The sequence below is a fragment of the Echinicola sediminis genome (assembly GCF_054777495.1).
Window position 1 is genome coordinate 1 of sequence record NZ_BAAHAP010000042.1, and the last position, 47,098, is coordinate 47,098.

A 47,098-nucleotide genomic window follows, 5' to 3' on the forward strand; every position below is an offset into this window, starting at 1 on the left:
GGCGCATGATCATCACGATGATCATCATGAGCATAGTGATAATTTTATCACTAAGTATATCTTTAGTACCGACCATAAAATGATCGGTAAGCAGTTTTTGGTTACCGGTATTGTATGGGCCCTAATAGGTGGATTTCTCTCTATCCTTTTTAGACTGCAATTAGGTTTCCCGGATATGGATATGACCTTCCTGAAACCTATTTTGGGAGGATGGATAGACGAATCCGGTGCCTTGGATACCAATTTCTACTTGGCTTTGGTAACCATGCACGGAACCATCATGGTGTTCTTTGTATTGACGGCCGGGCTTAGTGGTACGTTCTCGAACTACCTGATTCCGCTTCAAATCGGAGCCAGGGATATGGCATCAGGATTTATGAACATGCTTTCTTATTGGATGTTCTTTATCGCCGGTGTGATCATGTTCATTTCTCTGTTTATCGAGACCGGACCTGCCGGTGGTGGTTGGGTAATTTACCCTCCGTTGTCTGCATTGGAGCAAGCTATTCCAGGTTCTGGTTTAGGGATGACGCTTTGGTTGGTGGCCATGGTATTCTTTATCGCTTCTCAGTTGCTTGGTGGTATCAACTATATTACTACTGTCATCAACTTGAGAACAAAAGGAATGTCCTTCAGCAGACTTCCATTGACCATCTGGTCGTTCTTCTTGACTGCGGTTATTGGTTTGTTGTCTTTCCCTGTACTTTTCTCAGCAGCATTGCTGTTGGTGTTTGATAGAAGCTTTGGTACTTCTTTCTACTTGTCAGATATCTATATTGGTGGCGAAGCACTTCCTAACACAGGTGGTAGTGCCGTATTGTTCCAGCACTTGTTCTGGTTCCTAGGTCACCCTGAAGTATATATTGTATTGTTACCTGCTTTGGGTATCACCTCTGAGGTAATTGCTACCAATTCCAGAAAGCCGATCTTTGGTTACAAAGCGATGATCCTTTCTATGTTGGGTATTACCGTTTTGTCTTTCGTGGTATGGGCACACCATATGTTCGTGTCAGGTATGAACCCATTCTTGGGCTCGATCTTCATGTTCTTGACACTGATCATTGCGGTACCATCAGCGGTAAAAGTATTTAACTATTTGACCACGCTTTGGAGAGGTAACTTGGTGTTTACACCGGCTATGCTATTCTCCATTGGCTTGGTATCCTTCTTTATCTCCGGTGGTCTTACCGGTATTTTCTTGGGTAACTCTGCTGTGGATATTCAGCTTCACGATACCTACTTTGTGGTAGCTCACTTCCACTTGGTAATGGGATCTGCTTCCTTCTTCGGCTTGATGGCTGGTGTATATCATTGGTTCCCTAAGATGTTTGGACGAATGATGGATGCCAAGTTGGGCTATATTCACTTCTGGTTGACTTTTGTGGGAGTATATATGGTATTCTTCCCAATGCACTATATCGGTATCGCCGGATTCCCAAGAAGATATTACAGCTGGACCAACTTTAACTTTGCTGATATGTACACCGATCTGAACATGTTCGTGTCTACTGCGGCAATTGTTACCTTTGCAGCTCAGTTTATCTTCTTGTTCAACTTCTTCTACAGCATGTATAAAGGAAGAAAAGCTTCCCTGAATCCATGGAGAGCCAACACGTTGGAATGGACCACTCCGTTGTTCCCAGGGCATGGCAACTGGCCGGGAGAAATCCCTACCGTATACAGATGGCCTTATGATTATTCTAAGCCAGGTGCAAAAGAGGACTTCATTCCTCAAACAGTGCCATTGTCTTCTACTCCAGAGTCCAACTTGCCACATGAAGCTGAGCAAGTTAAATTGGAGCGTGAAATCATGGCAGAAGAGGGTAGCGATATCCTTGTAGCTGATGAAGCAAAATGATCTGAAAAATATTAGCAGCTTTCGCAGGATCAGTTTGGTTACTGTGATAGCTGTTTATTTCCTGATTTTGGTGGGGGGCATCGTGCGCAGCACAGGCTCAGGAATGGGGTGCCCCGATTGGCCAAAGTGTTTTGGTAGCTGGGTACCTCCTACAGAAGTAAGCCAACTGCCAGAAAACTATCAGGAAGTCTATCTCAACAAAAGGTTAGAGAAGAACGACAGGTTTGTAAAGATGCTGAAGGCTTTGGGTTTCGATAAGAAAGCCGAAGAAATCAAGCACGACAAAGCGATCCTCGTAGAGGGAGAGTTTAATGCAACAAAGACCTGGATTGAATATCTGAACAGACTTACCGGAGCTATCATCGGTTTGTTGGTGATCGCGACCTGTTTCTCTTCATGGAAGCTAAGGAAGGAAGACAAAATGCTTCCTATTCTATCTTTTCTGAATTTGGGACTGGTCATCTTCCAAGGCTGGATAGGATCCATCGTGGTATCCACCAATCTATTGCACTGGATGATCACCGTGCACATGATTTTGGCTTTGTTGATTGTATGTTTATTACTGTATGTTCATTACAGGGCTTATAAACTGAATCACCAGATAAAGAAAAAGACCGAGAAGCCATCCTACTTATTTGCGATGATGTTGGTGGCTTTTGTCTTGATGCTGCTTCAAGTGGTATGGGGCACTCAGGTAAGGGAACAGATTGACATGATTGCCATGCAGTTTGGCGACCTGTTCCGTTCGGAATGGATCGGGCACTTGGGAATTGATTTCCTGATTCACCGGTCATTCTCTATGGTGCTTTTGGGCATACACCTTTTGTTTGTATATAAAGTATACCGTAATACCAAAAGAGGTACGAGTATATTGAAATGGTCACAGGTCTTGGTGGCATTGATTATTATCGAAATAGTCACCGGCGCAGGAATGGCCTATTTTGGCATTCCGGCATTCTTACAGCCTATTCACCTGTTGGTGGGTTCGTTGATAATAGGAGTGCAGTTTGTGATCTTATTGCAGTTAAGTGATCAAAAAAGTATAGTGTTAAATATATCCAATTCATGAGGGCAGTTAATTTATCTGAGGCGTCCTTTATTGACAGCATCTTAATACGTTCTAAAGCTTATTATGAGCTGATCAAATTCAGACTTTCCGCCTTGGTGACCTTTTCTGCTGTTTTCGGATTTATTTTAGGAGACAGTGGGGTAATGTTTTCTTGGGGGAAGCTTATGGCACTTATGATTGGAGGATTTCTGATCAGTGGTGCTTCAGGAGCGGCCAACGAGATATTAGAAAGAGATTATGATAAGCTGATGAAGAGGACACAGAACAGGCCTCTTCCTTTGAATATCATATCAGTGAATGAAGCGTACTGGTTTACTGTAGTGGTGGCGCTCATCGGTGTAAGTACTTTATGGTTTTTTACCAATGCACTTACGACCGGTTTAGGTGTACTGAGCATGATATTGTATGCTTTCGTGTACACGCCTTTAAAAAGGGTAGGGCCAGTTGCAGTATTTGTGGGAGCGATTCCCGGGGCCATGCCTCCCCTGTTGGGTTGGACAGCGGCAACAGGAGCGATTTCTTATGAAGCCTTGATCATCTTTGGCATTCAGTTTATTTGGCAGTTTCCCCATTTTTGGGCCATTGCCTGGGTGAGTGACGAAGATTATAAAAAAGCAGGTTTTAAGCTGTTGCCTTCCGGCGGAAGGAAGGACTTGAACACCGCCATACAGATCATGATTTATACCCTGTTTCTTTTGCCATTGGGGCTGTTGCCCAGTTACTTTGGCCTGACAGGATTAAATTCAGGGATTGTGGCCACTGTATGCGGGGTGCTTTTCTTGGCACAGACCTTTTCTCTGATGAGGGATTGTTCCAGAAAATCAGCCTTAAAAATCATGTTCGGTTCTTTCCTGTATTTGCCGATTGTCCAAATTGCTTACTTGTTAGATAAAATACCATAATGGAAGAAAGACTAGTTTATACCGAAGGGGCTGAGCAACCAATCGCCATGCATCCTAAGAAGTTTGCCTTGTGGTTGTTTATCGTAAGTGTTGTGATGATATTTGCCGCTTTGACAAGTGCATTTATCGTCAGACAGGGTGAGGGAAACTGGTTAGAGTATGATTTGCCGGAAATATTGTGGTTTACCTCTGGTGTGATATTGCTGAGCAGTGCCTCGATGCACTGGGCATATGTTTCCGCCAAAAAGGACCAGATGTCCAGCCTGAAGCTTGCTTTATCGATTACCACAATCCTTGGGCTAGCGTTTCTGGTAGGTCAGTGGTTCAGTTGGGTGGCACTGGTAGAAAGGGATGTTTATTTTGTGGGCAATCCTGCCGGTTCGTTCATGTACGTGCTGACCGGACTGCACGGAGTACACTTGATTAGCGGTGTGATATTTCTAATTATTGTGTTATTTTCGTCCTTCAAATATTCCATTCACTCAAAGCGGATGAATACCATGGAAATGTGCGCTACTTATTGGCACTTCCTTGGAGGACTTTGGCTTTACTTATTTGCGTTTTTGTTATTGAATCATTGAAAATATTTAAGTTAAAATTTAGAATATATGTCATCGACTGCAATTGAAATCAACTCTAAGAGAGGAATCTGGGGTGGTGGAAATGAGCCCTTAAAGGCCAGCTACGGAAAGCTCATGATGTGGTTTTTCCTTCTTTCCGACATCTTTACTTTTGCCGCTTTCCTGATTACTTACGGTGCTATCAGGGTAAGTTATCCGGCTTTTGAAGGTCACGTAAGTGAATTTACAAGGTCAAATGAATACTGGCCTATCCCTGAAATGATTTTTGACGCGGTTCCTTTTATGCATGGAGTGCATGCACCCTTGGTCTTTGTGGGAATCATGACATTTATTTTGATCATGAGCTCCGTAACCATGGTATTGGCTGTGGAAGCAGGACACAGAAATGACAAAAACGATGTGGTGAAATGGTTGCTTTGGACCATATTAGGTGGAGCTACCTTTTTGGGCTGTCAGGCATGGGAGTGGAGCCACTTTATCCATGGCTCTGATCAAGGAACTATGATGACCTTTGTCAACTCTTTCGGCGAGACTGTAAAAGAGTTGGTATACGGAGCAAACCTTCATGTAAATGAATACGGACCTGCTCCATTTGCTCAACTGTTTTTCTTTATCACCGGATTCCACGGTTTCCACGTAACCATCGGGGTAGTACTGCTTTTCTTGGCTTTCTATCAGGCAGCAGTAGGTGTTTATGAGAGAAGAGGACACTATGAAATGGTTGAAAAAATCGGCCTTTACTGGCACTTTGTAGATTTGGTTTGGGTATTTGTATTTACCTTCTACTACCTTGTCTAACCACTTAAAAACATTTATTAGCTATGGCATCACACGAAAATAAAAGCACTTTAGAGGTATTGCCTCGAAATAAGGAGAAAATCAAGAAGATCTGGAAAACGGCAATGATCCTATTGATCGTTACGGCAGTGGAGTTCTTGCTGGCCTTTACCATGGAAAGAGGAATGCTATTGTTCGCCATCTTTGTTGGCCTTACCATAGTAAAAGCTTCTTACATCATGATGGAGTTTATGCACTTGAAAGACGAATCCAAAACCTTGTTTTGGTCCATCATGCTTCCTTTGATCTTTTTGGTTTGGTTGCTTATTGCCCTGTCCAAAGAAGGAACGGAAATCTTTATGTTGAGATGGTAAAACCATTAAAAAAATAATTGCTAGAAAAGTAGGTTGGAGGGAATGCTTCCAACCTACTTTTTTGTTTGTAGAGGAGATATGAAAGTGGTAAGAATTTTACAAGGAATGGTACTGGTATGCATCCTGATGATACCGGTACTGATCATACTGTTTCTGCGGAATTTCAGTGAAAATAAGTACGATATCCCCGTATTGTATGAAAATGGGGTGGAAGATCCTTTTGGTGACTGTAATTATACCACGGAGGGCCAACATTATATTCCGGAATTCACCTTTGTGGCCCAGGATAGTAGCCAAGTGGGAAAGGCGGAGATGGAAGGGAAAATCACCATAGTGGATTTTTTCTTTACCTCATGCCCGAGCATTTGTCCGGTCATGTCCCTGGAAATGGAACGGATACAAGATGCCTTTAGGGCCGAGCCAGAAGTCCAACTTTTTTCCATCAGTATAGACCCTGAGTACGATACCCCAGAGGTATTGTCGGCCTATGCGGAACGACATGGAGCCAAGGAGGACAAGTGGTTTTTCCTAAACGGCCAAAAAGAAGCGGTTTATGATCTGGCCAGGTGCGGTTTCGTGTTGCCTACCATCGATGGTAAAGGAGTGCCGGAGGATTTTATCCATAGCGATAAACTGGCACTGATAGACTCTGAGGGGAGGATTCGCGGCTATTACAGTGGCACCAATAGGGAGGATGTGGACCGGTTGATATTAGAAACTAAAATTCTGTTGCATGGAAAAGAGTAATGTAGCTTCAAGGCCTGATAAAGGCATTTATAGATTGATCACTATCATCTCGGTGGCTGTGCCCGTGGTAGTGGCCATACTTTTATTTATGCCGGCCAAGCTGGACTTGGCAAGTGATTGGGTGTATTTTCTGCCTCACTTAAATGCCGTCATTAACTTTGCGGCCAGTCTTGCCCTCATTGCGGGGCTGATCTTTATCAAAAATAAAAAGATCACCTATCACCGCATGAGCATGACGACGGCCTTTGGTTTAGGTGCCATATTTTTGGTGTCCTATGTGATTTACCATGCCTCTGCCGAGAGTACCAGTTTTGGCGGTGAGGGTACGATTAAGATAATCTATTATGTTTTTCTGCTGACGCATATTGTATTGGCGGCAGTGGCCCTGTTCCCTATATTATTGGCCTACTATTACGGGACCATGGGCATGGTGGAGAAGCACAGAAAAATCGTTAAATTTGCCTATCCGATCTGGTTGTATGTCACCATAAGCGGAGTAATTGTATATTGGATGATTAGTCCTTATTATGCACATTGATCTTTAAGTGGTTATGATACCGTGTAGTATGAAAAATGTAATTCTTCGATTGGTTTTATTTGTAACGTTGTTGGTGCTTCCTCAGGTCTATTCCTTTGCGCAATGTGCCATGTGCAGGGCTTCTGTGGAAAACAATGTCAGCAATGGAGAGACTACCGTGGGGGCAAGTCTTAATATGGGGATTCTTTACCTTTTTGTGGCCCCTTATTTGCTTGCTGCTATCATCGGTTTCCTATGGTATAGGAATTCAAGGAAAAGAAAAATGCAGACTACATAAATTCGATACGGATATGGAAATAAAAAGCAAAGTTTGAAATTAGACTTTGCTTTTTTACTTTTAGAAGTATTGTGCGGTGAAATATGCTTAAAAAACGACGTCTTATACTGATTTTGGCCATTATGCTGATGGCGGTGGTTTTGGCTATCAATTTTTATTCCTCCCCTACAGACAATTACCAAAAGGCACTGAAGCAGATTGAAATGAAGATCAGGGCTGTGGCTAAGGAGTTTGATGAAGACTTTATTCATCTGCTCATGCACAACCGGCCTGACAAGCAGTTGTCTTTCCAGACATTGAACATTGATTCTGAGCATGCATTCTATGTATACAGTGAGGAGGGGGAATTGGTCTATTGGTCGGACATTTCCATGATTCCTGATTTTAAGGACTTACGGACTGACTATACCTACCGTCCTTTTCAACTGTTGGATAATGCCAAAGGTACTTATTTTAGTAGGGTCCGGAGGGTAGTCCGAAACAACCAGGTGTACTGGATGGTACAGGTGTATCCGCTGTTTGATAAGGTGGAGATCAGCAATGAATATTTGCATTCCGGATATAATCCTCAGGTGTTTGGCAATGACCGGTTTATTTTGGCCAGTGATCCGATGAACGGCTATGAAGTACTCACGGCGGAGGACGATACCTATTATTTTTCCATATCATTCAGGACAGGTTATAGGATTGTAGGAGCCGGGTCCAATGCCGCCTTGCTACTGTTTTTCTTTTCTTTGGTAGGCCTCGTGTTTATTTTGGGTGGTGATTTTGTGATGAGGTTATGGAAGCGGGGGCGGAGGAAGGTAGCCCTGTTCTATGCGATGTGTATTTTGGGAAGTACCAGAGGGATCATGTTGGCCTTTAACTTTCCCCAGGATTATTTTGATATTCCTCTCTTTGACCCTGCCTATTATGCCTCCTCTTTACTGAACCCTAGCTTGGGGGATCTTTTGCTTAATGTAATCGCGGTGATGATTTTACTGGCCATGATCATCAGTATGCTCGGTAGAAGACAGGTGTTGGTGGGGTTTGCCAAGATGAGAAAGCAGCATTATGAGTGGTTCTATTACTTGCTTTCCTATATGCTGTCCACGGTATTTCTTTTTTTGTTCTTTTTGCTCTTTTCGAATATATCGGGTAACTCCCAGTGGAATTTAAGCATTTTGGATATCCCCACCTTGGATTACCTTAAAGCGATCAGTATCCTTATCCTGTTTCTAGGCGGGGCAGCCTATCTCTTTTTTACGATTATGTCCATTAACCTGGTGTTTTATGCCAGTAAGAATCACAAGGCTTATGCACTAAGGGTGCTGATGCTTTTTTCCATCCCCTTTATTGCCTTGGCAGCCTATTTTGATTTCATCTATTTGCTGGTATACATAGCGCATTTGATTTTGTTGGTGGCCATTATCACCTTTGAGTTATATGACAATGTGTTTAAACTGCAATTAAATACTTTTCTGACCTTGTTTTTCGGATGTCTAATAGGAGCGGTGATTACCGGTGCGGCGTCTTATCAGGATTTTAGAAAAAGGGAAATCTCTTCAAAGGTAAAGTTGGCGGATCAGGTTTTGCTAAAAAACGATGTGATGGCAGAGTTTCTTCTCAGTGATGTAATGGAACGCATCGGGGAGGACTTATTCATCAAAAACAGGTTGCAGAATCCGATGAGTACCAAAGTGCCCATTGAGCAAAAGATCAGCAAAATCTATTTACCCAGTTATTTTGATCAATACCAGCTTCAGGTACGTGTTTTCAATACGAAGGGAGAGGACGTTTTACACAGAGGAAGTGAAAGGAAACTGGATGATTTCAGGTACCAGATTATGAACAGTGACAATGCCACCAGCATTAAGGGGCTGTACTTTGTGAAGGGGAACGAAGGAATAGAGGACAATAAGTTTTATGCTTTTATCAAGATGTTTAAAGAGGATATGTTCTTGGGCACCATTGTCCTGGAATTGGTGCAGCAGCGGGTACAGTCCACCAGTGTCTTCCCCAAATTGCTTCTTGATAATAAGTATGCCGATGATATCTTTGACCGAAATTTTGACTATGCTGTATTTAGGGATAATATCCTACAGTACAGTGTAGGTGTCTTTAATTTTAGAGGGGCAGATGTGTCCAATATGCTGGAAGCTGATAAGCTGTACACTACAGGGGTTTTCAGAGACGATTACCACCACTTTGCGGTAAGAAACCAATCCAGGACAATCCTTATTTCCAGTCCGGTATATCCTTATAATTATGTGCTGGCTGACGTTTCATTTTTCTTTGTCAGCTATATCGCATTCACCTTGATCTTTATAATTGTTTATGTGCTGGTAAGTGGTTTCCGGAATATGCGTTTCAATTACGCCACCAAAATCCAGTTTTACCTCAATTTCGCCTTTTTTGTGCCCATGCTGATCATTAGCGGGGTTTCCATTGGGCTATTGAGCGACTCCTATTTGGATGACCTGCACCGGCAGTATTTTGAAAAGGCAGGAATTATCAGGGACAATTTGGCCAAATACATGGAAGAGGAGATTGAAGGGGCTATGGATAAGGATGATTTCTTGGCTGAAGTATATAAGCTGTCCAGTACGACGGCCACGGACATCAATGTGTATTTGCCCAATGGAAAGCTGATGGTTACGAGCCAGCCCAATATTTTTGAAAAGAAAGTATTGACCGAGTTTCTGAACCCCGTGGCCTACGCAGAAATGTTGGAAGCTCAGAATAACAGAATCATACTTGATGAGAAGGTAGGGAAGTTGAATTATAAGACGGTTTATTTGGCGCTCAGGGACACGGGAAGGCAGGAGGTGCTGGGCATTATCGCCATTCCGTTCTTCGAATCGGAGGATGATTTGAACGTGTTGATTGTCGATGTGTTCAGTACCATTATCAATATTTTTGTAGCCATTTTTATTCTCTTCTTGATCATTTCCTACTTTGCTTCCAGAAAGCTGACGGATCCTTTTAAGTTATTGACCCAAAAACTGAAAGCCACCAATTTGGAAGACAATGTTCCAATGTACTGGCCCATTAAGGATGAAATTGGGCTTCTGGTCAATGAATACAATAATATGTTGTTCAAACTGGAGGCAAGTAAAAAAGTGCTGGCCACCAATGAAAAGGAATCTGCCTGGAGGGAAATGGCCAAGCAGGTTGCCCATGAGATCAAAAATCCACTGACCCCTATGAAATTGACCCTGCAGCACTTGTTAAGGCTGCAAGCTGAAGGAAGAATTGACGATCCCAAAAAGCTCCGTAAGCCGATCAATAACCTGATACACCAAGTGGATACCCTCAGCGATATCGCTTCTTCTTTTTCAACCTTTGCAAAAATGCCTTTGCCAAAGAATGAAAAAATGGACTTCCAAGCGGTGGTGAGTAAGACCGTGGGGCTCTTTAAAAACCATGAAAAGGGCCATGTGCTGTTTACAAATCAGGCGAAGAAAAAGCTGCCTATTATGGGAGATGATAAGCTGTTTGGCAGAGTGATCTCTAACCTGATCATAAACGGCATCCAATCAGTAGAGGAGGGGGGCGAAGCCCATGTAGAGGTTATTTTGAGCACAGATGAGGAATGGGTGAGACTGGAGGTCAAGGACAATGGCCGCGGCATTCCGGATGAGCTTCGCGACAAAATCTTCATTCCCAATTTCAGTACCAAAAGCGAAGGTTCAGGGCTGGGCTTGGCCATCGCAAAAAGAGGAGTGGAAACCGCTGGTGGTAACATATGGTTTGAATCGGTTCTTGGGAAGGGGACTTCTTTTTTTCTTACCTTTCCGCTAATTCAGGAGCCAAAAGCAGCTACTTCTTAAGATGATCTGATAAAATTGGGAAGGCCGGGGAAAAATACGATAAGATTGGTCAGGAAAACATGCTTGTTTTTGATGGTTTTCCTCCCTTGCTTTTCCACTTATGCACAGGACAGCCTATGTAAATGGGTGAAGATAAACCCCACTGCTGACACTACTTCTATTCTACTGGACAGCCTTACGGTGGTAAAGCAGTCCATTGTCGTGTCCGGGGGGATGGATTGTGACATTGCTTATGATTCCAATACGGGAAGGCTCACGATCAAAGCCAAAGCCGAGGCATTGCCGGATTCTTTGGAGGTTTGTTACCGTCGTTTCCCCTATCAATTCAGTAAGGTGTATGCCAAAAGAACCTTGAAGGAGGATTACGACTCCATGGCCTATTTTAAAGATCCGCCTAAGATGGAAGAGCAGGTCTTTGATTTCAGGGAGGAGATTTTTTCTTCCTCCAAACTCAATAAATCAGGAAGTCTGACCAGGGGGATTTCTTTTGGGAATACCCAAAATGTTTTTGTGAATTCGGCCTTGAACCTGCAGATGGATGGACAACTGGCCGAGGACTTATACATCAGGGCCAGCATTACGGATCAAAATGTTCCTTTTCAGCCTGAGGGCAACACCCAAAAAGTGCAGGACTTTGATAATGTTTTGGTGGAGCTGTACAATGACAGACTGAGCCTGAAGGCTGGAGATGTGGTTTTCCAACAGCGACGATCCTCTTTTCTGCGTTATTACAAAAATGTTCAAGGCCTGCAGTTTACTTCCGATTATAAACTTGGCGAACAGTGGAAAGCCTCCACTCAAGTAGGGGCTTCAGTGGCCAAAGGGAAATTTAATTCCACCTTGCTTGAAGTCCGAGAGGGAGTTTTGGGCCCCTACCGTATACCAGGACCCGCAAACGAGCGCTATGTGATCGTTATGGCCAATTCAGAAAAGGTTTTTCTGGATGGTCAGCAACTCAAGCGGGGTTTTAATCAGGATTATATGATTGATTATAACCAGGGCCAGATTACGTTCACGACCAATGTGTTGATCACGCAGTATTCCCGCGTGCGAATAGACTATGAATATGCCGAAAGAAATTTTTCCCGTTCCGTAATTACGGCCAATCATATTCAGGAACATGCAAAAGGGGCTTTTTATGTCAATTATTATAAGGAGCAGGACAACCGGAACCAACCTTTGTTTTATGAATTTAGCGAATCGGATAAAAGGCTCTTGGCTTCCGTGGGGGATGAACTTACTGAAGCCGGAGTTCCAAGGGTGGACAGTGTTGCTTTTGATGCCAAGAGGATATTGTACAGAAAAGTGGTCACTGCCGATTTACAGGGAGCATTAAGGGTTTTCTATGAGTATTCTACGGATAGTGAGGAAGCGTATTATGCTGTGACATTTACCGAGGTGGGAGATGGAAATGGGAATTACCGCAGAAAAGAGCAATTGGCCAATGGGTTCGTTTACGAATACATTCCTCCTGTAAACGGAAGGATGCAGGGTGACTATAGTATTTACTCCCTTCTCCCTTCCCCAAACAAAAGACAGATGATGACTGCCGGCGGGGAACTGAAACTTAACCAATATGAAAAGGTTTATGGGGAAGGTGCCCTGTCTGCACATGATCAAAACCTGTTCTCCAACTTGGATGATGGAGACAACAAAGGCTTCGGACTTAAGGGAGGTCTGAGTTCAGAGGGCCGGAAGCTCGGTTGGCTTAAAGGCTATCAGTTTAAGGCCGCTACTGAGCTGGAGTATAATTCAATCGATTTTAGGTTTATCGACCGCTTGCGGCACATAGAATTCGACAGGGATTGGGGATTGTCTTTGGAAGATCAGGAGCGTGCGGCAAGTGAAAAGCTGTTAATGGCGGCCGTTGGCGTTTCCAAAGATTCGGATAATGAGTTTTCGTATCAGGTCAACTACAGGAAGAGAGGAGAACAGCTGCAAGGAATCCAGCAAAGGGCAAAATATCATCAGCAATTAGGGAAAAGAATATTCACCGCGCAGGAATTGTTTTTTTTGAAGAGTAATTTGCCCAGATCCAGCTCCGATTGGTTGAGGTACAGTGCAGACGTCCATTATCAATCCAAGGTTTTGGTTCCTGGGTATGAGTTTAGCATTGACAGGAATAAAGTGAGGGATGTTGAAAAGGATTCAGTAATAAGCAGTGCGATGAACTTTCTTTCCCATAAGGTCTATGTCCGGTCAAATGATACGCTTACTTATAGTTTTATGGCTGATGCAAGTTGGAGAGAGGACAGGTTTCCTATAAATGGCGTCATGATGCCTTTTACCAAAGCATTTACGACCAATTATGGACTTAAAAGAAGTTTCGGTAAGCATGATGTCAAGGGGACTTTTACGTATAGACGGCTACGCTATCTGCAATCATCCGGAGCTCAAGAAAGCACGGTGATGGGCAGGTTGGAATATAGCAGCGCCCTTTGGGAAGGAAATTTCCGTAATGAACTGAGTTATGCTATAGGAAACGGGCAAGAGCTAAAACGGGAGTTTGTTTATTTGCCTGTGCCAACTGGCGAGGGAACCCATACCTGGAGGGATGATAATGAGGATGGGATACAGCAGCTGGCGGAGTTTTATCCGGCCATTAACCCTGAGGAAAAGAACTATGTAAAGGTGTTTACCCCAACAGATGAATTTATACAAGCTTATACCACTTTGTTCAATTACCGGTTGAATGCCCGCTTTCCGGACAAGTGGGGCAAGGAAGAAGGCCTTAAAAAGTTCTTATATAAGTTTTCCAATACGACCAGCTGGAACGTGGAGAAGAAGATCACGGCAACAGATTTTTGGTCCAAGGTAAGTCCTTTTGCACAGGGTATTGATAGCAAGGACCTGGTGTCACTGAGGCAGGTTTTTCGCTCCACCTTGTTTTTTCAGCGCACATCGGCAGTTTACGGTCTTGATTTGGGAGTGTTTCAAAGCAGGAATAAGCAACTCTTGACGGGAGGCTTTGAAGATGCCCAACAGGAAGACTGGCGCTTAAACAGCCGGGTGAATTTCAATAAGCAGCTGAACCTTAAGATGACGATGTTGCAGGGAAGGAGAATTGCCGTTTCGGATTATTTGGATAATCGCAATTACCATGTCAAGCAGTGGGGGGGAGGCCCGGAGCTCAGTTGGCAGCCTTCCAGTATTTTCAGGACATCCTTGAATTATCGCTTTACCAACAAGTACAATGTTCAAAATAAGGAATCGGACGAACAGGCGGATTTGCATCAGTTGGGTATGGAAATGCGCTATGCCAAAGCGATCAAGACGACCTTGAACGGGATGCTGAAATATACCCATATTGATTTTAACGGGGTGTCGAATTCCCCTTTGGGCTATGAAATGCTGGAAGCCCTGACCATAGGAAGCAATGTGTCCTGGAGCATCAACTGGATACAGAAAATCGGAGAAGGACTGCAGCTAAACCTTACTTATGAAGGCCGGGATTCTGAAGGGCTCAATCGGCTGGTGCACACCGGAAGGATGCAGGTGTCGGCCTTGTTTTAATGGTACTGGTCCGTGAAAATGGTTTTTAGGGTTTTAGGTGTTTTTTGAAAAAGGAATAAAGCAGGCTTAAGTCATGATCTGATTGGGGAACAGAATGGCCGGTGCCGTAATTGACCAGTTCGCTGGTGGAAACCCCTAAGTTGTCCAGCTTGGCTTTGAAATGTTTTATCTGGTCGGAATAGTAGGCATCGTCATCGGTATTGTAAAAAAAGAAAACAGGTGCCGTAGCGGATGATTTTACCAGGTAGGCTGCTCCCATGGATTTCCAACGTTCAAGGTTGTCCGCTAAAGGACCCCATGCCCAAGGGCAGCGAGTTTCCAGGTTGGCATCACCGTCGTCCAGTCTGTTGTAGATTTGGGTATAGTCGAATACACCTGGGCCAAGGGCAGCCGCTTGCACATCATCTGAAATCCCCAGATGGAATCCTGCATTTTCAAATTCCGGAATGTCCCGGTCCCCAATGGCCAATGAGCCTGCTGTAGATCCCCGTGAAAATCCATAAATGCCGATTTGTCCTGAAAGACCTAAGGTGTTACCCATGGCCCGGAGCGTACGGATAGCCGATTTTACTTTTTGTGCAGCATCCGGATTGGTTTGATAGGATTTATAGGTGTCGTTTGGGCCGTCCAAAGGTTTGCCGCTGCCCCAAGGGCAGTATTTGGGATGGTCTGCTATGGCCCAGGCCATTCCGTTGGCGGGAGCACCTTCCAAAAAAGTGTCCTCAAAGCCGGCTAAGGTATAAGGGAGAAACAGCCTTTTATGTTGGTTGGCCGAAGTAAGCCTTCCCTTCTCTTTGTCAAAGGTGGCATAACTGTTACTATAGGAAAAGGAGAGGATTACCGGTACGTTGGTTTTGGGGTTGGCCGGGTAAACAATGTCCATGTACAAGGTGTCTCCATCAGTATATTGCGGAGGATGGTTATATACAGAAGGGGTGTCCTTAAAGTACGGGACATTTCGGGCAATGCGATATCCTTCGAAGAGCACAAAGGAGCGGGAGAGCGAACAATCGTTCAATCCGCAAAAGGAACCGCTGGCAATGGCCTTGTTGATGGCAATGATGTCTTTGTTGATTTTAGGGGAGACCGCATCGGGGCTTTTTTTATAATCCAGCGCTATTACCCGGTAGCCCTGGGAAAGGAGCCATCGGACATCTTTTTTGGTCTTGTTACCACCCGTCTTTTCGAAGCCCAGATTTTTCAAATAGATTATTGTGCTGAAATTTCCGCTGTAATCTTTGACCGGTGCTTTGGGAAGGCGGATAGTATAGTCAATCAACTGACCGGTGGATCGACTTTGCCATTGGCCGTTCTGAGCCATGCTGTTCAGGGAGGAGATCAGGAGCAGCAAGCAAAGTGTGGGAATAGAAAGCAATCGGGATCTGCAGCCTCGGTTATTCACGGTTTGTAAGGGTAGTTTTAGTAATTGGGGAGCAATTTAAAGGACTTGCAGGTCCGGTTCAAATAGACATGCTGCTTTTTCTCAAATGCAAGAATGATTTTTATCTATACTATAAAGTAACTGTTTGTTCATGTTTGTTCGCTGCCTTTCCCTTTTTAAGATGGGATAAGGATAGTGGCAAGCGGCTCCACTTTTCAGATACCCATTTTTGGTTGTTCATGCTCCACTTAATTATAATATTGTTTTCATCTACCATTTCGTATCGAAGTTGGCTTTCTGAACCATTCATTTGAGGGTTTACAGTATGCTCAATGATATGTTCTACTAATGTGCTGTCGGATGTTATATTATAGGTGCCATATTGGCCTATCGTGGTCTCTTGGGTTAAAATTTCTTTACCCCAAATAATAAACGTGTAAAAGGTGCTGTCCGAATTGATGACTTTGTAGTTTCCTGATTTCACTTCAATCATTTTACCTGTAAAATTATTCATTACAGCGGTTTGTCTCCAGATTCCAACAAGGGATTTAGAGGCCGGTATGTGGGTCTGGGCGGCAAGAGGTGACATAGCAATAAAAGAGATGAGGAAAGTGAATATACTTTTCATAGTTACTTTAGTTTATAAAATTTGTTGATCGTTTTATTAGAAGAAAATTTAGCGCTAGAAAAAAGGTAGATCACCTAAAGCAAATTCAAATAATTATTGACTAACAATGAGATTTTCTCAACTCAAATAAAAGGCCAGTTAATCAGGCTTTCGATAGAACACGTAAAAACAAATATTGAAATCCTTTCGGTTTTACTTTTTTTACAATTAACGACTCAATCTTTAGTTTCACAACTTTCTGATATTGAAAAAAAATAATTTTGAATAGGGGCGCACGATAAGATGGGCTCTATTCTTTGAAAGCCCAAATAGAATCTATCTATCATTAGAAAATGTAGACTTAAAAGTCATTTGTAAAAAAATAGGTAAAGATGGTTATTGATGATAAAATATTTTAATTTTATGTAATGCTTCGGTCACGGGTTTGCGGCCTGAAGAAATGATAATCTTAGTTGTATCTATAAAACCCTAAATCAAATTGACATTTATGAAAAGATTACTACTCTTACTGGTAGCACTGAGTTTCGGTTTTGGCTGTTCTAGCCCAAAGGAAGAAAGTGAAAATACGGAGACTGCCGTAGAGCCGACTAAAATCCCCGTCCATGCTTGGTTAGGGGGCTACAATGATAAGCCCGAAGAGGAAATCCGGGCGAAGTTTTCCGAATTTAAGGAGCACGGTATTGATGCCTTGATGTATAATGGTGGCCATGATCCGGCCAGTTATCAGAAAGTTGGTAAAATAGCCAAGGAGCTGGGTTTAGGCTTCCATGCCTGGATACCAACGATGGTGCAGCACAAGACGGATGAGATCGAGGCCGACTGGTATGCGGTAAACCGCAACGGGGAGTCTGCTTTGGAAAAGCCTGCTTATGTAGCCCATTATACTTTTCTATGTCCCAATAAGGAAGGGACTTATAATTTCCTGGAAAATATGTACAGCAAGGTGGCTGAAGTGGAGGAAGTAGATGCCATTCATCTGGACTACATCCGTTTTCCCGATGTGATATTGGCCAGGGGACTTTGGGACAAGTATGGCCTGACCATGGACAAGGAGCATCCACAGTTTGACTATTGCTACTGTGATGACTGTACCGGAGATTTCAAGGAAAAAACCGGCATTGATATCAAATCGGCGGAAGACCCTACCCAAGTGCAGGAGTGGAAGCAGTTCCGCTATGACCTGATCACAAGCATTGTAAACCGATTGTCCGATAAAGTCCATGAGCATGGAAAAGAAATCAATGCGGCGGTATTCCCAGGGCCACAATCCGTGGCGATGAAGCTGGTCCGTCAGGAATGGGACAAATGGAACCTGGATGCTGTTTTTCCAATGAACTACAATGATTTCTATTTGGAAGGAACAGATTGGATCGGGGAGATTACCAAAGAAGAAGTCAATGCGGTTGATGGCAAGATGCCGGTATATAGCGGCCTGTTCATCTGTCCAAATCCTGAGAAGAAGGCTGAAATAGCAGACCCTGAGGGGCATGGACTGATCCCCAGCGAATTGGGAGAGGCTATCCGTCAGTCAATGAAAAACGGGGCCAAAGGCATTTGTTTGTTTACCCCGGGAAGAATGACCGACGAACACTGGGCGGAATTGAAGAAAGCGATTTATCCATGATGAATAGGCTGCGCCAGCTCCCATTTAATGAGTTGACAAGCTAGGTGAATCATACAAATTTAGTTTGTTGTACCAGTCCGACCAGTCGGACTGGTACAACAAACTTTCTTCCTCGATGAGCTCCGCGCCCTACGAGGTAAAGTAAAAACCACATCATTTTTCTCTCCAGAAGGATTTCTTGTTCCTTTTTTAGCGCATGTAGAGCGCAAGATCAAAACAATATTGTTTAGGATTTCCAGCGGAAAATCTGTAATTATATGTCCAGCTGAAATATTATCGTGATAGAAAAGCGATAACAGTACATAACTAATAATTACACTCTCCAACCAGAAGGATAACATGGCAAAGATTCCAAAACCATTTATCGATTTTAGGGAAGATTTTCCTGAAGTGAGTCAGGCCTATTTTTCTTTAGGCAAAGCCGTTCATGAAGCCGGTCCTATTGACAGTAAAACCCGTGCACTTATCAAACTGGGGATTTCCTGTGGTGCCCAGAAAGAAGGGGCGGTCCATTCCCATACCCGAAAAGCATTGGATGCAGGCTGCTCCAAAGAGGAAATTCGCCATGCGGTGATATTATTGCTACCTACCTTGGGCATGCCTTCCATGATGGCAGCCATGACTTGGGTGAACGATATTCTGGAATCGGAAGAAGACCGATAAGGCTTCTTAATTCAATACAATTCCATTGTTGTAAATACTTTCATAGGCCGTTTCAAGGCCTTGTATGAGCGTTGTTGGGCTTAGTTTTTTGCCGACCATTTTGATGCGGCCAGACATTGTTCCTGTTCGTGTTATTCTCTGGGAAAGGAGGCGTAAAATGGTAGCCTTTCAGATTAAAACATGTAACTTTGTGACCGGTAAATAGTTGTTGTACTAACAATTGGAGAAACAAATAATTGGCAGTTCTTAGTGCGAGGAAATCGGTTGTCAAGTCGGTGGAAGCCAGAGATTTTAGTTTCGTTCCAATTAGTGCAATTAATGGATTAAAATTAAGATAAAGCATTATGCCCAAAAGCATTTTAGTGACAGGAGGAACCAAAGGTATTGGCAGGGCGATCATCCGTCGTTTTGCGCAGGAAGGGTTTGATATTTTTACCTGTTCAAGACATCAAGAGGACTTACAATCATTGGTCGAGGAAATCCATAGGGATTTTACCGGTGTGGCCATTCATACCAAAGTGGCAGATCTTTCCAAAAAGGAGGAGGTCAAGGCTTTGGCCGATGCCGTAAGGACCGCCTTTGTCCCAGACGTACTGATCAATAATTCCGGAGTGTTTCTTCCCGGAGCCATCCATAATGAACCGGAAGGGAACTTTGAATATATGATGGAAACCAACCTGTACAGTGCCTATTATCTGGTAAGGGAATTTGCCCAGGAGATGATTGACCGCAGATCGGGACATGTTTTCTCCATGGGGTCTATCGCCGGGATCACGGCCTACGCCAATGGGGGAAGTTACGCCATTTCAAAATGGGCCATGCTGGGCATGACCAAGTGTCTGAGGCAAGAGCTAATGCCGTATAATATTAAAGTAACCTCAGTACTCCCCGGAGCGACGCTTACCGCGAGTTGGGAAGGCGTGGATATTCCGGAAGAGCGCTTTATGAAAGCAGAGGATGTAGCGGAATCAGTTTGGTCGGCTTATAACCTTTCTGACCGGTCTGTTGTTGAAGAGATAGTCATCAGGCCCCAACTAGGGGACTTGTAAAAATAGCTAAACATGGAAATCAAAGATACCATAGCAAATACCAACTACTGTAATAGCCTCACGCACTATTCCAGAAGAAAGACCATTCCGGTCAAAATCGGAGATGTGATCGTGGGAGGAGACCATCCTATCGTGGTGCAGTCCATGACCACCAAGGATACAATGGATACGGAAGGATCCATTGAAGAGTGTATCCGGATGATAGAAAGTGGTTGTGAACTGATCCGTATTACTGCTCCCAGTATCAAGGAGGCCGAGAACCTTAAAAATATCAAAGAAGGCTTGGCGCAGCGAGGTTATTATGTGCCTCTGGTAGCAGATATCCATTTTACCCCAAATGCTGCTGAAGTAGCGGCCCGCATCGTGGAAAAGGTGCGGATCAATCCGGGCAACTATGCGGATAAAAAGAAATTTGAGGTAATCGAATACACCGAAGAAAGTTATCAGGCGGAGCTGGAGCGGATCCGTGAGCGGTTTTTGCCTTTGGTAAAGATCTGTAAGGAGCATGGGACAGCCATGCGTATCGGAACTAACCACGGTTCTCTCTCTGACAGAATCATGAGCCGCTATGGAGATACCCCATTGGGCATGGTAGAATCTGCGCTGGAGTTTTTGAGGATTTGCGAGGAGGAAAATTACCATGATATTGTGATTTCCATGAAGTCGTCCAATACGCAGGTCATGGTCCAAGCTTACCGTTTGCTGGTGCAAAAACTGGATGAAGGGGGCTTTAAGCCTTATCCCCTCCATTTGGGAGTGACAGAAGCAGGTGATGGTGAAGACGGTAGGGTAAAGTCGGCAGTGGGTATAGGAACACTGTTGGAAGATGGTTTGGGGGATACTGTTAGGGTTTCGCTAACGGAAGATCCGGAGCATGAGGCTCCCGTGGCCAGGGCATTGGTAGACCGATATACCGTGAGGGAAGGGCATGCGAAAATCAAGCCTATTGAAGAGTATCCGCTGAATCCTTTCGAATACAAAAGAAGGGAAAGTCTGGAGGTGTTCAATTTTGGAGGACACAACGTACCCAGGGTGATCACGGACATTTCCAAGGTGGAAAATATTACGGCCAAAGAAATGAAAAGCACAGGGCACTTTTATCTGCCCGAGCTGGACAAGTGGAAGATGAATGACCTGGGCTGTGACTTTGTCTACAGTGGAAACAATCCGATCTCCTTCATGTTGCCCAATGGTATGCGCGAAATCGTTGATGCAGCGGTTTGGGAAGGATTGGAAGATATCAATAATAAATACCCGGCTTTTACACTGGCAGAGCTGAGGGAAACGGAAAGCTTACATCGGGAACTTAATTTTCTGAAGCTTAAAGATGTGGAAGTGGAAGAGGCGGTTTCCGTTTTGGAGGGGAGAAAGGATGTGGTAATCATTCTCCACAGTGACAACAGGCATAATATGCCGGCCTTGAGAAGGGCGTATATCGCTTTGATCAATGCGGGGATCAAACTACCTGTGGTTACCGAAGCAGGGTATAAAAAACAGGACGCAGACCAGACCATGTTGTATGCCGCCACAGATTTTGGAGGCTTGCTGATCGATGGGTTGGGAGATGGCGTGATGCTTGGCTTGGAAGAAAAGGGTGAGCTGGACAGGAAAGCCTTGCTTAAGACGGTAAAGCTTCATAATTCAGTGAGTTTTGGGGTGCTGCAGGCTGCACGGACGAGGATGTCGAAAACGGAATACATCTCGTGCCCTTCATGTGGAAGGACCTTGTTTGATCTGCAGGAGACCACGGCCATGATCAGAAAACGTACAGACCACCTAAAAGGCGTCAAGATCGGCATAATGGGCTGCATAGTAAATGGTCCCGGGGAAATGGCAGATGCGGACTATGGTTATGTGGGGTCTGGAAAAGGGAAGATTACTTTGTACAAAGGCAAGGAAGTGGTAAAAAGGTCTGTGCCTTCAGAGGATGCTGTGGATGAACTGATCAATATTATCCGTGAGGATGGCCAGTGGATTGAACCAGAGTCGGTAGAGTAGTTGTTTGTATAGGTAAATAGTATCAAGACATTAGACGCTAGACTAAAGACGTTAGATGGAGGTCTCATAACCAACAGACTGATTGGAGTCAGTTTTGGAGAGTGTTTGGCGATAAAAGAAGGGACTCATGACGCCATGTCTGGCTGCCAACAGGAAGGCTCTCTACCCAATACCAATAAACTTATAAAATAGGAATATGGCCAATAAAAATAAATTCAGTGAGTTTTTCAAGGTGGGAGAAGTAGGTAATTACTTCGTTCGGGTATTTAAGAAAACGGATCCCAACCAAAAGTCAAATTTCAATCTTCGGATGATGCATGGGATCAACAGGATTTCCATTCTGATGTTCTTGGCGGCATTGCTCCTTTGGGTAGTAAGAAGGCTTATGTAAGCTGGAACATATAAAGGTGATGCGTTTCACTTAAGTCCCACTACTCACTACTCCCTACTATATAATATGGACATTGTTTTTTTTAGAGATTATTGCCTTAAAAAGTCCGGAGTGTCAGAGGATACCCCCTTTGACGCGGATACCCTTTGTTTTAAGGTGGGAGGCAAGATTTTTGCGATCATCGATATTGAGCGTTTTGAGAGTGTCAACCTGAAATGTGATCCCGAATGGGCCATGGAGCTGAGGGAGGAATATGAGGGGATTGTGCCGGGCTATCACATGAATAAAAAACATTGGAACACGGTGTTATTCAGCGGGGTGGTTCCTGATCCCTTGATTTTAAAGCTGGTAAATCATTCTTATGACTTGGTATTCAAAAGTTTGCCACGGAAACTGCAAAATGAAATTGCACCATGAGTTTTCTTAAAGTCAGTGAGGTAAGTAAGCAATACGACGAGAAGAATGTTGCTTTGGAAAAATTCAGTTTGCAGGTTCCAAGAGGCGGCATTGTGTCGATGGTGGGGGAGAGCGGCTCTGGCAAAAGCTCCCTGTTGAGAATCATTGCCGGTCTGGAGGTGCAGAGCTCAGGTGTGGTGCATTTGGGTGACCAAAAAATCCTGAATCCTCAGCAGAAGCTGGTTCCGGGATACGATGAAATCCAATTGATCCACCAAGAATATAAATTATATCCCAGCTCCACCGTGGAGGAAAATATTGCCCGACCTCTACTTTTGTACGATAAGGACTATCAGAAGCAAAGGGTGGAGGAACTTTTGGGATTATTGTCCTTGAAAGAGCATAGGAATAAAAAGCCCAAGCAGCTATCAGGAGGGCAACAGCAGAAAGTAGCCATCGGGCGTGCTTTGAGCATAGAGCCGGAGGTGCTGTTGTTGGATGAACCTTTCAGTAGCTTGGATGCCATACAGAAAAGGGAGCTGATCGAAGAACTGAAGGTGATTTTTGAAGGGCTGGAGGTTACGGTAATCTTTGTGACCCATGATGTGGATGATGCCTTGTTGATGAGTGAGCAATTGCTGATCATTCAAAAAGGGAAGATGATACAGCAGGGCAATGTACGGGAGATTTTTAGAAAGCCCGCCAACGAGTATGTGGCCAAGCTGTTTGGCTATCTGAACCCTGTTCCTGGAGAGAAAAAGACTTATATAAGGCCTTCAGATATTAGTTTTGGCGAGTCTAAAGGGCTTCAGGCTAAAGTGGTAAAGCAGCAATACCTGATCCATTATAATTTGCTGACCCTTGAGGTAGAAGGGGGGATGACCTGGAAAGTGGATGATGCTTCAAGAAATTATGAAGTGGGAGACGAGGTGTTTTTGAGCTTTAATGAGGAAAAGCTGATCAGTTTTGAAAAGTAGCGTATAAGTAATACTAAAAAAAAAACAGACAATAAATCCTATTATAAGGAGGTCCGGATTCCAAATCCGGACCAGTAAGTGAGCAGTAGGAACATTCATGGCATGACTTAAAGTCATGCCATGAATTATGGTTTTCCAGTAGTTTTTTATCCAGCGTCTATCTTTCCTTATCTGCTATTAATGCTGGTGTCCATGCTCTCCATGCACATGGCCATGGACGATTTCTTCAGCGGTGGCTTCCCTGACTTCCATCACTTCTCCCTCAAAATGCAACCTGAAATTCACCAGGGGATGGTTAAAGTCCAATAGCAATTGGTCGCCAAGGTCTTTCAGCACCTTTGCCTGCATGGGATAGCCTTCTTCGTCTACCAAGGGAAGGAAGTTGCCTTCCTGCAGCATTTCTGGCTTGAAACCTCTGTCTTCTGTTAATTGTGCTTTTTCAATATCCACGATCAGCTCATCATCTGCGGGACCATAAGCTTCATCCACTTCTAAAATAAAGTGGAAACTTTCCCCTTCCTTCTTGTGTGCCAGGTAATCCTCAAACTTCTCCGGTAGACCGCTGTTGCCAAATATAAAATAGAATGGGTCTTCCTGATCCCTGACCTCTACACTAAAGGGGGCAGATTCCTCATCTTCTTTGCTCACCTTTAGTTCATAGGTGAGCCCTACTACTTTGTTGTTGGATATTTCCATTGGTTAACTTTTGCTTTAGGACAAATATAGGGATTTGAATAAATCGAGCATATAAAATGAAAGATAAGTGAGGTGTGAAGAGATGATTTTCAAAAATGTGGGGCTATCTTCATGTTTGATCATCTGTTTATCGGTGATTTGGTTAATAGTTGAATGGATCAACTGCTCAGCCGGGATAATTCAGGTACAAAAAAGGTTTGCCCTTAACAAGAACAAACCTTTTATGAAGATATAGATCAGTTTTTAAACCACAATATTTACAATCTTGCCAGGGACCACGATGACTTTTTTCGGCGATTTACCGTCCAGCCATTTGGCTACTCCTGGATCTCCCAATGCTGCTTTTTCAATTTCATCCTTGCTCAGGCTAAGGGAAAGGGGCAGTTTTACCCTCATCTTTCCGTTGATGGAAATGGGGTATTCATGGGCGTTTTCTGTGAGGTATTCCTCATTGTATTTGGGGAATTCCGCATTCAGAACAGAGGTTTCATGACCCAACAAAGCCCATAATTCCTCGGCAATATGCGGGGCGAAAGGCGATACTATGATGGCCAAAGGTTCCAGAATCTCTCGTTTATTGCACTTCAATCCGGATAACTCGTTGACACAGATCATAAAACCGGAAACAGAGGTATTGAAAGAATAATTGGCCATGTCCTCTTCTACCTTTTTAATGGTTTTATGAAGGGCCTTCAGCTCCTCCTTGCTTGCTTTTTCATCCGAAACCGCAAAGTTGCCGTTTTTGTCCTGGAACAATCTCCAGAGCTTCTTCAGGAATTTGGAAACCCCGTCGATGCCATTGGTGTTCCAAGGTTTGAACTGCTCCAAAGGCCCTAGGAACATCTCATAAAGCCGCAAGGTGTCGGCGCCATACCGTTCGATGATATCATCCGGGTTGACCACATTGTATTTGGACTTGGACATTTTTTCCACTTCAGCCCCACAGATGTATTTGCCATCTTCCAGGATAAATTCAGCATCTGCCAGATCAGGCCTCCAAGCTTTGAATTTTTCCAGATCAAGTTGATCATTATAGACGATATTGACATCCACGTGCATAGGGACAGTGTCAAAATCCTTTACAAGGCCATGGCTGACAAATTGATTGCTGCCCTTTACCCTGTAGACAAAGTTTGACCGGCCTTGGATCATCCCCTGGTTGATCATCTTCTTGAACGGTTCCAGGATGTTAATGTGTCCACGGTCATAGAGGAATTTGGTCCAGAACCGGCTGTATAGCAAGTGTCCGGTGGCATGTTCCGCTCCCCCGATATAGAGATCCACCGCTTCCCAATATTCCTGGGCTTCTTTGCTGACAAATTCATCGGTGTTATTAGCGTCCATATAGCGAAGGAAATACCATGAGGAACCAGCCCATCCAGGCATGGTGCTCATTTCCAGCGGGTATTCTCCATCGGAGGTTTTATAGGTCCAGTCCTTGGCCCTGCCCAGTGGAGGCGCACCGTCCTCCGTAGGAAGGTATTTGTCCACCTCTGGCAATACCAAAGGAAGGTCTTTTTCATCAATCAGATAAGGAATGTCGTCCTTAAAGTATACCGGAAGAGGTTCACCCCAGTAACGCTGCCGGGTAAAGATGGCATCGCGCATTCTGTATTGGATTTTTCCTTTGCCTATCTTTTCTTTTTCCAGGAAGGAAATCGCTTTGTCCATGGCTTCTTTCATGGGAAGTCCATTGATCAGCTCGGAATTCATGGCAATGGCTCCCCAGCCGTCAAAAGGAATATCGTCTACACTTCCCTCCAATACCTGGCGGATTTCCAGGCCGAAGTGTTTGGCAAAACGGTAATCACGCTCGTCGTGTGCCGGTACGGCCATCACGGCTCCTGTGCCATAGCCTGCCAACACATAGTCTGCTATCCAAACCGGGATTTCCTCTCCATTAAAAGGGTTGATGGCATAGCTGCCGGTAAAAGCACCGGAGATGGTTTTGACATCACTCATTCGGTCCCTTTCGGATCGGTTTTTGGCTACTTGGATATAAGCTTCCGCTGCTTCCCGCTGATCATCGGTGATGAGTTCAGCCGCCAGGTCACTTTCAGGTGCCAGGGCCAAATAGGTCACTCCGTAGATAGTGTCGATACGGGTAGTGAAAACCTTTATTTTGTTATCTCTTCCTTTAACCTGAAAGACCATTTCTGCTCCCGTGGAACGACCGATCCAGTTACGCTGCATTTCCTTGATAGGTTCATGCCAGTCCACTTTTTCCAGATCGTTCAGCAAGCGCTCTGCGTAGGCAGTGATCCGCATGCTCCACTGCATCATTTTCTTTCTCTCCACAGGATGCCCTCCTCTTTCGGAGAAGCCGTCCTTCACTTCATCATTGGAAAGCACGGTGCCCAATGCCGGACACCAGTTGACCGTAGTTTCTGCCAAGTAGGTCAGCCGGTATTGCAAAAGTATTTGTTGCTGTTGTTTCTCGGAAAACCCGTTCCATTCATCCGCGGAAAAGACTGCCACCTCATCATCACAGACCACGTTCACCTTGGCGTTGCCTTCTTTTTCGAAAGTGCTGATCAGCTCTTGGATATCTTTGGCCTTGTCGGCGGTTTTATCATAATAGCTGTTGAACAGCTGCATGAAAATCCATTGGGTCCACTTATAGTAGGCTGGATCTGAAGTCCTGACCTCTTTGTCCCAGTCAAAGGCAAAGCCGATGTTTTTCAGCTGCTCGGTATACCTTTTGATATTTTCTTCCGTGGTAATGGCTGGGTGCTGTCCCGTTTGGATGGCATATTGCTCTGCAGGTAGGCCGAAAGAGTCGTATCCCATTGGGTGGAGGACATTATAGCCTTTTAGCCTTTTGAACCGTGCGACGATATCAGAAGCTATGTAGCCAAGAGGATGCCCAACATGTAGCCCCGCACCGGAAGGGTAAGGGAACATGTCCAAACTGTAGAATTTTGGTTTTTTGGGGTCAATTTTTGCATTGAAAAGCTGGGAAGTCTCCCATTTTTTCTGCCATTTTTTTTCTATTTCTTGAAAATTATAGTCAGCCATTTTTAGCAAAATTGTTACTTAGAATAGGATCGGTTGCAAAATTAAAAAAATAAATGGGATATGCCTTTGAAAATCCTCAGTATATCATGGTGCATGGGGGATAAGAGGGAAGGAGGAAGTTTGAAGGACGAGGTTTGAAGTTTGAAGAGGGAAGTTTGAAGTACGAAGTGTGCTCAATACTCAATACTAAATACAAATACGACTTTAAATCTAATGTCTAAAGTCTAGCGTCTAATCTCCCTTTACCAGAACCTTCTAGGGCGATGGAATGCAGGACTTTTACGTTTCCAAATGTCCCATAATTTGTCAGTAATATAAATTTCCACACCAAAATTCAGTGTGAAATAGCCATCAAAACGATGGTCGAGACCGCTTCCTCTTCGGATTTTGTGCTGCAAATCCCCGTTTCTATCAAAATATACTCCGTTTCTGATTTTTTCCACGTCCGGCTGGCCATTTTCATACAACCAGTCGGGGTTCCTTACGGCCAGGCGAAGCCTTTCTGGCATGGGACCTTCACCATAATCACCGTAACTTTCCAAAAGGCTGAGGTAGGAATCTTTGAGGTTAAAGCTACTGATGTCATCCAGATAGTCCGTCAGGGTGAACCGGTAATTTCCCTCAATAAATAAATCGGTGTTTACATTGAGTTTATATTTCATGCCCAATCCCATGGGGAAGACCATGACGATGCCAGGGTAAGACTTTTCTTCCAGAGCCAAAGGCCTAAGGCTGACCCATTCTCCGTCAAGTCGGGCTTTGGGCGTATTTGTACTTGCTCCCACTCCCGCAAAGGCATACCAGTTCAGGAAATGACGGGTGATATTATCTATTTTGACCGGCTTCCAATGATATTCAGCGAGTAGGGCTGCCTCTATATTCCGGGCTCTAAAATGGAGATTCCTTGGGCTTCTATGGGACCTGGGGTCTGCAGGAGGATCCTGGCCTGACATTTGGATAAAGGAAGATTCCAGGCGGAGGCGGGTTTTGGTGCCTATCGTCCTTCGCACATTAACAGAGAAATTGTATTCGGGCTGTACACCTTCCTCGTATTTCCATAAGGAATACAGCTCTCCAAAGTATTGGGTAAGTCCTCCACTGGCCCCGACCGACCAGGGTTTTTCATACCTGAACCTATATAAACTCTGGGAATGGGATTGCCCAAACACCAGTAAAGCGAAAAATAGGATCAAGAACCGTTTCATTAATATGGATTGGTTTATAACGATGTGGTATTCAAATACAATTTTGATGTATATATACACAATTATACCGATAAATCCATATTTTTAATTTTACTCTTTTGCTAGAGGCTCAATGGGTTAGGTTGGGGAATCCGTGAATGCGCTTAGTTTTGTGTAGTGTCAAATCCCGATTTGAGGTGCAAGTCTCTTTGAGGGAATGGGATCTCAATACCTTCTTCGTTAAATCTTCTGAATATTTCGTAATACAGCTGGCTTTTCAAGACTTGAGGTTTGTTGATGTAGTCAGAGGTCCATACCCTGAGTATAAAATTAATGCTGCTGTCTCCGTATTCTAAAAAAAGTACGTCGGGGGAAGGCGTTTTTGATACGCCATCATTATTTGTAGCCACTTCCATCAAGACGGCCTTTACTTTTTGGGGGTCTTCCTTATAGGAAACCCCCACAGGGAAATTGAAGCGGATATTGCGGTCATTATGAGACCAGTTGATCACAGGGCTGTCTATAAACTGACTGTTGGGGACGATAATAGAGATATTGTCGTTGGTCAGGATCATGGTGGACCGGGAGGAAATTTTAATTACGTCTCCGTTGACGTCCCCGACTTCGATACGGTCGCCGACCTTAATGGGGCGCTCAAACAAAATGATCAGTCCGCTGATAAAGTTGTTGGTGATGTTTTGCAGACCAAAACCAATTCCGACACCCAACGCACCGGCCAGAATGCCAAGGGCACTAAGGTCAATGCCGACATTTTGGATGATCATGATAAAGCCGCCGATCAGTAAAATGTAGCGGATGATCGTGCCGACAGATTGTCTGGTACCCATATCCATATGGTACCTGGTCAAAAGTTTGTTGACGATGAATTTCCTGATCCATTCGGTCACCACTACCAATATAAAGACGGAGAATATCAAGGCGATGATCACCCCTACGGTCAGCTTGGATTCGCCCAAGGTCACTATGGTGTATTCCAAGAAATTGTTAAGCCTTTCTAAAAATGCAGCAATACCGTCCTCTTTAACGTCCTGTAGAAGTTCTTCCATATACTCCGTAATAAATGTCTGTCAAACTTTAATTTGCGACACACAAATTAATAATATTTATATTGCGAAACCAGTTGTTGGTTGTATCATTAAAATAATAGGTATAATCAATAACCACGTTTTGTATAACCTATTTGTACTTCTGAAGATCTAGTTTTATTTAATAGTATGAGCAAACAGAAAGATGAGTTAGAACACCGCCTTAAACTCCGTAATATTCACCTTTCAGATTATAATGATATCAGGGACATAATGATGTCCATTTATCAGGAGAAAGCCATGACCTATACCCGTCAGGAATTCAAAAACCAGCTGAAAGCTTTTCCTGAGGGACAAATATGTATTGAAGATAATGGGAAGGTAGTTGCCGTAGCCCTGAGTTTGGTAGTGGAGTATTCCAAATTTGGGGACAATCATACCTACGATGAAATCACAGGATATGGGAGGTTTGATACCCACGATCCGGAAAATGGGGATACTTTATATGGGACGGATGTTTTTGTGGATAAAGAATACAGGGGGCTGAGATTGGGCAGAAGACTCTATGATGCGCGGAAGGAATTGTGTGAAAACCTGAACCTTAGGTCGATCATTGCCGGAGGAAGAATTCCTGGATACCGCAATTATGCGGATAAGATCACACCTAGAAAGTACATAGAGCTGGTCAAAAACAAGGAGATGTACGATCCGGTGCTGTCCTTCCAGCTGGCCAATGAATTTCATGTAAGAAAGGTCATTACCAAGTACCTTCCAGAGGATAAGGATTCCAGGGCCTATGCCACCTTGTTGGAATGGAACAATATCTACTTCGACAAGGAAGAAAAACTGATCGGCAATAAAAAGACCATTGTAAGGCTGGGTTTGGTCCAGTGGAAAATGAGGCGATTCAAGGATGTAGATGACCTGATGCAGCAGGTAGAGTTTTTTGTGGACACAGTATCAGGCTACAAATCGGATTTCTGTTTGTTGCCGGAATTCTTTAATGCCCCTCTCTTAGCGGACTTTAACGATATGGATGCTTCTGAGGCCATTCGGAACCTTGCCGACTATACCGAAGAGGTATTGGTTCGGATGAGGGACCTGGCCTTGTCTTATAATGTCAATATCATCGCGGGAAGTATGCCTGAGTACGATGGTAAAAAGCTGAGGAACGTGAGTTATCTCTGCAGAAGGGACGGGACCTTGGACAAGCAATACAAGCTGCACATTACCCCTGATGAACAATCCTATTGGGGACTTCAGGGCGGAAACGGTATACGTGTGTTTGATACGGACGCCGGAAGGATTGGGATATTGATATGCTATGATGTGGAATTTCCCGAGCTGGGCAGGATTTTGGCAGAGCAGGAGATGGACATTTTGTTTGTTCCATTCTGGACAGATACCAAAAATGCCTACCTTCGTGTCAGCACTTGCGCAAAGGCCAGGGCGGTAGAAAATGAATGTTACGTGGCCATCACGGGATCGGTAGGCAACCTTCCCAGGGTGGAAAATATGGATATACAGCATTCCCAGGCTGCGATTTATTCCCCGTGTGATTTCTCATTTCCTCATGATGCCGTCATTGCAGAAGCATCACTGAATACAGAGACCACGATTGTTGCCGATGTGGATTTGGATTTGTTGACTAAGCTGCGCAAAGCAGGAAGTGTGAGAAACCTGGAGCAAAGAAGGCTGGACCTTTATTCGATCCAGTGGAAGAAGAAATAGGCCGTAGGGGAGTATCAAGTACAAAGTATCAAGTACAAAGTACAAAGTATCAAGTACTGTGTACAGATAGGCCAATGCCTATTTCGGGTTTAACTCAATAACTATTCATCAAATGGAAAATTACCTGAAAGGGATTGATAAAAAAATATATGAAAAAGCGGCCAAGATAAAGCTGCTGATCACTGATGTGGACGGGGTGCTTACTGACGGCGGGGTGATCTATGACGATCATTATCTCGAATTGAAAAAATTCAACGTGAAAGATGGGCTGATCGTAAAAGTCCTGCAGAAACATGGCGTGAAGATCGGTGCCATCACCGGTCGTAACTCCCCTGTGGTACGCAGCCGCTGCAAGGAGCTGGGTTTTGACTTTCACTACCATGGCATTCAGGATAAAGGAGAAAAACTGGATGAGGTGCTGGAAGATTTTGACCTTAGTCTGTCAGAGTGCGCCTATATCGGTGATGATTTGATTGATTTACCGATTTTGACCAAAGTGGGGCTGTCTGTAGCGCCTTTGGATGCACTGCCCTATGTGAAAGAAGAAGTGGACATGGTGTCTTCTTTGCCAGGAGGCAAAGGGGTCTTCAGGGAAGTGGGGGATTTGATTTTAAGTGCCAAGGGATTTTTGGATGATATTATTAAGCAATTGAAAGAAAAATAAGCAATGCAAGTATTTAAGCAAGCGATGAAAATCACGGACAATATAGTCTTGGGGGAGGGGAAGCCCGTCCTTTTTGCCGGGCCCTGCGCCGTGGAGAGTTTTGATATCTGCATGGAAATAGGCAGTACTGTAAAGGCTGAAGCAGAAAAACTGGGCTTTTCTTATGTGTTCAAGGCCTCATTTGATAAGGCCAATAGGACTTCGTCGGGTTCCTTTAGAAGTATCGGTATGGACCAGTCCCTGGCAGTATTACAAAAGGTAGGAAAAGAGTTGGGGGTGCCTTTGGTGACCGATATCCACGAGAGTTACCAGGCAAAAGAGGTGGCTGAAGTAGTGGATGTACTGCAGATCCCTGCATTTTTGTGCCGACAGACAGACTTGCTTTTGGCGGCAGGGGAGACAGGAAAAGCCATTAAGATCAAGCGAGGACAGTTTATGGCTCCTGAAGACATGCAGTATGCGGTCAACAAGGTAAAGTCAACAGGGAATGAGAATGTATGCCTTACGGAGAGGGGCTTTACCATGGGGTACCATAACTTGGTGGTGGACATGAGGGCGCTCCCTACCATGCGTCAATTTGCTCCGGTGGTGTTTGATATTACCCATTCTGTACAGCAGCCGGGAGGACAGGGAGGTTCCAGCGGAGGCCAGCGTGAATTTGCGCCTTTTTTGGCGAGGGCGGCAGCGGCAGCAGGCGTGGATGGATTCTTTATAGAAACCCACCCGGATCCTTCCAAGGCCTTGAGTGACGGGCCCAATATGATCCCATTGGAAAAAATGCCGGCCTTTTTAGAGATGCTCAAGGAGGCCTGGGAGATGGGCCAAAAGTACGTTGGATTTGAAGTGCAATAAATTTTAGAAAGCCGGCTCCTGAAGCCGGCTTTTACTTTTTTTAGTTAAAGCTTCATGGTGCTTATGTTAATTTAGAGGGTTATTTTTATTATAAGACTGGAACATTCAATATAAACTGAATCATTTATTGTCCCCGTTTAAACGCCATCTTTATGAAAGTAGGAGCTTTGTATATCTGTTGGTTTTGGCTTTCGATGAACGTCTATGGCCAGACTGCCCCGACGGCGTCAGGTTTTTCTTCAGAGATCAGGAACATATTAGAGACCGCTGAAGGAGAGGAGATGGCTTCTCTTGGTAATGTCCATCTAAGCGAATATCATCTATTGTTGGAGTTTTACAGTAAGAGAGGATTTGAGGCTGCCTGGACTCAAGATGATGGTTTAAGTTCAGCGATGATGGAACTGGAGAAGCAGATTGAGGAGTCCAAATTTGACGGGTTCATTCCTGAAGATTACCACCTGTCTGAAATAAAATCAATCATAAAGGGCTTTCAAGGTGCTTTAGAAAGAAAAAGTCCCCTAGAGGTGGCCTACATAGATGTGGTGTTTTCCGACGCTTATTTCAAGCTTGCAACGGATCTCTATTATGGAAAGGTGTCACAGTCCGCATTGAAATCAGGCTGGAGGATACCCCAAAAGAAAGGTGATTTTGATTTTGAAGGCGCTTTGGAATCTGCTTTAGCTCAGGATAAGGTCGGGGAGAGTCTCAGGCAGTTTTGGCCTAATTATCAAGTCTATGCCAGAATGAGGGAAAGTTTGAGGGCATATCATGAATTGGATGAGCAATCCAGCAAGAAATGGAGCAAAATCCCCTATGGTATCCTGCTCAAGCCCGGGGATAAAGGAAAACAGGTGCCTGAACTTAGGGATAGGCTGATGTATTGGGGAGATCTTCAGAAGTACGAAGTTGTACAGCCGGGGAAATATGATTCCATAATGCTTGGGGGGATTCTGAAATTCCAGCAGCGAAACGGCCTCAACCCGGACGGAGTGATCGGGCCGGAGACTTTGCGGGCGTTCAATGCATCGCCAAAAGACCTTATAAAGAAGGTAGCGGTAAACCTGGAGCGTCTGAGGTGGCTGCCGGATACTGTGCTACAGGATCAGTTCGTCATTGTAAATAGTGCGAATTTCCAAGTGGACTACGTGCAGAACAATGGATTGGATACGATATTTTCCTCACCTGTTATCGTAGGAAAACGATATCTCTCCACCCCGGTTTTTAATGGGGAGATGTCCTATATTGTTTTCAGTCCTCATTGGACCGTTCCATTCTCCATGGTTAAAAGAGAAATGATCCCCGAGATAAAAAAGGACATCAATTATCTTCAGGAAGAACACCTCAAGGTTCTGACCTATGCCGGTTCCGAGGTGGATCCCAGTACTATAGACTGGGGGAAGGGGATTTCCAAAAACTTTCCTTATATCATCAGACAAACTCCCGGTCCGCACAATTCCCTGGGATTGGTGAAGTTTATGTTTCCGAATAAGTACAATGTCTACATGCACGATACTCCTGTCAAGTCACTTTTTTCAAAAGATATCAGGGCTTTCAGCCATGGTTGTATCAGGGTGAAGAAATCCGCCGAGCTGGCTGAAAAAATTTTGGCTGGCTATGAGGGTTGGGATAAACAAAAAATTCAGGAAGCCATGAACGGAGGAAAGGAAATCACGGTAATGCTCAAAAAAAGAATACCCGTAGTGGTCTTATATTTGACCTTTTGGACAAATACAATGGGAAAGCCTGAAATCAGAAAGGATATTTATGGCAGAGATGAGGAAATTGCATCAGCGATGTTTGCTTCACAGAGGTGACGGTTTGCTGTTGATAAGCGGGCTCTTTTGTTTGTAGGTTGCGTCGTCAGCATAAATAAACAGACAGGACTGTTCTTTAATTGTTTTAATGATGTCTTTGTGTTCGGCCATAGGGAGGGCCGGGCAACCTAAACTTCTGCCCAATCGGCCGGCGTTTTTTATAAAAGAGGGGTTGGCGTATTGGGCCCCATGCATGACAATGGCCCGGTTTCGGGCATTATCATTGAACCCTTTTTCGACACCGTCAAGTCTTAGGCTGTAGCCGTGTTTTCCGTGGTAAGTTTCGGCGGTGACATAGAAGCCCAAGCTGCTCATATAACTCGAAGGGGTATTGGAGAATTTTTTTGCCAATAGGTTGCCGCTGTTTCTGCCATGGGCTACCCAGGTATGGTGTAAGACATCTCCGTTTTGAGTATCGATGGTCCAAAGCCTTTTTTGGGTGGAGGGCAAGGTGAAATCTATTATTGTCAGCGGTTTATTGGGTTTGATGCTTCCTCCATTTACCAGTTTGACATAGCCGTTGACAGCCATTTGGAGGGCTTCCTCTTGCGGTGATGCTGGTAAAAGGGCAAGATGTTCTGATAGCTTTTGGTAGAGGGATGCTGCCTCGCTTGGTGTGGAGGACTTTTCTCCATTTTTAGGAAAAAAGGAGAAAAGGGCCGTACTACATAGTAATAACAGCATCAGTGAAATTCTGAAAGGTGTTTTTATAGGCACAACTTTTGACGGTGTTTGGGTGAGTGTAACTGCTTTAAATAAAGTAGTTTACGGATGATTATAACGAACAAAAGTAAACTAATTATCTATAATTTGAACTGAAATGCGGAGTTGATTTGTTTAAAACCTAAAATAATTCAATGAAATCTTCCTAATGTTTAGCTTTGGAAGGGTTAAAAGGAAAGAATGGCTGGCAATGAAATAATATTTGGTTAATTTTGTCCTCTTAAAATCAGCTGATTGGTGTGGAATCAAAAGAAATCATGAAGTTGGTATTGAAGACAGTTAAACAATATAGGTCAAATAATTGTTCTGAAAGAGAAATGGCTTAGTTGCCGATTTCTTTCCTACGATTATAAATGGTTAAAGTATAACATGAGAGTATCGGTTTACCGTAAGGAGCATTTCAATGCTGCGCACCAACTACATAACCCCGCATGGAGTCATGAACGCAATCAGGAAGTTTTTGGCAAATGCAATAACCCCCATTTCCATGGACACAACTACGAGCTAGAAGTGAAGCTGGTGGGGGAGATCAATCCAGAGACGGGGTATGTCTATGACATGAAAGCCCTGAGCGATATCATTAAAGAGAAAATACTTAAAAAGTTTGATCATAAAAATTTAAACCTGGATACCGATGAATTCAAACAACTTAACCCAACTGCAGAAAACATTGCTGTGGTTATTTGGGGTATTTTAAGGAAGGAAATTGAAGAAAAATACGATCTAACGGTTCGATTATATGAAACAGAAAGAAATTATGTTGAATACGACGGGAATTAAGATAGATAGATCCATAGACGAAATTGGGGACGAACACATAGGGACCTCCCATGAGACACCTTTGCGTGACGATGCTTTTGAAATGGACGATGAGCTTAAAATGGAGCTTATAGAAAAACATTTTAAGGAGATCATGCACGTTTTAGGCCTTGACCTGACAGATGACAGCCTGAGTGGGACGCCTAGAAGGGTGGCAAAGATGTTTGTCCAAGAAGTTTTCAGCGGTTTGGATCCTAAAAATAAACCCGAAGTAAAACTTTTTGAAAACAAGTACCAATACAGTGAGATGCTGGTGGAAAAGGATATTACCTTCTTTTCTCACTGTGAGCATCATTTTGTGCCCATTTATGGCAAGGCCCATGTAGCCTATATTTCCAACGGACATGTGATCGGACTGTCCAAAATCAACAGAATCGTCCAATATTTCGCCAAAAGACCCCAGGTCCAGGAGCGCCTTACCATGCAGATAGGTAATGAGCTGAAGGAAATATTGGGAACAGAGGATGTTGCCGTGGTGATTGATGCGCACCATATGTGTGTGTCTTCCCGAGGGGTAAAGGACATCAATAGCAAAACGGTGACCTCCTTCTATAGCGGTAAGTTTGACAAGGATGAGAAAACCAAAAATGAATTCATGCAGTACATTGCATTGAAATAGCGCTAGTTTTTCTTAGGATTAAAAAGAGGTCGGGGTAAAGTACTCCGGCCTTTTTTGCTTCTTGGAAGTATTGATTGATAGCACAAAAAAACGTTAATTTCAATTATGACAACAGAAGATGCTTTTTTGCTTGCTTTGGCCGATTATTTCTTTCTTGTCTTCCATTCAGGATTGATCCTTTTTAACCTGTTTGGCTGGTACTGGCCCGTGTTGAGAAAGTGGCATTTGCTGAGTATTTCATTGACTTTTGCTTCTTGGATAGTTTTGGGGTTCTGGTACGGTTGGGGGTATTGTCCACTGACCGACTGGCATTGGGATATCCTTCAAAAAAGGGGCGCAGAGAATCTGCCCCATTCCTATATCTCTTATTTGCTGGAGAGAATCACCGGACTAAGCTTTCCAGATAAGTGGGTGGATTTTTCGACTTTAACCTTAGCACTCTTGGCATTGGTCATTTCTATAAAGGTGAATTATTCAGGTAGGCGCAGAGGTTAGCGGATTTTCTGTTATTCGCTTTAGTTGGCTTCAGGTGAAAGAATCTGTGGTAGTGGCTTTTTTTTGATGTGAAATTGATTGTTTTGTTACGCTTTTGTTTTTGTTTTATTGTGTTAGCTTTTGTGTTTTTGTTGGAATCTCTTTAAATTCCGAATCTTTGCTAAAATTATCAGAGGTGTCATGCTTTGAAATGGCTTGTTTTAAGGTGGGGATTTCGGTTTTTTGGCGCAGAGGAGAACAATCAGCAATAAACCCCATTAACCCTTTATGACTTTTTTAAAGTTTTTATACGATGAAAAGGATGATCTCCAATTGTGGCAGGAGATGAAGTCGGGCGATCAAGGAGCCTTTGATCAAATTTACACCGAACACGTAGACGGTTTAATCCGATATGGACAACGTTTTACCCAAGATGCAGACATCATAGACGATAGTGTCCAAGAGCTTTTTTGCAGGATTTGGCAAAAAAGAGAGCAGTTGAAACCAACGGACAATATCCGGTATTATCTTATGGCGGCATTCCGTAAGGAGTTGCTGAAGGGAATCAAGAAGGCGAAAAGAAATTCATTGATGGGGAGATTTTTTCCCGAGTCATCATTAGGATTCAGTGCCTCGTTGGAAACTGCCATGATTCAGGAAGAGTCCCGAACACAACAGTTGAAAAACCTAGGCCAAGGTTTTGAAAAACTCAGCTCCAGGCAAAAGGAGATTGTCTACCTCAAGTACTATAATGAAATGAGTTTCGATGAAATTGGCCAAATTATGGAATTGGATAAAAAAGCGGTCTATAATGCCATGTCCAAAGCCATGATCGTTTTAAGGAAAGAAGTACATAGGTGATTTTTAATGCTGAATATTTAGCTAATATAGGGTGTTGATTAATAGTGGTTTAATGGCTTATGGAGTGCCCCGTAAATACCTCAGATAGGTGCAGCTTTTTTTGATAGGAATACTTCTAAAGGCTTTACGAATAGCCGCGAGGATGCCATTAGTCCCAAATGTCAAAAGATTATTTTTGGTGGGCAGGGAAAGAGTAACCTCTTTGCCACTACCATAGGTTTTGAGAATTAGGTAGTAAGCAAGTAAATCTGAGGGGTATTTCGTTTTTCGAAAGCAAGCCAATTCCTTGAAAACTTGATCATTTTCTTTCGACAGGACTGCTTTTATGGATGCAGGAGGAAGGTAGCCCGGAAGGGCTTCAATAACAATAACCACGGGTGTAAACCCGTGGCCGTTGGGATAAAACCCCGCCGGCAACCCCGGCGGGGTTGAACCTTAAAATTTATTTCAGAAATCAGGGAGTAATTTCAGGAGTTGGGGGATTTATGGGTAAAGATCAGTTGAAAATTACCTTGAAGAAGACAAACAAACCATATCATAACTACCGAGTAGAAGACTTTTTAGCAGATGAATCTTTTATTGATTGGGTAAAAGGTCGTAAAGGCCAGGTAGCCTGGCAGGAGATTTTTGAGCAGCACCCTGACCTGGTTCCCATTGCTGAGGAAGCGGGGAAAATCATCCGCCAGTTAAAATTTTCTGAACCAAAAACCAATGAAGATAGAATTGCCAAGCTTCAGCAGCAAATACATGAGCGTATAGGGGATTCGGGGAAAAAGTCAAAGGAGGCCAATGTCGTCGCCCTTCATCAGCGGAATATTCCCTATCAGCCAGAAAGGAGCAATTCATGGAAATGGATGGCAGCAGCAATGGCGGGTATCATCGTTTTTTTAGGTTTGCTGGTCTGGAGGCAGTCTCCGGATGTTGAGCCCGAAAAGCTAAGCGTTGCCTATGTGACCAAAGCAACAAAGAAAGGACAAAAACTGACCACCCGCTTGAGTGATGGGACCATCGTGACGCTCAACGCTGATAGCAAGATCCATTTCGAGGAGGTTTTCAATGATACTGCCAGGTATGTCACCCTCACAGGGGAAGCCTTTTTTGATGTAGCCAAAGACATCAGGCCTTTTAGGGTAAAGTCTAATGGTACTGTAACCACGGCTTTGGGGACCTCCTTCAATATTAAACAAAAAGAGGAAAAAGTGAGCATTTCCCTGGTGACGGGTAAAGTCGGGGTGAACATGGTCAGCCAGAACGGGATGGAAGAATCCACCCTTTTGATACCGGGCGAACAAGTCGCAGTGGAGGTGAAAGATCAAATCAGTTTTGTCAAAGGAAAGTTTGATATAGCTGATGTGCTGGCATGGAAGCGAGGGGTTTTGGCCTTCAGGCAGGTAAACAGCAATGAGGTGTGGAAGGAACTGGAAAATTGGTATGGGGTAGAAATCAAGGTGAAGGACAGGAAAATCCTACACCAGGATTGGAATTATACGGGGAGTTTTGACAATGAGAGCCTCGAGAATGTCCTTGAGAGCATAGGTTTTGTCAAGGGATTTGAATTTGAAATAAAAGGCGAGCAAGTGATTATCTATTAGAACTACAAAATAAACCTAAAATGAAGCCTACGAACACTTCTTAAAAAAAAAGTAGGGGTAAAGAAATTACCCCTGAATGTCAATACCTGTCATGGGGATGCGCAGGTATTGATGAAATTGTTTTAACACTTCTTAATTATTAAAACCAAACAAAAGTATGAAAAAACTATTACTTAAGCCCAATGGCCTCCATGGTATTATGCTATTGGTGCTGTTGTGTACAGGGAAGGTGGGGGACTTATATGCAGGGAAGTCGGACAAGATGACGACTTGGCAAGGAGAGACAATTTTGCTGGATGTGGTATTTGATAACCATGGTTTGGAAGCTGCTTTTGGATTGATCGAACGATCTACAAGCATCAAGTTTTCTTATGACAATAGAGATTTGGACCAGGATGTCCGCCTTACCAGGGCTTTTAAAAACGAAAAGTTAAAAGAGGTGTTGGGATATATCGCCAACCAGGCCTCTTTGGATTTCAAGAGAATCAATAATACCGTGAATGTGGTAAGGTCCAAAAAGGAGCCGGAAAAGGTCACCAAAGAGAAAGTAGAAGAAAGGACCATTTTTGGGGTGGTCAAGGACAGTGAAGGGGTAACCATTCCGGGAGCCAATATTACAGAAATAGGAACCACCAATGGGGTGGCCACCAATGTAGACGGAGAATTTTCATTGAAGCTGATCACGGCAAGCCCAAAGATCCTGGTGTCCTTTGTGGGGTATAAATCACTGGAAGTGGAAATCGGTGCTTCCAGCAAATATGAGATTGTCCTACAGGAAGATGCGGAAGCCCTGGAGGAAGTGGTGGTAGTCGGCTTTGGAGAACAGAAAAAAGTGAGTTTGGTGGGGTCCCAATCTACTGTGAAGGCCCAAGAACTGAAGTTGCCGGTAAGAAGTCTCACCAATTCTTTGGGAGGAAGACTGGCCGGTATTATTTCGGTACAAAGAAGTGGGGAGCCGGGCTATGACGGAGCGGACATTTTTATCAGGGGGATCTCTACATTTGGCTCAAGTCCAAGAAGCCCCCTGTTGATTGTGGATGGCGTGCCGGACAGGAGTATCAATGATATCAATCCCGAGGATATTGAAAGCTTTACGGTGTTAAAAGATGCCTCTGCTACTGCGGTCTATGGTGCAAGGGGAGCCAATGGGGTAATCCTCATCAATACCAAAACAGGACAGGCGGGGAAGCCCCAGATCAATGTGGAGATCAACCACGCCGTGACACAATTTACCCAACTGCCCGAGTTTTTGCGGGCTGCTGATTTCATGAACCTTTATAATGAGGGCTTGGAGCTGAGAGGAAGGTCGCCATTATATTCCGAAGAGCAAATCCAAAAACACATCAGCGGAGAAGATCCTGATTTATATCCGGATGTGGATTGGTTCGATGTGTTGTTTAACAAATATGGCTATAACAGGAGTGCCAATGTCAATGTGCGTGGAGGTTCCGATTTTGCAAAGTATTATGTTTCTGCAGGTTATTTTTCGGAAACGGGCATGTTGAAAAACGACGAGGTCCAGTCGTACAATTCCAGCCTGAAAGTAGACCGCTTTAACTTCCTGACCAATGTGGATGTCAAGGTGACTAAGTCCACGCAGCTGGAGTTGGGGATCAACGGGTTTATTATCAACGGCAACTATCCAGGGATAGGGACGGGAGCACTTTTTGATTTGGCAACACAGGTTCCCTCACACGTGATCCCTCCCCAATACTCCAACGGACAATGGCCAAAAATCCCGGGTGGTAGTCATCCCAGCCCCTATAGAAACCTGACGCAGTCCGGATACGCCACGGAGTACAGAAATACGGTACGTTCCAATATCCGGGTGAGGCAGGATCTTGATTTTATCACCAAAGGACTTAGTGCGACATCCATGTTTTCCTTTGATGCCTACAGCTGGAACAATCTCAACAGAACCAGAAATGTTCAAACCTACTTTGCTACAGGAAGGGATGAAAACGGGGAGTTGATTACTAATGTGGTGGATCCGGGTTCCGATGTGCTTGGTTTCCAGAATTCCAGAGGGGGAAATAGAAAGTTCTATACCGAAACTGCCATTAATTATAATCGCTCCTTTGACAAACATGAGGTTTCCGGATTGCTTTTGTACTACCAATCCGATTATGTCAACGGTGATGCAGGAGATTTGATAGCCTCCATTCCCTTTAGGCATAGAGGGGTTTCCGGCAGGACTACCTATGGTTTTGACCAGCGCTACTTTTTAGAGGCTAACTTTGGTTATTCCGGCTCGGAAAACTTTTCCCCCAAGAAAAGGTACGGTTTTTTCCCTTCTTTTGGGACGGGATGGTTAGTGTCGAATGAAGCCTTTTTTCAGCCTGTAAAGGAGGTGATCAGCCACCTGAAATTTAGGTATACCTATGGTCTGACGGGGAATAGTAATACTGGTTCCAGGTTCCTTTTTCAAACAAGAATTGACGGCGCCGGAGGCTATACCTTTGGTGTTCCTGGGAATACCAGAGGCTGGGGAGGTCTTCAGGAAGGCCAGGTAGGTTCGGATGTGACTTGGGAAACAGGAAAGCGCCATAACCTTGGTATTGAAGTCAGTTCATTTAATGATGATTTGTCACTGATTGTCGAGCTGTTTAAGGAGCGTCGTTCCGGGATTTTGCTCCGACAATATGATATACCTTATGCTTCTGGTTTCACTACAGCCAATATTCCCTATGGAAATATCGGTATTACAGAGAACAAGGGGATTGACATCACGCTGAATTATAATAAGTACTTTTCCAAGAGTTCACTTTTTGATTTTGTGTCCTTCAGAGGCACTTTTAACTACAACCAAAACAAAAATGTGTATGACGGTCTGCCCCCTTGGCAATACCCTTGGCAGGACAGGGTCGGTCACCGTATCGACCAGCGGTTTGGTTATGTGGCTTTAGGCCTGTTTGAGGATGAGGAAGATATTTTAAACTCTCCAGAGCAAGCGGGCGATGTTCGTCCGGGAGACATCAAGTACCAAGACCTTAATGGTGATGGGATCATCAATAGCTACGACCAGAAGGCCATTGGCTACGGTTCCATTCCGCAGGTTTTGTACGGTCTTAATTTAGGTGTGGGGATTAAGAAATTTGAATTTGTGGTTTTCTTCCAAGGTGCAGCCATGTCGGACTTTATGTATTCGGGAGGTTACGGTACCAATCCGTTTTTCCAAGGGCCTACCAATGGCAACTTGTACAGCCAGGCACTGGACCGATGGACTCCTGAAAACCCCAACCCCAACGCGTTTTATCCGCGGATGTCTACAAGACAGGATATCACAACGAATTATTATGGCAGCACTTGGTGGCTTTACCGGTCGGACTATGTCAGGCTGAAAAATGCTGAGGTGGCCTACAATTTTAGTATGCAGTCATTGGAAAAATATGGCATGAAAAACCTAAGGGTTTATGTGAACGGAACGAACCTGTTGACCTTTTCCCCCTGGAAAATTTGGGATCCCGAACTGGGAGACGGCAGGGGGACAGCGTATCCGAATACTACTGCTGTGAACATTGGGCTAAGGGCTAGTTTTCAATAAAATCTAGAGAAAAATGATAAGGATAAAAGAACAAAAATATAAACTAATTGCATGGGTGTTATTGCTTCAGGGATGCTGGATAAGCAGTTGTAACCAGGATTTTTTGAACACGGTTCCCGATAATATCACCACCTTGGACGATGTTTTTACCAATAAAAACATGACCGAAGAGTGGCTGGCAAGAATTTATAATCCTATCCCAAACATGTGGGATCAGCCTTATACGATTCCGTGGTCAGGTATGACGGATGAGCTGAATTATGCTTGGAATCAACCGGCCATCAATTCAGGGGCGATTACTCCGGGAAATGCCTCTCCCAATTATTGGAGCAGTTATTATCAGACCATTCGTCAGGCTGGGATTTTCCTTGAAAATGTGGACATGAACAAGGAATTGCTTGAGCAGCCCGGTGGAGCACAGTTGGTGCAGCAATACAAGGGGGAGGCCCGGTTTCTAAGGGCTTATTTTTACTGGCTCCTGATGAGGCAATACGGCCCGATTGTATTGATGGGGGAAAGCACCTTGCCCACAGATGCCAATTTCCAGATTCCCCGAAGTACATGGGATGAATGTGTGGAATATGTGCTTTCGGAGATGGAGCTGGCCTATGGGATGGTACCGGAGAAGCACCTGAACCCCAACAATCCTTCTCAAATAGATGTGGTACAAACAGGCCGGATCACCAAGCCGATTATCAAGGCGGTGCAGTCCCAGGTCTTATTGTACCATGCCAGCCCGCTTTATAATGGGAATAAGGGAATGGCCAATTTTAAGAATCTGGATGGGACAGTGCTTTTCAATCAGACCTACGATGAGAATAGATGGAAAAGGGCGGCAGATGCGGCCAAGGAAGTGATTGATTTTGGCATGTGGGAATTATATGAAGTGGAGCATGCTGATCCGTTTGTGAAAGGATATCTTTCCAGTAAGGAACTGATGTATGACGGTTGGGATGCTGAAGGGATTTGGTTAAGGGCTTCCAATAACGTCTATGGTTCATGGGAAAGGCACTGTTCGCCCAGAAACGCCAACGGGCAAGGTTGGAACGGCATAGCTGTAACCCAAGAGATGGTGGATGACTTTCGGATGGCCAATGGGAAGGATATTGGCGATCCCACCAGCGGCTATACTGAAGCAGGTTATACGAGCCAATCCAGCGAATATTATGCTTCGGGTACTTTTAATATGTATGTGGGCAGGGAGCCCCGGTTTTATGTGAACGTAACGTTCAATGGGGCCACCGTGCCTGTAGTGTCGGTGCCCAATTCAGATTATGTGGAGTTTTTCTTTACCGGAAACAGCGGAAAAAAAGGAGCCCCGCGGGATTGGCCGATTACAGGTTATACGGCAAGGAAGAACATCCACCCGAACTCTGATTTTAGAAACGGGACCAGTTTTGCCAGGCCAGCCATGATGATCCGCTTGGGTGAAATTTACCTGAATTATATAGAAGCGCTGAATGAATACTCTCCAGGGCATCCCGATATTTTGGTATACCTGAATAAGATCAGAAACAGAGGTGGTTTGCCGGATTATGAAGGGAGTTTGGATCAGGCAACCATGCGCAGGGAAATCCGGTTAGAAAGACAGATTGAGCTGATGTTTGAGGGACACCGATATTGGGATGTGAGAAGGTGGAAAATACCGGACACCGATGAGGATCATCAGGGAGGAGCCTTTCACGGCATGAATATAGAAGCGGGAAGTCATATGTCAGACCCTGCCTTCCATCAGCGAGTGGTGGCGTATACCCGGGCGGATTGGAAGGATAAGTTTTATTTCTATCCCGTGCCTCAAAGCGAAATAGACAGGAATAAAGTACTGGTCCAGTTTCCTGGATATTAATGGACTTTCTGATTTAGGTGTTTGAACTTTATTGAAACAAGATGAAAAAGAATACGATATTCAATTTGGGGCTGGTGATATTGGCGATGGTTTCACTGGTTTCCTGCGAAGAGGATACAGAGGGGCTGAGCCCTCATGCCCAGCTTTATATGCCACAAGCCATCAATAAACCCTCACAACATACATTGGTGCTGAAAGATAGTGCACAGGCATTGGTTTTTGGTGCAGCCTATGGCTCTCCGGAGCTGTTGGACATGGAGATGGGAGTTCAGTTTGAGGTAGCACCGGAACTGGTGGCGGACTTTAATCAGCAAAATGGAACTGCCTATGCCATGGTGCCGGAAGGAAGCTATGAGCTTTCAGGGACCCAGGCCTCTATTTTATCGGGAAAGATGCAGTCGGAATCCTTAAAGGTGTGGATAAATCCCGGCAAGGGCTTTGATTTTGAAACCCACTATTTGCTTCCCATTACCATCACATCCGTAGAAAGTGACTTGCCGATCAATGAGTCGTTAAAGACTACCTATTTTCTGCTGGAAGCGAACCCGCCAATTTACGAGGCCTTTGACAGGTCGGAATGGAGTATTCTGGATGTGTCTTCAGAAGAAGTGGTTGGAGAAGGCGAAAACAACGGAAATGCCAAGCATGCCTTGGATGGTGATATCGGAACCTTTTGGCACACCCAATGGTATGGGGCCTCACCGGGCCTGCCTCATGTCATTGCAGTTGACATGGCAGAAAGCAGGTTGCTGAGTGGCTTTTCTTTTGTCCAAAGACAAAACCGAAGCAGTGGAAACGTCAATGAAATATTCATTGAGCTTAGTGAGGACGGGGAAAATTGGCAGCAGGTAGAGTTGTTTCCCGGAAATTTGCCGGATGATAATGCCAATAACCATGTGTTCTTGAAGAGTCCGCAAAATGCCCGGTATTTTAGGGTGACGATTACCAGCACCCATGGGGATACCGGTCATACCCATTTGGCTGAGATATTTGGATTTTAAGCATAAAGCAAAACGAAGTGAAAAGCTGTTCCGGTTGTTTCGGGACAGCTTTTTTTATTGGCAATATACCGGCTTTGGTCAGCTGAGTTGATTGAGGGGATCGAATCCAGAGGTTTTGTTTTATAACTAAATCTTTCGAAACCTATATAAATATAATTGTTAAATTTTGATTAAGATTTATTGTTTTTATATTTGAAAGTGTTTGATAATTAATGCTGTCTATATAAGAAGGTAATGAAAAGTCAAGAGCTTTGGCAAGTTGACCCCCAATCCCCGCAAGGCATCCGCTCCCTTGATGAAAAGAATGAGAGCGAGGCCAGGTTATGGCTGGAGTATTTGGGGGGAAGTGATGCTGCTCTGGCGGAAATTTACCGGCTCTATTCCAAGAAGCTTTTTCAATATGGAAGACAGTTTACCTCTTCTGATGAATTCATCTATGATGCGATTCAGGACGTGTTTATCTATTTGGTGGATGCCCGTGAAAAATTATCGGTGGCCAAGTCGGTGAAATTTTACCTTTATTCTGTTTTTCGTCGGACTTTAATGAAAAGCTTAGAAAAGAACAGGAAGGTAATAAGTGCAGAGGAAGACGCGCTGGAGGGTTTTTTGATCAGTATGGCAAACGACTATAGGCCTGTTCAGGAGCAGCTTAGCGAGCGACACAAAACACTGTTGATGAAGGCTGTGAACCAGCTTCCTCTACGCCAGCGGGAAATGCTGAATCTTAGGTTTTTTGAGGGGCTCAGTTATGAGCAAATCGCCGCGGTAATGGATTTGGCCAATGCCAAAACCGTAAGGACCATGATGTACCGTTCTTTTTCAAAACTTAATAAAGTCTTGTCTCCCCTGAAGCAGATGTTGTATACCCTGCCATTGATCGGGACTTTTTTGTGAGCCATCTGAAAACCTGCGGAATCCCCTCCTTCGGTGGGCAGGCTGAGAGAAATAAATCTACGGGTGAAACTACGGATAACCGTATTTGTTTTTATGTATATCCGCAAAGACACCAGTAGCTATAAATTATAAAAACCATATCTCACAGACTACACGGAAATCCAC

The 47,098-nt window shown here is 44.2% G+C and carries 38 protein-coding genes; 31 read left to right on the forward strand and 7 right to left on the reverse strand.

Features of this window, described 5'->3' with window-relative positions; genetic code table 11:
- The 11 genes from ACYVAA_RS12275 to ACYVAA_RS12325 all read left to right on the forward strand — a co-directional run.
- A partial coding sequence (locus ACYVAA_RS12275) for a cytochrome c oxidase subunit I (RefSeq protein ID WP_460542048.1) occupies positions 1-1,858 on the forward strand: 1,858 nt, incomplete at its 5' end.
- A complete protein-coding gene (locus ACYVAA_RS12280) occupies positions 1,845-2,927 on the forward strand; it encodes a COX15/CtaA family protein (protein WP_460542050.1) in 1,083 nt (360 codons plus the stop codon). The genes ACYVAA_RS12275 and ACYVAA_RS12280, both read left to right, overlap by 14 nt.
- Positions 2,924-3,829 (forward strand): protoheme IX farnesyltransferase, encoded by a 906-nt coding sequence (cyoE, locus tag ACYVAA_RS12285; RefSeq protein ID WP_460542052.1) that lies wholly within the window; start codon positions 2,924-2,926, stop codon positions 3,827-3,829. Before ACYVAA_RS12280 ends, cyoE begins: the two co-directional genes overlap by 4 nt.
- Entirely contained in the window at positions 3,829-4,410 is a 582-nt protein-coding gene (locus tag ACYVAA_RS12290; RefSeq protein ID WP_460542054.1) for a cytochrome c oxidase subunit 3, read from the forward strand. Before cyoE ends, ACYVAA_RS12290 begins: the two co-directional genes overlap by 1 nt.
- A 27-nt stretch (positions 4,411-4,437) precedes the next feature.
- The gene (locus ACYVAA_RS12295; RefSeq protein ID WP_460542056.1) at positions 4,438-5,208 is read left to right on the forward strand and encodes a cytochrome c oxidase subunit 3 family protein; all 771 of its coding nucleotides are present in this window, start codon (positions 4,438-4,440) and stop codon (positions 5,206-5,208) included.
- Between the two features lie 23 nt (positions 5,209-5,231).
- Positions 5,232-5,561 carry a cytochrome C oxidase subunit IV family protein gene (locus ACYVAA_RS12300; RefSeq protein WP_460542058.1) on the forward strand — a complete coding sequence of 110 codons (330 nt, stop codon included), beginning with the start codon at positions 5,232-5,234 and terminating at the stop codon, positions 5,559-5,561.
- Positions 5,562-5,639: 78 nt separating this feature from the next.
- Positions 5,640-6,308, forward strand: a complete 669-nt coding sequence (locus ACYVAA_RS12305; RefSeq protein WP_460542060.1) for an SCO family protein — start codon at positions 5,640-5,642, stop codon at positions 6,306-6,308.
- A complete protein-coding gene (locus tag ACYVAA_RS12310; protein ID WP_460542062.1) occupies positions 6,295-6,846 on the forward strand; it encodes a DUF420 domain-containing protein in 552 nt (183 codons plus the stop codon). Before ACYVAA_RS12305 ends, ACYVAA_RS12310 begins: the two co-directional genes overlap by 14 nt.
- A 28-nt stretch (positions 6,847-6,874) precedes the next feature.
- On the forward strand, positions 6,875-7,123 hold the full coding sequence (locus tag ACYVAA_RS12315) for a hypothetical protein (RefSeq protein WP_460542064.1): 249 nt from the start codon (positions 6,875-6,877) through the stop codon (positions 7,121-7,123).
- 83 nt (positions 7,124-7,206) lie between these two features.
- Positions 7,207-10,935 (forward strand): sensor histidine kinase, encoded by a 3,729-nt coding sequence (locus ACYVAA_RS12320; protein WP_460542066.1) that lies wholly within the window; start codon positions 7,207-7,209, stop codon positions 10,933-10,935.
- A 72-nt stretch (positions 10,936-11,007) separates the two neighbouring features.
- Positions 11,008-14,448, forward strand: a complete 3,441-nt coding sequence (locus ACYVAA_RS12325; protein WP_460542122.1) for a hypothetical protein — start codon at positions 11,008-11,010, stop codon at positions 14,446-14,448.
- Positions 14,449-14,473: 25 nt separating this feature from the next.
- Here ACYVAA_RS12325 and ACYVAA_RS12330 read toward each other — a convergent pair whose 3' ends face one another.
- On the reverse strand, positions 14,474-15,850 hold the full coding sequence (locus ACYVAA_RS12330) for an alpha/beta hydrolase family protein (RefSeq protein WP_460542068.1): 1,377 nt from the start codon (positions 15,848-15,850) through the stop codon (positions 14,474-14,476).
- Positions 15,851-15,959: 109 nt separating this feature from the next.
- Complete coding sequence (locus ACYVAA_RS12335; protein ID WP_460542070.1) at positions 15,960-16,457, reverse strand: DUF4488 domain-containing protein; 498 nt, start codon at positions 16,455-16,457, stop codon at positions 15,960-15,962.
- 487 nt (positions 16,458-16,944) lie between these two features.
- Here ACYVAA_RS12335 and ACYVAA_RS12340 point away from each other — a divergent pair, with 487 nt between their 5' ends.
- The 7 genes from ACYVAA_RS12340 to ACYVAA_RS12370 all read left to right on the forward strand — a co-directional run bounded on the left by ACYVAA_RS12340 (position 16,945) and on the right by ACYVAA_RS12370 (position 23,555).
- Positions 16,945-18,081: a glycoside hydrolase family 10 protein gene (locus ACYVAA_RS12340; protein WP_460542072.1), complete on the forward strand. Its 1,137-nt coding sequence runs from the start codon at positions 16,945-16,947 to the stop codon at positions 18,079-18,081.
- Positions 18,082-18,420: 339 nt separating this feature from the next.
- Complete coding sequence (locus ACYVAA_RS12345) at positions 18,421-18,744, forward strand: carboxymuconolactone decarboxylase family protein (protein ID WP_460542074.1); 324 nt, start codon at positions 18,421-18,423, stop codon at positions 18,742-18,744.
- 344 nt (positions 18,745-19,088) lie between these two features.
- The gene (locus ACYVAA_RS12350) at positions 19,089-19,793 is read left to right on the forward strand and encodes an SDR family oxidoreductase (RefSeq protein WP_460542076.1); all 705 of its coding nucleotides are present in this window, start codon (positions 19,089-19,091) and stop codon (positions 19,791-19,793) included.
- A 12-nt stretch (positions 19,794-19,805) separates the two neighbouring features.
- Positions 19,806-21,791 (forward strand): (E)-4-hydroxy-3-methylbut-2-enyl-diphosphate synthase, encoded by a 1,986-nt coding sequence (ispG, locus tag ACYVAA_RS12355; protein ID WP_460542078.1) that lies wholly within the window; start codon positions 19,806-19,808, stop codon positions 21,789-21,791.
- Between the two features lie 196 nt (positions 21,792-21,987).
- Positions 21,988-22,182: a DUF6728 family protein gene (locus ACYVAA_RS12360; protein WP_460542080.1), complete on the forward strand. Its 195-nt coding sequence runs from the start codon at positions 21,988-21,990 to the stop codon at positions 22,180-22,182.
- A gap of 66 nt (positions 22,183-22,248) precedes the next feature.
- Positions 22,249-22,599, forward strand: a complete 351-nt coding sequence (locus ACYVAA_RS12365; protein ID WP_460542082.1) for an MmcQ/YjbR family DNA-binding protein — start codon at positions 22,249-22,251, stop codon at positions 22,597-22,599.
- A complete protein-coding gene (locus ACYVAA_RS12370; protein WP_460542084.1) occupies positions 22,596-23,555 on the forward strand; it encodes an ABC transporter ATP-binding protein in 960 nt (319 codons plus the stop codon). Before ACYVAA_RS12365 ends, ACYVAA_RS12370 begins: the two co-directional genes overlap by 4 nt.
- A gap of 177 nt (positions 23,556-23,732) precedes the next feature.
- Here the strand turns inward: ACYVAA_RS12370 and ACYVAA_RS12375 are convergent, their stop codons facing one another.
- The 4 genes from ACYVAA_RS12375 to ACYVAA_RS12390 form a co-directional block, all read right to left on the reverse strand.
- Positions 23,733-24,251 carry an FKBP-type peptidyl-prolyl cis-trans isomerase gene (locus ACYVAA_RS12375; protein ID WP_460542086.1) on the reverse strand — a complete coding sequence of 173 codons (519 nt, stop codon included), beginning with the start codon at positions 24,249-24,251 and terminating at the stop codon, positions 23,733-23,735.
- Positions 24,252-24,494: 243 nt separating this feature from the next.
- Complete coding sequence (gene leuS, locus ACYVAA_RS12380) at positions 24,495-27,269, reverse strand: leucine--tRNA ligase (RefSeq protein ID WP_460542088.1); 2,775 nt, start codon at positions 27,267-27,269, stop codon at positions 24,495-24,497.
- Between the two features lie 242 nt (positions 27,270-27,511).
- Positions 27,512-28,474 (reverse strand): hypothetical protein, encoded by a 963-nt coding sequence (locus ACYVAA_RS12385; protein ID WP_460542090.1) that lies wholly within the window; start codon positions 28,472-28,474, stop codon positions 27,512-27,514.
- Between the two features lie 143 nt (positions 28,475-28,617).
- Entirely contained in the window at positions 28,618-29,520 is a 903-nt protein-coding gene (locus ACYVAA_RS12390; RefSeq protein ID WP_460542092.1) for a mechanosensitive ion channel family protein, read from the reverse strand.
- Between the two features lie 168 nt (positions 29,521-29,688).
- Here ACYVAA_RS12390 and ACYVAA_RS12395 point away from each other — a divergent pair, with 168 nt between their 5' ends.
- The 4 genes from ACYVAA_RS12395 (at position 29,689) to ACYVAA_RS12410 (ending at position 34,560) form a co-directional block, all read left to right on the forward strand.
- Positions 29,689-31,230 (forward strand): GNAT family N-acetyltransferase, encoded by a 1,542-nt coding sequence (locus ACYVAA_RS12395; protein WP_460542094.1) that lies wholly within the window; start codon positions 29,689-29,691, stop codon positions 31,228-31,230.
- Between the two features lie 112 nt (positions 31,231-31,342).
- A complete protein-coding gene (locus tag ACYVAA_RS12400) occupies positions 31,343-31,894 on the forward strand; it encodes a KdsC family phosphatase (RefSeq protein WP_460542096.1) in 552 nt (183 codons plus the stop codon).
- A gap of 3 nt (positions 31,895-31,897) precedes the next feature.
- Positions 31,898-32,746: a 3-deoxy-8-phosphooctulonate synthase gene (gene kdsA, locus ACYVAA_RS12405; protein WP_460542098.1), complete on the forward strand. Its 849-nt coding sequence runs from the start codon at positions 31,898-31,900 to the stop codon at positions 32,744-32,746.
- 152 nt (positions 32,747-32,898) lie between these two features.
- Complete coding sequence (locus tag ACYVAA_RS12410; protein ID WP_460542100.1) at positions 32,899-34,560, forward strand: L,D-transpeptidase family protein; 1,662 nt, start codon at positions 32,899-32,901, stop codon at positions 34,558-34,560.
- On the opposite strand, the gene ACYVAA_RS12415 is transcribed toward ACYVAA_RS12410, so the two are convergent.
- On the reverse strand, positions 34,549-35,244 hold the full coding sequence (locus ACYVAA_RS12415; protein ID WP_460542102.1) for a murein L,D-transpeptidase catalytic domain family protein: 696 nt from the start codon (positions 35,242-35,244) through the stop codon (positions 34,549-34,551). The two genes, ACYVAA_RS12410 and ACYVAA_RS12415, sit on opposite strands and share 12 nt — an antisense overlap.
- A 408-nt stretch (positions 35,245-35,652) precedes the next feature.
- Here ACYVAA_RS12415 and ACYVAA_RS12420 point away from each other — a divergent pair, with 408 nt between their 5' ends.
- From ACYVAA_RS12420 to ACYVAA_RS12460, 9 genes are all read left to right on the forward strand, one after another.
- Positions 35,653-36,063 (forward strand): 6-pyruvoyl trahydropterin synthase family protein, encoded by a 411-nt coding sequence (locus ACYVAA_RS12420; RefSeq protein WP_460542104.1) that lies wholly within the window; start codon positions 35,653-35,655, stop codon positions 36,061-36,063.
- A complete protein-coding gene (gene folE / locus ACYVAA_RS12425) occupies positions 36,023-36,721 on the forward strand; it encodes a GTP cyclohydrolase I FolE (protein WP_460542106.1) in 699 nt (232 codons plus the stop codon). The genes ACYVAA_RS12420 and folE overlap by 41 nt, the downstream gene beginning before the upstream one ends.
- Positions 36,722-36,826: 105 nt before the next feature.
- On the forward strand, positions 36,827-37,216 hold the full coding sequence (locus ACYVAA_RS12430; protein WP_460542108.1) for a DUF2784 domain-containing protein: 390 nt from the start codon (positions 36,827-36,829) through the stop codon (positions 37,214-37,216).
- Positions 37,217-37,483: 267 nt separating this feature from the next.
- Positions 37,484-38,056: an RNA polymerase sigma factor gene (locus ACYVAA_RS12435; protein ID WP_460542110.1), complete on the forward strand. Its 573-nt coding sequence runs from the start codon at positions 37,484-37,486 to the stop codon at positions 38,054-38,056.
- 428 nt (positions 38,057-38,484) lie between these two features.
- On the forward strand, positions 38,485-39,648 hold the full coding sequence (locus ACYVAA_RS12440) for a FecR family protein (RefSeq protein ID WP_460542112.1): 1,164 nt from the start codon (positions 38,485-38,487) through the stop codon (positions 39,646-39,648).
- Positions 39,649-39,805: 157 nt separating this feature from the next.
- Complete coding sequence (locus ACYVAA_RS12445; RefSeq protein WP_460542114.1) at positions 39,806-43,192, forward strand: SusC/RagA family TonB-linked outer membrane protein; 3,387 nt, start codon at positions 39,806-39,808, stop codon at positions 43,190-43,192.
- A gap of 13 nt (positions 43,193-43,205) precedes the next feature.
- A complete protein-coding gene (locus ACYVAA_RS12450; RefSeq protein ID WP_460542116.1) occupies positions 43,206-45,038 on the forward strand; it encodes a RagB/SusD family nutrient uptake outer membrane protein in 1,833 nt (610 codons plus the stop codon).
- Between the two features lie 41 nt (positions 45,039-45,079).
- Complete coding sequence (locus ACYVAA_RS12455; RefSeq protein ID WP_460542118.1) at positions 45,080-46,039, forward strand: discoidin domain-containing protein; 960 nt, start codon at positions 45,080-45,082, stop codon at positions 46,037-46,039.
- Positions 46,040-46,273: 234 nt separating this feature from the next.
- Positions 46,274-46,933, forward strand: a complete 660-nt coding sequence (locus tag ACYVAA_RS12460) for an RNA polymerase sigma factor (protein WP_460542120.1) — start codon at positions 46,274-46,276, stop codon at positions 46,931-46,933.
- The last annotated feature ends 165 nt before the right edge of the window (positions 46,934-47,098 follow it).

Excerpts from the sequence above, each read along its gene's own strand:
- ACYVAA_RS12280 (WP_460542050.1), top strand. The coding sequence starts at position 1,845 with ATGAAGCAAAATGATCTGAAAAATATTAGCAGCTTTCGCAGGATCAGT.
- cyoE (WP_460542052.1), top strand. The coding sequence starts at position 2,924 with ATGAGGGCAGTTAATTTATCTGAGGCGTCCTTTATTGACAGCATCTTA.
- ACYVAA_RS12290 (WP_460542054.1), top strand. The coding sequence starts at position 3,829 with ATGGAAGAAAGACTAGTTTATACCGAAGGGGCTGAGCAACCAATCGCC.
- ACYVAA_RS12295 (WP_460542056.1), top strand. The coding sequence starts at position 4,438 with ATGTCATCGACTGCAATTGAAATCAACTCTAAGAGAGGAATCTGGGGT.
- ACYVAA_RS12300 (WP_460542058.1), top strand. The coding sequence starts at position 5,232 with ATGGCATCACACGAAAATAAAAGCACTTTAGAGGTATTGCCTCGAAAT.
- ACYVAA_RS12305 (WP_460542060.1), top strand. The coding sequence starts at position 5,640 with ATGAAAGTGGTAAGAATTTTACAAGGAATGGTACTGGTATGCATCCTG.
- ACYVAA_RS12310 (WP_460542062.1), top strand. The coding sequence starts at position 6,295 with ATGGAAAAGAGTAATGTAGCTTCAAGGCCTGATAAAGGCATTTATAGA.
- ACYVAA_RS12315 (WP_460542064.1), top strand. The coding sequence starts at position 6,875 with ATGAAAAATGTAATTCTTCGATTGGTTTTATTTGTAACGTTGTTGGTG.
- ACYVAA_RS12320 (WP_460542066.1), top strand. The coding sequence starts at position 7,207 with ATGCTTAAAAAACGACGTCTTATACTGATTTTGGCCATTATGCTGATG.
- ACYVAA_RS12325 (WP_460542122.1), top strand. The coding sequence starts at position 11,008 with ATGGTTTTCCTCCCTTGCTTTTCCACTTATGCACAGGACAGCCTATGT.
- ACYVAA_RS12335 (WP_460542070.1), bottom strand. The coding sequence starts at position 16,457 with ATGAAAAGTATATTCACTTTCCTCATCTCTTTTATTGCTATGTCACCT.
- ACYVAA_RS12340 (WP_460542072.1), top strand. The coding sequence starts at position 16,945 with ATGAAAAGATTACTACTCTTACTGGTAGCACTGAGTTTCGGTTTTGGC.
- ACYVAA_RS12345 (WP_460542074.1), top strand. The coding sequence starts at position 18,421 with ATGGCAAAGATTCCAAAACCATTTATCGATTTTAGGGAAGATTTTCCT.
- ACYVAA_RS12350 (WP_460542076.1), top strand. The coding sequence starts at position 19,089 with ATGCCCAAAAGCATTTTAGTGACAGGAGGAACCAAAGGTATTGGCAGG.
- ispG (WP_460542078.1), top strand. The coding sequence starts at position 19,806 with ATGGAAATCAAAGATACCATAGCAAATACCAACTACTGTAATAGCCTC.
- ACYVAA_RS12360 (WP_460542080.1), top strand. The coding sequence starts at position 21,988 with ATGGCCAATAAAAATAAATTCAGTGAGTTTTTCAAGGTGGGAGAAGTA.
- ACYVAA_RS12365 (WP_460542082.1), top strand. The coding sequence starts at position 22,249 with ATGGACATTGTTTTTTTTAGAGATTATTGCCTTAAAAAGTCCGGAGTG.
- ACYVAA_RS12370 (WP_460542084.1), top strand. The coding sequence starts at position 22,596 with ATGAGTTTTCTTAAAGTCAGTGAGGTAAGTAAGCAATACGACGAGAAG.
- ACYVAA_RS12375 (WP_460542086.1), bottom strand. The coding sequence starts at position 24,251 with ATGGAAATATCCAACAACAAAGTAGTAGGGCTCACCTATGAACTAAAG.
- leuS (WP_460542088.1), bottom strand. The coding sequence starts at position 27,269 with ATGGCTGACTATAATTTTCAAGAAATAGAAAAAAAATGGCAGAAAAAA.
- ACYVAA_RS12385 (WP_460542090.1), bottom strand. The coding sequence starts at position 28,474 with ATGAAACGGTTCTTGATCCTATTTTTCGCTTTACTGGTGTTTGGGCAA.
- ACYVAA_RS12390 (WP_460542092.1), bottom strand. The coding sequence starts at position 29,520 with ATGGAAGAACTTCTACAGGACGTTAAAGAGGACGGTATTGCTGCATTT.
- ACYVAA_RS12395 (WP_460542094.1), top strand. The coding sequence starts at position 29,689 with ATGAGCAAACAGAAAGATGAGTTAGAACACCGCCTTAAACTCCGTAAT.
- ACYVAA_RS12400 (WP_460542096.1), top strand. The coding sequence starts at position 31,343 with ATGGAAAATTACCTGAAAGGGATTGATAAAAAAATATATGAAAAAGCG.
- kdsA (WP_460542098.1), top strand. The coding sequence starts at position 31,898 with ATGCAAGTATTTAAGCAAGCGATGAAAATCACGGACAATATAGTCTTG.
- ACYVAA_RS12410 (WP_460542100.1), top strand. The coding sequence starts at position 32,899 with ATGAAAGTAGGAGCTTTGTATATCTGTTGGTTTTGGCTTTCGATGAAC.
- ACYVAA_RS12415 (WP_460542102.1), bottom strand. The coding sequence starts at position 35,244 with ATGCTGTTATTACTATGTAGTACGGCCCTTTTCTCCTTTTTTCCTAAA.
- ACYVAA_RS12420 (WP_460542104.1), top strand. The coding sequence starts at position 35,653 with ATGAGAGTATCGGTTTACCGTAAGGAGCATTTCAATGCTGCGCACCAA.
- folE (WP_460542106.1), top strand. The coding sequence starts at position 36,023 with ATGAAACAGAAAGAAATTATGTTGAATACGACGGGAATTAAGATAGAT.
- ACYVAA_RS12430 (WP_460542108.1), top strand. The coding sequence starts at position 36,827 with ATGACAACAGAAGATGCTTTTTTGCTTGCTTTGGCCGATTATTTCTTT.
- ACYVAA_RS12435 (WP_460542110.1), top strand. The coding sequence starts at position 37,484 with ATGACTTTTTTAAAGTTTTTATACGATGAAAAGGATGATCTCCAATTG.
- ACYVAA_RS12445 (WP_460542114.1), top strand. The coding sequence starts at position 39,806 with ATGAAAAAACTATTACTTAAGCCCAATGGCCTCCATGGTATTATGCTA.
- ACYVAA_RS12450 (WP_460542116.1), top strand. The coding sequence starts at position 43,206 with ATGATAAGGATAAAAGAACAAAAATATAAACTAATTGCATGGGTGTTA.
- ACYVAA_RS12455 (WP_460542118.1), top strand. The coding sequence starts at position 45,080 with ATGAAAAAGAATACGATATTCAATTTGGGGCTGGTGATATTGGCGATG.
- ACYVAA_RS12460 (WP_460542120.1), top strand. The coding sequence starts at position 46,274 with ATGAAAAGTCAAGAGCTTTGGCAAGTTGACCCCCAATCCCCGCAAGGC.